The following is a 45,640-nucleotide window of genomic DNA, read 5'->3' as shown; positions in this document are numbered from 1 at the left end:
ATTATTAAGTGAAAATAAAGAGATTGACAAGATGATTTTATAAGTAAGTGTGGCGATATGGAATTTATCTTGGATAGGTCACTGTTTTATATGAGGGGCAGTTCTGAAACTGGGGTGAAATGATATGTATTGTGATTGTTAAATTAAACCTTTTTTATTCTAATGTGTGTAGAGTGCGCTGTTTCTATGCAAATGTTTTCGTACGCTAGAGATGTTTGTAAAACAAGAGGGGCATCTATTTTTATTCAGTGTCTTCTTGGTTTTTTACGCAGAATATGAGTTGGCGTAATTTTTTAAAATTCAATTGCTTATTTTCATGCTGTCTAGGGGGCGAATTATAAAGGGCGAGCATTGATGCCTTAACTGACGAAAATGTGCTCATCATAGAGCTGAAATATCGGGCCGCCTACGTGGATCCATATCCCGTCGGTGATACTGGCGGTTAATAAAAACCTGATGTAATTCAGTGACCGGTAGTATATCGCATTGCAACCTGTACCACGCCTACCTGTCGTTTACGGCTGCAAGGGGGTATCAGCAAGTGATGAACCTGACGGCGTTCGGCTAGGCGGTGCCGTAGACGCTGAAAGAGTACGAACACACGTTGCTGAAACGCCGCACCAAGCACGGAATACAAACCAACCTGATATTGAGTGAGGAATGTGAGGCGGACTGGCTGCCGAAGTGTGGTGCAGTGTGACAATGAGCAAGTCGATCGGCCGGGCCGATCAATAGGCCGTTATTGATCTGCCGAACCCATTGGACGCTCAATCGCCGCGCCGCCTATAGTGGCAGTGACCCGAATACATGCAGCAACACCAGGGCATCCTATCGGCTGCTGAACGGCCAATATCATAACGACAAGTCCTCCCCAAACCGGCTCAGGCCGGTTTTTTTGTGCCTGTGATTCAGGCTGTTCACCCTGTAGGTGAACAGAGGTGTACACCGAGAAGGTAGCTATACACCCATCAATGCATTGAAATAAAAGGATAAAATCAAAAGGTGTATAGAGTGAACAGTTTTCCTATAAATCTTTTTTTAATATTATGAGCGCTGGGCTAGTGCTAATTGCTTATAATTTATTCTATGTATTGTGCACCATTTTATTGTGTATAGGTATATGTATAGACTTCTGTTTTGTGATTATAAAAATCGTTTTAAAACAGTTGATTACTTTCTTTGTTTCGCTCCTATTATCGGCACCATCCTCTCTTCCTACCACATCCTTAATTATCCCTAAACGCTTTGAATTACAATGAATCGATTGGTTTGTTGTCCGGTAAAAACCGGCGCGCGCGTACTTCTGTTCGGTCTTGAATTTTCGGCTAGCTTTCACTGCCATGGCTGAGAGTTCGTTTGAACAAACTGATTACGCTAGTACGTATTGCTATTTTGACGGGACGTAAGAAACGCCATCGCTACCGCACCAAGAAGTAATAAGCCACTCAAGCCAAAAGTACTTCGCCATCCCAGGCTGTCAAACATCATGCCACCTGCCGTTGAACCAAGGGCAATCGAGAGCTGAATCACCGCGACCATCAGGCCGCCTCCGGCTTCCGCATCCTCGGGCAGCGTGCGTGTAATCCATGTCCACCATCCCGTTGGCGCGGCGGTTGCCAGCATGCCCCAGAGGCCTAACAGCAACGAGACAGCCCAAACGTGATGCCCGGCAAGAATCAGGGCGATGGCAATGACAGCCATCAGCCCAGGAATGGCCATCAGCGTTAGATAGAATTTCCTATTGAGGAATGCCGGGACAACCAGCGTGCCAATAAAACCGGCCACACCGATAACCAGTAAAATTAACGACAAGCCAGAGAAATCAACCCGCGTCACCAACTCCAGAAACGGACGCACATAGGTAAATAACGCAAACTGCCCCATAAAGAACAGGCCACAAGCCAGCATGCCAATGGAGACAACAGGGCGACTGAGCAGGCGCAATACGGATCCGCGTGACGCAGGGTTATTATTGCCGTTCATACCCGGCAGACTCACGCACTGCCAGATAAAGGCCGCGGCCGCGACGGGGACCAGGCACAAGAAAGCGCCTCGCCATCCGATGGTCGCTCCAAGATAGCTACCCAGCGGCGCTGCCACTACCGTCGCCAGCGCATTGCCGGCGTTGAAAATAGCCAGCGCACGCGTAACCTGATGCTGTGGCACCAGACGAATTGCCGTTGCCGCAGACATCGACCAGAATCCACCGATCGCAATACCTATCATCGCGCGGCCTGCCATATACATCAGATAGTTGGAAGCCAGTGCGATAACGAGCCCCGACACGGCCATCAGAATCGTCATCCCCAGCAGTAAGTACTTGCGATTCACATTTCCAGCCAACGTCGAAAGCGTCAGGCTGGTCAGAACGGCCAGCGCGCCGGAGATGGCAATTCCCTGTCCCGCCAGCCCCTCCGTCACGTCTAAATCATGGGCAATCGGCGTAAGCAGGCTGACGGGCATAAATTCCGATGCAATCAGCACAAAGACGCACAGGGTCATGGCAAAAATGCCGCTCCAGTAAGCGGGCTGATTATTCGGTGATGGTGTTTGGCTAAGTGCAGACATAGTCAGATTTCACGAAAGTCAGAATAAAAGCCACCCGCGTAGACAGGCGGCTTTTAATGTTGTCAGTAGAGGGGCTATTTCAGATTGGCTTTGAAAAATTGTTCGAACTTAGCGAAAGGTATTTTACCGGCCGCATTGTCGTACAGGTCCACATGATTTGCACCGGGGACAATCACCAGCTCTTTTTCTTTACTGCCGACCGCCTTATAAGCATCTTCGGCAAAATAGCGTGAATGGGCTTTTTCACCGGTCACGATAAGCGTCGGGATAGTAATTTCGCTGGCGTAGCTCAGCAGCGGCATGTTCATAAACGACAGCGGCATCGTTGCCGTCCACGCCCCGGTCGAGTTAACGGAGCGTTCGTGGAAACCGCGCGGCATGCGGTAGTAATCAAAGAACTCCTTCAGCACCGGATGCGGATCGGCCGGCAGGGTTTCTGGCAGAATGCGCTCACCCGCGCTGACCTTGCCATTGCTGTCGACGTTAATATCATGGCCACCTCGTGCGAACGTTCCGCTTTCCGCATCCTTCCAGCGTTGTTCATTCAGATACTGCAGAACGGCACGACGGTCGGCGGTCGAATAACGGTCTTTGCCATCACCTACGCCATGGCCCATCGCCCGGCTCATGTCGTACATCACGCTGGTGGCCACCGCTTTGACGCGGATATCCATTGCGGCGTCGTTTAACGCCATGCCGCCCCAGCCGCAAATGCCGAGCAGCCCAATACGGTTGCGATCCACCTCTTTTTGCAGCCCCAAGAAATCTACCGCCGCGCTGAAATCTTCCGTGTTGATATCCGGCGAGGCGACGTTACGCGGATAGCCGCCGCTTTCCCCCGTATAAGAAGGATCGAACGCCAGGGTAACAAATCCCTGTTCCGCCAGCGTTTGCGCATACAGGCCGCTGGATTGCTCCTTCACCGCGCCAAAAGGCCCGCTGACGGCAATCGCCGCCAGCTTGCGATCGCCACGATCTTTGGGGAGATAAAGGTCGCCCACTAAGGTGATCCCATATCGATTCTGAAACGAGACCTTACGATGATCGACTTTCTGGCTCTCGGCGAACGTCTTGTCCCATTTATCGATCATCGAAACAGGAGCATTCGGATTGACTGAATCAGCATAACTCATTGTCGTGACTCCACTTAATGATGCGAATAACAGCATGGCAGGCATTGCGGTTTTTAGCGTTCGGGTGAAAGCTTTCATAAAAATCCCCATGAAAAACAAGATAGAGAGACAGGTTTCCTACGGACAACGCTGCTGTGCTTTGTTTTGATGGGCTCATTATAGTGAGCAGCATTAATGCTGATTAGAGGGAGATAATTGCTAAGATTAATACCATATTGTTATAAATTAATGCTGAGACTGGCGTCATTCTTGGGGGAGTAAATCAATGGCAAAAAGGGAGAACTACAACGAGCTTTACCTGTTTATGCAGGTGGTACGGGAAGGCAGTTTTACCGCTGCGGCTCACAGGCTTGGCCTGGCTCAATCGGGGATAAGCCGTTCTGTTCGCGAGCTTGAAGAAAGGTTAGGTGTCCAGCTACTGGTGCGCACCACGCGTAAGCTATCGCTGACGCAAGCGGGTGAGCAGCTCTATCAGAAAACGGAGTCCGGATTTGATACCTTAGATCTTGGGCTTGCGACATTGGCGCATTATCGTGAGACCCCTTCCGGCACGGTCCGCATCAATGCCAGCCAGCACGCGATTGATAAATGCCTGCTGCCAAAGCTTGCGGTATTTAAACAGCGCTATCCTGATATCAGGCTCGAACTCATGAATGAGAGCCGGTTCGTCGATATTATCGAGGAAAGATTCGATGCAGGCGTCCGTCTTGGGCCTGAAGTAGGCCAGGGTATGGTCGCGGTGCGCATTACGCCCGATATGGAGATGGCGATTGTGGGGACTCCTGAACATTTTCGTCGTTACGGTTTTCCACAAAATCCTGCAGATTTAAAGACACATCCCTGTATCGCCTATCAGCTTGCCGACGGCAGCCTATACCAGTGGGAACTCCATCAGGATGATAAAAAAATCACTCATCGGCCGGAAGGGCAATGGGCCTTATCTGACAGCTATATGGAGGCAGAAGCCGCGCGGCTGGGCCTGGGGCTGGCCTATGTTCCTGTCGAGTTGGTTGCCGATGATTTAGAGCGTGGGGTGCTAATCAGGGTATTACAGCGTTACAGCCTGCGAATGGAAGGGTTATTTCTTTATTATCCCCATCGCAATGTGTCCCCCGCCCTAAGAATGGTCATTGAGACATTGAAAATTTGAGAGTTGCGATGGCCGATCCTGCACTGTGCAGGATGGACGGCAAAGCCGCTTGTATAAAGCAGACTTAGTTGACATCAAAATGAATGATGGAAATGAGGTAAACCGATTGGCGAAATACAACGCCGTATGAAGGACGATGCGTCGGGCGATAGGGGCGATAAATATGTAATGGCTGAGCGGCCTGGCCCATTAGATGCTCACTTGTCACACCGGCTTTGACGCCATTGGTTCAAATAGGCGAACCCTGGTGTACAGTAGGGTGATGGCTGTTAATCGGGTAATCAATTGAATTAAATACTAAATTCCGATTGCCAACAGAGAGTGCAATTTTCCTGTCACTCTTTTTTGCAGCGGATTAAATATGGCGTTGTTAATAACTTATGCCTCAGGGATAGTACGGAGGGATAGCGCATAGTCAAATCAATGCGATCTCCCATTTGTCTACCGTTTCGCCGGTTAAACAACCGTTTAATTAATTACTGTTATAATTACCCCCGTTGAGCCTTGCAGGAGTGAATGTTTTTCTCCGTAAGCATTGCGATGCGGCGCTCTCTGGAGCGGCATCCTTTTTTTGGACATGCCGGTGGTTCGGTGAGAAGTAAGGAGAAGTGTACTATGAGCAGAAAAGACAAGCTCGCGGCGGCCCTGCTGGCCATCTTCCTGGGTGGGCTGGGCATTCACAAGTTTTACTTAGGGATGAAGTGGTGGGGGCTGTTCTACCTGCTGTTCTGCTGGACGGGGATCCCGGCGATTGTCGGCTTTATCGAAGGCATTATTTATCTGTTCCAATCGGAAGAGAAGTTCAACCAGAAATATAATCCTGGTCTGATTTAATGCTTTGCTGACGGCGCTTCCTGTTAAGGGAAGCGCCGTTTTTCATTCTGTTATTGTTTCTTCATCATCTTGCCGCGCATTTCTTCACTCATCATTTTATTCGAGCTGGAGATCACGCAGTTATATTGCTTGCCTTGGTTAATGACCATAAAGGTGCTGACCGGATTTTTAAAATCCTTGTCGATGGTGAAATAAATATACGCCTGCGGCAGCGCGGCCGGTTTAAAGGCGCCGAAGGCATACACATCCGCCAGGCCTAGCGCGGAGAGATCGACCGTCAGTTCCATCGGCTGTTTATCGTTTGGCGATGGGAACATCGATTTGGCCGACATCATCATGGTGCTGCTGTTGATGGTGTAATCGGTTTTGACCTTCATGCCCATATATTTCGATTCCGGCATGGAAAGTTCTTTTTTGCAGGCGGCGTCGTGCTGCGGCGCCGGGCTGCCGTTTTCCATCACGGCGTGCACGTGTTCCAGCGTCACTTCCGCGTTGCCGGTGGTAGGCTGCGCATCGGCCGCGTAAGCCGCGCCGCTGAAGGCGGCCACAGAGGTAAGGATAATGCCTGTAACGATTTTCATTGTCGCTCTCCGAAATGCTAATAATGATATTAATTGCGGTGTGTAGTCTATTGGCCTGATAAAACGCAAAGTTACTCGTTCCGTGGAGATCAAATATTCTCGGAATTTTTATGGTAAATAGTGTTTCACCCACGCGGTGCGCGAGGTTGGTTTAATTATCTTGAGAGCCTTGCTCTTTTGTTTTTCAGTATGTTTACCTGCATATAAAGAGTATGTCTAAACATAGTCAATGTTTAGAATATGCACAAATTATTGCGGTTTTTTCCCGCTTTAATTCTTCGCCTTTTAATACGGGTTTAAATATTGCATTGAGATACAGAGAGTTATCTTTTCTACGTTAAAATCACTCAGTGAAGCGTTATTTATGTGATCTTCATGGTCACAGAAATAATGCTGAAATTATTGCCTTTCTATTTAACGGCTAATTATTCATGGCATAGGCTTCAACCCCGCTAACCGCCTGCGCTAGAATCAGGCGGTTTGCTCTTGAAAAAGGATATCGTCATGGCCGCCTGGGCCTTTTTGATCGTCGGTTGGCTGTTGATTTGGCGGGATTACCCGATTTTCGGCGCGTTGTGCATCGCGCTGTTCGCCGTGCTGCAATGGGCCAAATACGCCGCAAAAGGCGTGCAAAACCCCGAAGAGGCCGCAGAGTGGCGCAAGACCGACTGGCGTTCGCAGCCGATTGAAATGGCGCACGCCGGCGACAGCGACCGGCAGATTGGCGGCGTGGGGGAGCTGGGCATGGGCGGCCCCAATTTTTGGACGCTGCTGCTGCGCGACGGAGCGATTGTGCATGGCGCCTGTGCGGCGCCGCAGGACGTGGACGGCGGCAGGTTGCGCCTGATCCCGACCCGCAGCCGCGAGGGTGAGGGGCTGACGGTCTACGAACCTGCCGCCCGGGCGATGTACGCGCTGCCTGCGCTGACCGATCGCGAGCTGGAAGCAGTGGCCGGCGGTTCCGCCGAGGCGCTGGCGTGGCTGCGGGCGAGCTGTCGGCAGGCGGTGGCCACGCCGCTGCGTCAGGTGCGCGGTCTGTGGGTGCCGCAGTGGGCAGAGGATCCGGCGGATCGTCTGGAGATCGCCTTGCCCAGTGGCCGCGCGCTGGCGGCGCGCTCGACGTTACCGGCGGATTTGCGCCATGCGGACGATCCTGCCGCGCTGCTGCACGCGCCGCCTTATGAGCTGTTGCTGGATAACCGGCCGACCGATCGCTTGGTGTGCGATCTCGAACGCGTGGCGGAATCGCCGACGGGCGACGGCTTGAGCGTCGGCGGCTGCCAGTTCCGCGGTGAGCATATCGTCGATGGTCTGTACCATCTGTACTTCGCCGGCGAGTGGTTCAGCCTGCTCTCCTACGCGCACAAACCGGCGGGCGGGCGCGGTTCGGACACCACCTTTTTTGTCGAGCGGGTCGAGCCGCAAGACGGCGGCGTATTCGTGATTGAATGGGATGCCTACAGCGTGGGGCCCGACGGGCGTGCGCCGAGCGTAGCGGCGCCGCCGGTCTTGGTTATCGCAGTAAGCTGGCAGGACGCGCCGCTGCGGCTGCCCACGGCCAATAACCGCGTGACCGTGCGCTTGCCTAACGCCACGGCGTAAGGCTTAAGGCAGCACCCTGACTTCGCCGTTGTGCAAGGTCAGCACGGCGATCGGGCTGCCGGGGAAGCACTCCCTAAAGATCCAGTCGCTGGGCCGAAACGCCGCCGCAGGCAGCCCGGCCTGCCACTCTTCCCACTGCGGGGCCGGCTTATCCGGCGGTAAAGAGAAAGAGACCAGCCAACCCGCTTCGCAGTGCACCCTTTGGCCGCTCGGGCGGGTAAAGGTGTGCGCGCTCGCCAGCTCCATTACCGGCGGTAAAACCTCGAAGGCAATGATCGGCACGCTGGCCACGCTCTGCGGCCGAGGAAAACGCACGGCGGTCACGCCATCCATCGTGATGGGGCTGTCTTCGGTGCCGGGCAGGCGCGGTTCCTGCCGGTTTACCCAGCTGCCTTTCGTCAGCGTGATTTCACCGAACGGTTTGGCTTCGTCGAGCGTCAGGTAGCTGCGGCGATTCCAGCGTTCTTCCGCCCGCTGGCTCTTGAGATCCTGGATGGCGATGTCGAACAGCATCAGCACGAACGCCACCGGGTAGATCGCCAGCGCCGAGGCCAGTAGATAGCCGCCCCAGGAAAGCGGCGGGCGTGGGCGGCCACAGCGGGCAGAAGCGTAGCGCCAGCCCCACCAGGCGAGCAGGATGCCGGCGAGCAGCAGCGCCAACAATAGCGCCACCAGCCCTGCAACGCCGGCGCCATAACCTAACAGCATGGCAAGTTCCTCATGTTCACGGCGTGGTGGAACGGTAGCGAACGAAGTAGGGCGGCGCCGGGGGCTCCCCGTCATCGCCATAGTGGCTTTCCGGTTCGATCACGGTTTGGCGTGCGTCGTCGCGCCCGTTGTAGCGGTACTCCAACGGCTGGCGGTAGCGCACGTCGGATGAGCGCAGATCGAAAATCAGCGAAAGGCGCGCATCGCCGTTATCCGTTTGGGCGACCAGCTTGTCGTTGCCTGCCCACAGCTGATACAGCGATTTATCGCCGGTCTCCAGCAGCACCTTCAACTGCCCGTCGGATTGATAACGCAGGAGCTGATACAGCCCTCTTTCCAGCGTCTGTGCGATCAGGTAGATGCCGCCATCCGGGGCCTGCGCGCTTTCCGTCACGCGCACCGTGAGCCAATGCGGTTCGGCCACCTCGCCGGTTTTGCCGTTAACGGCGATGTGCAAGGCGCCGGAGCCGAGCACCGGATTCATCCAGAACAGCACGCGATCGCCGTCAACGGCGGTAAAGATCTCGGGTATGGATTTGCGCTTGCCGGAGGCGTAAGCCGTCGGTGAGTCCTCCTCGCCGCGCTCAAAACCCAGCAGCTGTCGCGCTTCCAACAGCGCCGGCAGATTCAGCGTTTGCCGCCAATGGGCGCCAAAGTCCGGGCTGTAGAATACGCCTTCGGTGCTGATGAGATACAGCGCGCGTTTACCCGGCAGCGCCACCAGTTTGCCGCCGATAAAGGAAGGCCGGTTGTCGTCGCCCTCCGGCCAAGGGATCAGCGCCCCGATGGTGCCCTGTTTCACATCGACCATCCGGCGCCCCTTGGACAGAAAAAGCACGCACTCCTGCCCGCCGCAAACCGCATCGTGGATAGACTCGTCGAGTTCCCCCAGCATCTGCAATCCCTGCGGGCCGCTGAACAACACCTGGCTGAGATAGTTGGCCGCCCAGCCGTAAAAGCTATTGTAGGCCCCGCGCTCACTCCTTTTGCTGATGAGCAGCAGGGCGCCGTCCTGCGCCGGGTAGCTGTGGATGAGATCGTAATGGGCTATCGTCGGCAATGCTTCGTCGCTCTGGGTCCATTGCCACTGCGCATAGCGTTGTTCTGGGGCGAGGAAATAGACGCCCAGCGCGCTGGCCAAAAACAGCGTCAGGATAATAAGGGGTCTTTTATAAAGCGCTAACGTCATCATTTCAGCTCCGTCACCTGATCCTGCTGCCATAACCTGCGGCGCAGATTGCGCAGGTATTTAAACGTTTTAAACGTGCGGTGCTGGTCAAAAGAGTAAAGGCGGCAGATCTGGGCGAAGCCCTCGATCAACAGCGCGAGGCCGCTGACCATCAGCATCATTAAGAGAAGAATCGGTGGCAATTCGCTGCCGAGACGCTGCAGGGTCCAGGCATCCAGGTAAAAGCCCGCCGGGGTATCGGCGTTATCCCACACGATCAGGCCGAGCACAAAGCACGTCACGATCGCGCCGAGAATGAAGACAACGCGCGCGCACAGGTTAAGGCCGGATTCGGTGAAGTAGCGGCGGCCGCCGATGAGGTAGGTCTGGCGATCGCGGTGGTTGATGATCCCACGCACCGTAGGCAGCTCGGGGACGGTGTCGTTCTCGCAATACAACACCTGCAGCGGATCGCCTTTGGCGATGAAAAGCGGATGCTGCCGACGAAATACCGGATGCAGTTTGGTATTGGGGACGTTGAGCGCGCGGGTCGTCAACGCGAAGTGAGTCTCCTTCTGGCGCCACGCATAAGTGTCCAAATATTGCACCTGCCGCGGAATCTCATAGTGGAGGAGTTCGTAGCTCAGGGCGTTGACCGTCTCGATGCCGGAGGCCTCGACGCCGTCAGGGAGGGGAAACTCGGTTTGTTGCGTTGTGGGCACTGACGCGGCGTCTGCACTGACGGCGCGGTATTTGATGCCGGGGATTTTCAGGCTGAGCGATCCGGGCGGCGTGACGTCTTGCCCCTGCAGCACGCGATCCAGCGCCTTGAGCAGGCGCCTGCGGCCGCGATGCCCGATCAGCAGCAGCTCCGAACCGACGAACAGCACCATGCCGATGCCGACAAGGCCGGCGATTACGGCGATAAAGAACAGAACGATGGTCAACCAGGAATCTTCCCCGTCCATGATGAAAAAGGCTGCCGGAAAACCGCCGGCCAGCGCCGCGCCCAGCACCAGCAGGGCGAAGTATTTCAGCTTGTATTTCAGCGTTCTGTCGGGCTCCAGCCGGCCTTTTGTCTCGTGCAGCAGCCAGTGCAGCCAGTAGCTGCCGTCCTGCAGGCGATGGGCGCCGATCTTCACCCGATCGCCGGCGGCGAGCGTGGCCAGCAGATTTTCGCTGTCGCTGAAGTCGTCACGGTAAAAAAAGAATGTTTGGCCGGCGGCGATGATCCTCACCAGATTGTCCGGCGCCGTCTGTTGGCAGGCACATTGTTCGACGGTCACATTAAAAAATTGGGTTTGCATGTCATTCCCTGTCGGCGGGCGTGGCCCGAAAATTCATCCCTGGCGCCAAATTATTCAGCGCTTTTTCATCAACGGCAGCATGCGCACCAGCGCATTGTCCTTGACGATGTAGTGGTGAAACAGCGCGGCGGCGGCGTGCAGGCCGATCAGCCAGTAGCCGAATGACGCCAGTGTTTTATGCCAGCCGATAATCATCCGCGCCTGCGGCCGATCGGCCACATCGGCGAACGGCATCGGCAGGCCGAACAGATACCACTCCTTGCCGCCCAGATAGCGCGAATACACCCCCAGCACCGGCAGCGTCAACAGCAGCAGGTAAATCAGGGTGTGCGTCAGGTGCGCCAGGCCGGTTTGCCACTTCGGCGGTTTGGGCGCGATGGCGGGCGAAGGGTAGCGCCAACGCAGGAACAGGCGGGCGATCATCAGCGCGAACACCGTTACGCCGCAGCTGAAGTGGGTGACAACCAGCACGTACCAGGGGGCGCTGCCCGGTTCGGCAAAGCCGCGCAGCTCGATGGTGACGCAGGTGATGACCAGCAGGATCGCCACCAGCCAGTGCAGGCGAATTTGCCACGGCATGTAGGTGTTCTGCACCGGGTTGCCTTTTGATGTTAAAGGGTCTGTGCGCCGATGGTAACGAAATGTTACAGGTGAGGAAAGCGCCCGTGTGCAGTTTAAGCAAAATGCCAGGGGTTAAACCGCTTGTTAAGCTATGAATTTAGTGGGTTAAGTGCCTGGCGGCAGGAGAGGCAGTTAGCATCGTAAGTTGTGAAGCTAATGGACGATAGATTCAGAGGCTGGCAGCTTAATAAGTAGCGAAGCAAATAGCGCCGCAGCCCTCGCCGCGGCGCCCGGGATCAGTTCAATTTGGCCTTGGCGAAATCGCTGCCGTTCACGTCCACCACATAGCCGCTCAGGTTGCTGCGGGTGGCGTAGAACACTTTGCCGGTGGCCAGCGGCAGCCACGGCGCCTGTTTGGCGAAGATCACCTGTGCCTGTTGATACAGCTTGGCGCGCGCCTGTGGCTGGTTCTCCAGAATCGCCTGCTGGATCAGCCGGTCATAATCCTTATCGCACCAGCGCGCCACGTTGGCGCCGCTCTGCACCCCGGCGCAGCCGAGCAGGGTGGCGAAGTTGTCCGGATCGCCGTTGTCCGACACCCAGCCGTACAGCGCGCTCTGCTGTTCGCCTTTGCGCAGCCCTGCCAGATACTGACCCCACTCCCAGGTGACGATCTTGGCCTTCACGCCCACCTTCGCCCAGTCGCTCTGGATCATCTCGGCTATGCGCTTCGAGTTCGGGTTGTAGGGGCGCTGCACTGGCATCGACCAGATATCGGTCTCAAAGCCCTGCTCCAGCCCGGCCTGCTTCAGCAGCTCGCGCGCCTTCTGCGGATCGTAGGCGTATTCCGGCAGTTGATCGTTGTAGCCCAGCATGCCCGGCGGCAGCAGCGAGTTGGCCGGCGTGCCGCTGTCTTTGAACACCGCGGCGATGATCGCTTTCTTGTCCACCGCATAGCTCAGCGCCTGGCGCACCAGCAGGTTGTCGAACGGCTTTTTCTGGGTGTTGAACGCCAGATAGCCGACGTTCAGCCCGGTGATGTCGTGCAGCTGCAGGTTGCCGTCGGCCTTGATGGCGGCGAACTGTTCCGGCAGCGGCGCGGGGATAATCTGGCATTCATTGGTTTTCAGTTTGGCCAGCCGGGTTTGCGGATCAGGCGTAATCGAGAAGATCAGGTGCTTGCTGGCCACTTCGCCCTGCCAGTAGTGCGGATTGGCGATGTAGCGGATCAGCGAATCCTGTTTGTACTGCTGCAGCGCGAACGGCCCGGTGCCGATCGGCCAGTTGTCGACGTATTCCGGCGTGCCCTTTTTCAGCATTGCGTCGGCGTACTCGGCGGACAGGATCGAGGCGAAATCCATCGCCCAGTCGGCGACGAAGGCGGCGTTGGGCTGGCTCAGCGTGAAGCGCACGTGATGCTCGTCCACCGCCTCCACCTTGGCGATCAGCTTGTCCAGGCCCATGTCGGTGAAGTATTCATAGTTGCCGCCGGAGACCTTGTGATACGGGTTAGTCGGATCCTTCTGCCTCATCACGGTGAACACCACGTCTTCGGCGTTGAAGTCGCGCGTTGGGGTGAAGTATTTGTTGCTGTTGAATTTCACGCCCTGGCGCAGGGTAAAGGTGTAGATCTTGCCGTCCGGGCTGACGCTCCACTCGGTGGCCAGCGAAGGGGCGGGGGTTTTATCGCTTTCGCGCAGCGTCACCAAGCGGTTGTATAGCACCTGTGAGGTGGCGATAAAGGTCGGCCCGGAGCTGGCGAGCTGCGGGTTGAACGATTCCGGCGAGGCGACGGTGCAGTACACCAGCGCATCGGAAGCGGCCAGCGCGCCGCCCGCCGACAACAGGCCGCAGCCAGCCAGCACCAATCCGGCGATAGGGTGTTTTAAAAACGTCAAGGCAAGATCCTCAGGTGGGGGGGCCGTTACCGGCGAATTGATTTAACTATAGATAACGGATGGCGCGACGGGGAACAAGCGTCTCAGCTGCGCATTCTGTGCGCCCCGCGTTGCCAGGCAAACCGCTTTAATCGGCCGCGCGCTTGCGGTCTGCATCATAGCGCTCGCGGGCGGCGTCCAACTCGGGGAAATGGTATTCCGCCCATCGGTCGAGCGCCGTCAGCGTCTCGACCAGCGAGCAGGCGACGGCGCTGAGCCGGTATTCCACATGCGCCTGATTCCTTTCACTTAAATCCAAGCGTTCGAGCAGCCCGTTGCGTTCCAACTGGCGCAGCGTTTGCGTCAGCACCTTCTGTGAAATGCCGTCGATGCGGCGCAGCAGTTCGCCGTTGCGCATCGGCCGCTGCGCCAGCGCGGGCAGGATCAGCATCACCCACTTGCCGGAAATCAGCGCCAGCGCATCGCGCGCGGAGCATTTACTCGAATAGACGTCGCCGGGATAGGCCATGGGGGGTTACCTTCAGGTGCGTAATTGCCAAGGGTGCGATAAAGCCACAGCATAGCAGCACCACCTTACAGCGGGAGACACAGGATGAACGTGCTGATTGTGCTGGCTCACCCCGAGCCGCATTCTTTCAATGCCCATTTGGCCGAACAGGCGCGGCAGGCCTGGCTGGCGCAGGGGCACCAAATGAAGACGGTTGATCTGTATCAGGAGGGGTTTGATCCGCGTGAAGGCGCAGACCATTACCCCAGCAGAAAGCAGGCGGACAGATTTGATGCGATGCAGGAGCAGCGCCATCACTGGACGACTCAGGCGCTGCCGGCGGAGATCCGGCGGCATATCGAGCTGCTGCGCTGGGCGGACACGCTGGTGCTGCAGTTCCCTTTCTGGTGGTTCGGCGCGCCGGCCATCCTCAAGGGCTGGATGGATCGGGTGTTCGTTTACGGCGGGATCTACGACAGTCGCCACCGCCATGAAAACGGCGTGATGCGCGGCAAACGGGCGCTGCTGACCGTCACCGCCGGCGCCTCCGCTCAGGCCTGCGCGCCGAACGGGCGCGACGGCGATATGCGGCTGATGCTGTGGCCGATCATGCATGCGCTGCACTATATCGGCTTTAGCGTGCTGGAGCCGTTCCTGGTTTATGGCGTGCGCGGCGGGTTGACGGGCGAGGCGCTGCAGGCGCAGAACGCCGCTTTGGCGCAGGTGACGCAGGCGTATCGGGCTGGCTTAGGCGATCTTGCCGCCTGGCCGGCGGTGCGGTTCAACCGCAATGACGATTTTGACGCCGATCTGGCGCTGAAGCCCGGTGCGCCGGTCTATAGCCCGTTCGTGCGCCACCGCGATCCGGTTTAGAAACCGGCCTTCAGCAGTTCCTCGCGCAGGTCGTCGATAATCGCCGGTTCGATGTCGGGGAACTGCTGCTGAATATCGGCGATGGCTTCGGCCACGCTCGGGCCGGCAAAGGTGCCGGAGAAGGGCAGCAGCGGCAGATTGGCGTCGCTGTCCGGCAGTTCGCCGCGGATAGTGCCGGTGATCATGCCCGCTTTTTTTTCCGCCGTGAGGTCGTACTCCCCCACGTTTTTGTCGATCGGTTTCATTGGCCGCCTCGCTGTCGGTGAGTGTTTACCCTGTTCGGTTAAAGCATAGTGTTTCAGGCAATGAATACCAATCAATGTATATAATATTAATATAAAACAATGTGATGCGTATTTTGTCGTTTGACGTTTACCGGGGGCCGGCGCTATGCTCTTGGCGCTAAAGGAACCTTCCTCACTGACAGGGACAGACGACATGAAAAGACTGAAAAGCACGGCGCTGTTGTTGCCGCTGTTGGCGCTCAGCGCCTGCACCCACCACCTCAGCAGCGCGGAGCGGCATGCGAAGCACTACGTTTATCAAACGCGCGACGACTTCGACCCGCAATTCCGCACCGATGTGAACGGCAGCATTAAAAACGCCGTGCCGATGTTCGAACAGTTCTACCAGCAGGGGAAAAAGGATCGCGCGGCGGGCGTGGCGCGCAGCGAGGCGCAGAAAAAGGCCGATTATCTGGCCAGCCCGGAATTCCAGCAGAACATGGAACACAAAACCATTTTCATCAATCGCGCCTACAGCGGCTCCGACAATCCTAAACGCCGTCAGGTGCTGTCGCAGGAAGCGGTGGGCGCCTACTGGGACGGTTACGAAGGCCGCTGACTGAATCCCACATAAACAGAAGGTAATAAAAACTGGCCTTCTGCCGGTTATTTGATTATAAAAACCGCCGCTAAGGACGATGTTCATAATCGAAACCAGGAGTGTTTATGTTGGCAAACGTTAAGCGTTCGTTCGCCGCCGCCGTCGTATTGATGTTGGCGCTGCCCGCGGTTCAGGCCGCGGATTACCGTGCGGGCGAGCAATACACCCGGCTGGATAAGCCGGTAGCCGCCGCGCCTGCGGTGGTGGAGTTCTTCTCCTTCTACTGCGGCCCTTGCTATCAGTTCGCCGAAACCTACCGCGTAGGCAGCACCGTGGCGCAGGCGCTGCCCGCCGGTGAGAAAGTCACCAGGTATCACGTCAGCCTGATGGGCAAATTGGGCAATGAGCTGACCGAAGCCTGGGCGGTGGCGACGGTGCTGGGCGTGGAAGACAAGATTGAAGGGGCGATGTTCGACGCGGTGCAGAAACAGCGCGCCGTCAATAGCGCCGAAGATATTCAGCGGGTGTTCACGGCGGCCGGCATCGATGCCGCCACCTATGAAAACGCGCGCCACAGCCTGCTGGTCAAAGGGTTGATCGCCAAGCAGAACGAAGCGGTGAAGGCGTTCGAGGTGCGCGGCACCCCGTCGTTCTACGTAGCCGGCAAATACAAGATAGACAATGCCGGCATGGCCAGCACCAGCGTTGAAGGCTACGCCAAAGAGTACGCGGCGGTGGTGCGGCATCTATTGGATACGCAGCCTTAAGGCGATTCCTCCTCCGGCGCCCGATGATCTGTGATCGCGGCGCCAAATCCCCGGCTCGCCATTGATTGTGTGTTAACGGATTGTTATGGTGGTTTTCTGTTCAACGGCGCAGCACCGCTGCTGTTTGAAGGGAGAGATCATGACGGCATTGGCAACGCTCCGGGACGTCGGCTTCGAAGAGTGGCTGGGGAAAATCAACACCGCCTGCGGCAGATTCTGCGCAAAAACGCTGGGGCCGGGCTTCAGCGGGGCGATGCAGGAGTTTCGCGCCCATGCGCTGCGCCTGAGCGTGGTCGACGTGTCTCAGGCCCGGCTGTACCGTACGCCGCGCGAGATCGCCCGCAGCGACGGCGCGCACTTTTTTACCGTCTTCCAGCTGCGCGGCAGCGCGTTGATGGAGCAGGGCGAGAGCCAGACGGTGCTCTCTCCCGGCGACATCACGCTGATCGACGCCTCACGGCCCAGCAGCTTCACCTTCCAGCGCGATTCACGCCAAATCTCCCTGTTGTTGCCGCGCGGCTGCCTGCCGGTGCCGCCGCCTTGCGCCCAGCGTCTCGGAGCAGAGCTCAGCGCGGTGCGCCTCAGCCGCCAGCTGGTGCTGAGCAGCATGCAGGATCCTCAGCTTGCCGCGGCGGAAAGCGAGGCGGTGCTGAATGCGCTGGCGGCGCTGCTGCGCCCGGCGCTGGCGCTCGAACAGGCGCGCCCGGAGGGGCAACAGCCGGTTTTCGACAAGGCACTGGCGTTGATCGACAGGCATATTCAGTCGCCGCAGCTGCGCCCGGAATGGGTGGCGGCCGAGTTGGGGGTGTCGCTGCGCAGCCTGTATCGGCTGTTCGCCCGTCAGGGGCTGGTGGTGGCGCAGTACATCAGGAACCGCCGGCTGGATCTGTGCGCGCAGGCGCTGCGCAGCGCCGCCGGGCAGGAGAAGCTGGCCGGAGTCGGCCTCGACTGGGGTTTTGCCGATCACAGCCATTTCTCGACCGCTTTCAAGCAGCGTTTCGGCATGTCGCCGAGCGAGTACCGTCGGCAGTATCAGTAAGTCAGGGCGCGGGCCAGGCCCGCGCCGCTTCACTCAATAGCGGATGCAGACCGATTTCGACTCGGTGTAAGCGTCCAGCCAATCCGGGCCGAAATCACGGCCGCTGCCCGACTGTTTGAACCCGCCGAACGGCATGTTCGGGTCGATCAGCGTATGGGTGTTGACCCACACGGTGCCGGCCTGAATGCGCGGCGTCAGCGCCATCGCCTGCTGCAGGCTGGTGGTCCACAGGCTGGCAGTCAGCCCGAAGTCGGTGTCGTTGGCCTTGCTCAGCGCCTCCTCGGCGCTCGCCACCCGAATCAGGTTGACCACCGGGCCGAACACTTCTTCACGCGTCAGGTTCAGCCTGTCGTCCGGGTTGATCACCAGCGTCGGCGAGATGTAGAAGCCGTTGGCGTCCGGCCCGGCCGCGCCGCCGATAAGCTCGGCATTTTTCGCCCGGGCGTCGTCCAGGTAGGCCGCCACCTTGTCGCGGTGCGCGAGCGACACCAGCGGGTTGATTTGCGCGCCGGTATCCATCCCCGGCCCGACCGACAGCGATTTCACCGCCTGTTCGAATCCCGCTACCAACCGATCATAAATCGGCGCTTCGATATAAATCCGCGAGCTGGCGGCGCACACCTGCCCCTGGTTGAGGAAGCTGCCGAGCATCAGGCCTTCGATCACCTGCTGCGGATCGGCATCTTTCAGCACGATGGCCGGGTTTTTGCCGCCCAGCTCCAGCGTCACGCGGGTCAGGCGATCCGCCGTCGCGCGCGCGATGCTTTTGCCCACCGGCGTGGAGCCGGTAAAGCTGACTTTGGCGATCAGCGGATGTTCGGTCAGCGCCTTGCCGCACACGGTGCCGCGGCCGGTGACCACGTTGAACACGCCCGGCGGCACGCCGGCTTCGCTCGCCAGTTCGGCCATGCGCAGCAGGGTGAGCGGGGTGGTTTCCGACGGCTTGATGACGATGGAGCAGCCCGCCGCCAGCGCCGGCATCACTTTCCACATGCCGATCATCAGCGGGAAGTTCCAGGGCACGATGCCGGCGACCACGCCGATCGGCTCTTTACGGGTATAAACCTGATATTTGGCGCCCGGCGGCATCGGAATGGAGACGTCCAGCGTCTGGCCGGTGATTTTGGTCGCCAGCCCGGCGGTGTAGCGCATCCAGTTCAGGGTGCTGCCGACTTCGAAAGCGCGGGCGATGTTGATGGATTTGCCCTGCTCCAGGGTTTCCAGCTGCGCCAGCTCCTCGGCGTGCTGTTCCACCAGATCGGCGAAGCGCAGCAGGATGCGTTCTCGTTCTACCGGCAGACGCTGCGCCCAGACGCCTTCGCTGAAGGCTTTGTGGGCGGACTGCACCGCCAGCGCGACGTCGTGTTCGTTGGCATCGGCGGTGGTGGCGATCTGCTGCCCATTGGCGGGGTTATACACCGCCAGGCGGCCTTCCGCGGCGGACGCGCGCCACTGGCCGTCGATATACAGCCCATGCTGACGATCGAGAAAACGCGACACGCTATCCAGCACGGCTACGGTATTGTCAGACATACATCCTCCGATCAGGCTCATCAGGTTATCGTTAACCCTGCAAGTCTAGATCAGCGGAAAAGCGGCGGCTTTGGTCTGCCTGACATTCGGTTTGCCCTGCGTGTCATTTTGCCGTGACGGAAGGATAAACCGCGGCCGGCGGGCGCCGGCCGGGAGGGATCACGAGCTCAGGGTTGCCAGACGGGTGGCGAAGCCGAGGAACAGCAGGCCGATCAGGCCGTTGCCGAGCTTCGCCAGGCCTTTCTTGTGATTGAAGAAATGCGCCAGCATCGCGCCGGAGAAGATCAGCGTGCTCATGTAGATAAAGCTGACGGCTTCGAGGATCAGCGCCAAAATGGTGAACGACAGTCCGGTGTGCGCGTAGTTGAAGTCGATGAACTGCACGAAGAACGACACGTAAAACAAGATAGCTTTCGGGTTGGTCAGGCTCAGCGTCAGCGATTTGCGCAGAATGCTGTGGCCGCCTTCAATCTGCTGCTGTTGCGCCTGCGCCTTCTGCACGAAGGTGGCGTAGAGGATTTTTGCGCCGAGGAACAGCAGGTAAATCGCGCCGAGAAAACGCACCAGGGTAAACAGGAACGGCGTGGTGCGGATCAGCGAAGCCACGCCGATATAGGCGCAGAAGATCAGGATCGCATCGCCGATGAACACGCCGAGCGCCGCGGTGTAGCCGGCGCGCACGCCGCGCGATACGCCGGTTTTCAGTACGTACAGCGTATTCGGCCCCGGCAGAATGATAATGAAGACCACCCCGGCCAAATAGGTCCATAAATTCAGGACGCCAAAACTCTCTAACACAATAACCTCTCCATGCGCGCAACTAACAGGCAAAAACACTGGCCACGCCCGTGACCGGCCGCGATCCTAACGCTGTGCAACCGGGTTGGCAACGTAATAAACTTCATGTTGTTGGTTAAAAATTGTCGAAACATTGTTGAAAACGTCGGCGCCGAATTAAAAAGCAAGAGCCGACGTGTTTCGCCAACGGCCCGTCACTATGCTGGTTAACATCGAAACCGCAGTGAGGAACGGATGATGAAAAACGTAATCGACAGCGCCGACCCGCGCTGGCTGGCGATCGTCAGCCGCGATAAACACGCCGACGGCCGCTTTATCTATGCGGTGAAAACCACCGGCGTGTATTGCTCGCCTTCTTGCCCGTCACGCCAGCCGAACCGGCAAAACGTGGAACTGTTCGACGATGCCGAGCAGGCGGAGGCGGCGGGTTATCGGCCCTGCAAACGCTGCCGCCAGGGGCTGACGCCGTTGACAGAGCAGCATGCGCGGCAGATAGCCGAGGCCTGCCGCTATATCGAACGGGCGGAGAAAGCGCCGTCGCTGCAGGCGCTGGCGCGTCACGTCGGGTTGAGCCAATACCATTTCCACCGGCTGTTCAAAGCGATCACCGGCCTGACGCCGAAAGGCTATGCCGACGCGCAGCGCAGCCAGCGCTTGCGCACCGGTCTTACGCAGCAGGAGACGGTGACCGACGCGATTTTCGACGCCGGCTATGGCGCCAACGGCCGCTTCTACCGGCAAGCCAACGCCGCGCTCGGCATGACGCCGAAGGCCTACCGGGCGGGCGGCAAAGGCATGCGCATCCATTTCGCCGTCGGGCGCTGTTCGCTGGGTGAGATCCTGGCGGCGCAGAGCGAGGTGGGCATCTGCGCCATTCTGCTGGGGGACGATGCGCAGCGGTTGGTGCAGGATCTGCAGGACAAGTTCCCTAATGCCGAGCTGATCGGCGGCGATGCGCAGTATGAAGCGCTGATGGCGCAGGTGGTGGGGTTGATTGAAGCGCCGGAGAACGGGTTGGCGCTGCCGCTGGATATTCGCGGCACCGCGTTTCAACAGCGGGTCTGGCAAGCGCTGCAGACGATACCGGTCGGCGAAACTGTCAGCTATGCCGACATCGCCCGGCGCATCGGCGCGCCCAAAGCGGTGCGCGCGGTGGCCGGCGCCTGCGCCGCCAACGTGCTGGCGGTGGCGATCCCCTGTCACCGGGTGGTGCGCAACGACGGCGCTTTGTCCGGCTATCGCTGGGGCGTCGAGCGCAAGAAAGCCTTGCTGGAAAAAGAGGCGCAGCGATGAGCCGCTCGCTGGCGGCGCGGCTGGCCGAATTGGACTGGGCGGCGATTGAACGCGAACTCGATGCGCAGGGCTGTGCGCGGTTGCCTGGCGTGCTCAGCCAAGACCTGTGCCGCGAGCTGGCGGCGCTCTACCCGCACGATGCGCACTTCCGCAGCCGCATCGTGATGGCGCAGCACGGTTTTGGCCGCGGCGAGTACCGCTATTTCGCCTATCCGCTGCCGCTTCCGGTGGCCGAGGCGCGCAGCCTGATGTATGCGCGGCTGGCGCCGGTGGCCAACCGCTGGAACGCCTTGTTGGGTCTGGCGGCGCGCTATCCCGCCGAACACGAAGCCTACCTGGCCGAATGCCACCGGGCCGGCCAACGGCGGCCGACGCCGCTGCTGTTGCGTTACGAAGCGGGGGATTACAACTGCCTGCATCAGGATCTGTACGGCGAGCGGGTGTTTCCGCTGCAGGTGGCGTTTTTGCTCTCCGCCCCCGAACGGGATTTCACCGGCGGCGAATTCGTGTTGACCGAACAGCGGCCGCGGATGCAGAGCCGGCCGGAGGTGGTGCCGCTACAGCAGGGCGACGCGGTAGTGTTCGCCGTGCATCACCGGCCGGTGGCGGGGGGGAAAGGCTGTTATCGGGTCAATCTGCGCCACGGCGTCAGCCGGGTACGTTCCGGCCAACGCCACACGCTGGGGGTGATCTTTCACGACGCGCTATAGCTTGCGCGCCAGCAGGGTGGCGAAGCGCAGCGAGATACGGTTGCCGGCGGCGTCGGTCTTGTGCAACTGGCCGACGTCCTCGTTGTATTTGAGGATCTCCCAGTCGCGATAATAATGCTGCAGTTCACCCGGGCTAAAAGTGAACGGGAACGGCAGCGGGCAGGGATAATCCTCGGTATCCATCGCCGCCACGATCAGGTTATGGCCACCGCGAACGGTGCTGTCCTGCATGTTTTGCACGATATGCGGAATTTGCTGGCGTTCGAGAAACATCATCACCACGGTGGACAGGATGAAGTCGTATGCGCCGCTGAAGCGGTGGGTATTGAGATCCTGCACGCCGGCGCTTAGGCGGGTCAGCTGCTCGGCGTCGATGATCTGATTGAGGCGGTCTATCGACGGCGCGTGCTTGTCCCAGGCGGTGACGTCGAAACCTTTCAGATTGAGATAGAGCGAATTGCGGCCGCCGCCGCAGCCCAGATCCAGCGCCTTGCCCGGCGCGATGCGCGCCGCCGCCTCGATCACTTCGGAGTGGGTGCGCGTCAGTTCGTATTTCTTGTGGTAGTAATCTTCCGGCGTGCAGTAAAACGCCAGCCGGCAGGTCATGTCGTCCGAGAAGGAAACGATGCGATGCCACTGCTGCGGTGCGATAAACGGCGGCTGGCTTTCGGGGCTGAACTGCCAGGTCTCGGTGGTGGCACCGTCCTCGGTCATCATGGCGAACGTCAGGCTGCCGCTCAGTACGGTGAGCTTCGCCCAGGTGCCGCTCTGGGTGTTGTGGCGCTGGCGGAAGGCCTCCGGCAGCGTGTCGCTGTTCCATTCCGGCAGGGTTTTATAGCAAAGCAGCTGCTGCTCCATAAGGGGCTCCTCTGGCTGGGCAAGCAAAGTGATTTATATGATGTATATAAAATACATCTTTATCGAGCGTTTGAACATAGCGGCCTGACGGAAAGGCGTGGCATATCTTTATACTGGATTGTGCGCGGCGGCTGGGCTAATTTCAGTGCTGTTCATGTCATCACGTTCAGGGAAAAGATGCCGATACCTCGTTTATTCCACCCGATATCCTTCCGTTTGCTGAGCCTGGCCGCGCTGCTGGCGTTGGCGGGCTGTACCAGCAAAACCACCACCACGGCGCCAACGGCGCGCCCCGCCGACGTCAAAGCCCGACTGATGACGCTGATCCCGGCCAACGCCGGCGATCGTCAGGGCTGGGCCACCGATATTACCGCCGCCTTCGCCGCGCAGGGCATCGAGCCGAGCGATGAGAACCTGTGTTCAGTGCTGGCGGTGACCGAACAGGAGTCGACGTTCCGGGCTAACCCGCAGGTGCCGGGGCTGCCGAAGATCGCCTGGAAGGAGATCGACCGCCGCGCCGATCAGATGCACATCCCGAACTTTTTGGTGCATACCGCGTTGAAGATCTCGTCGTCGAACGGCCAGAGCTACAGCGAGCGGCTGGATAAGGTGCGTACCGAGAAGGATCTGAGCGATATCTTCGATGACATGATCGACCGCGTGCCGATGGGGCAGAAGCTGTTCGGTCATTTAAATCCGGTACATACCGGTGGCCCGATGCAGGTGAGTATTGCCTTCGCCGAGGCGCACGCCAAAGGGTACCCTTATCCGGTCGACGGCTCGATTCGCCGCGAAGTTTTCAGCCGGCGCGGCGGCATGTACTTCGGCATTATGCATTTGCTGGGATATCCGGCCGATTACAGCCGGCCGATTTATCGCTTTGCCGACTTCAACGCCGGCTGGTACGCCAGCCGCAACGCGGCGTTCCAAAACGCGGTCAGCCGGGCGAGCGCCATTCCGCTGGCGCTGGACGGCGATCTTATCGACTTCGGCAGCGACAAGCCCGGCTCGACCGAGCTGGCGGTGCGCACGCTCGGCAAGCGCTTGAACATGAGCGACAGCGCCATTCGCCGGGCGCTCGAGAAAGGCGAGACGGCCGGCTTTGCCGACACCGATCTGTATAAGAAGGTCTTTGCGCTGGCGGGCGGCAAGCTGCCGCGCGAGATGCTACCGGGCATCCAGCTGGAAAGCCCGAAAATCACCCGCAAGCTGACCACCGCCTGGTTCGCCAAACGGGTGGATGAACGCCGCCAGCGCTGCATGGCGCGCGCCGGCGGGTAACCCAAAAGAAAACGCCGCCGGTGGCCTGAAACCATCGGCGGCGCGATCGCGCATCAGGCGCTGCGGCGCGGGTTGGTCAGGCCGAAGTTAAAGCTGTTGCAGCGGTTGCAGAACTCTTTCATCACCGGCGGCGTGTCCATCATCGGTACTTTCACCTCGATAAACGCCAGCCGATCCTGCCGCGAGGCGCGTTCCAGGGCCATTTCCAGCTGTTGCGTGGTTTCCACCGCCACGCTGAACGGCTGCGCCTGGGTATTCAATACCGCCGGCAGTTTGGCGTAGTCCCACGGGCCGATGTCGTTGTAGGACGAGTTTTCGCCGAGGATATACCGCTCGATGGTGTAACCGTCGTTGTTGATCAGGAAGATGATCGGCTTTTGCTCGCAGCGCAGCAGGGTAGACACTTCCTGCGCGGTGAGCTGGAAGGAGCCGTCGCCGATGAACAGCAGGTGCCGGCGCTCCGGCGCCGCCATCAGGGTGCCGAGCAGCGCCGGCAGGGTATAGCCGATCGAGCCCCAGATCGGTTGGTTGACCACCTTGACGCCGCCGGGCATGCGCATGCCGCCGATGGCGGCGCCCGAGGTGCCGTTTTCCACCACCACCACGTCATCTGCCCGGATAAATCGCTGGATCCGTTGCCACAGATAGGCCTGGTCGATGGGGGCGTCGCTCGGCGTCGCCAGCTTTTCACGCGGATCGGGCAGCGGCGCCAGGGGCTGTACCGGCGCGTCTTCGCTCAGATCCAGCAGCGCCTGCAGCAGATCCGCCGTTGCCACCGCCGGATAGGAGGTGTTGTCCAGCTTCAGCGAGAACGGCTGGATATCCACCTGAGCGGCGGCGGGAATTTGCTGCGAGAAATAGCCGGTGGTGGAGTCCACCAGACGCACGCCGAAGCTCAGCACGCAGTCCGAGTGCGCCATGCGTTCATACAATTCGGGGCGCGACAGATTGCCGCTGTAGCCGCCCATCCAACCGGCGGTATCTTCCGGAATGATGCATTTGGCGGTCGGCATATTGGTCAGCGGAATGGCAAAGCGGTGAGCGACCTCGATCACCAACCGCTGCAGCTGATAGCGATCCACCATTTGGTCGACCAACATGATCGGGCGCTGCGCGCGTTTTATTTTGGTTAACAGCGCCATCGCCGCTAATTGCACATTGTATTTATCGCTGGCCGGCAACTGCGGCGCCGCTGCGGCTGCGGCGATTTCAATTTCGACGTCGCAAATATCGGAAGGCAGCTGTAAATACACCGGTTTCTTCTCTATCCAGGCGCGGGAAATAACGCGCGGAATTTCCTGCGCGGCATTTTCCGGCGTAATCAAGGCTTGAGCAACGGTGAATTGTTTAAAACAGTTCATGACGTTGTCGAAATTGCCGTCGCCCAGAGTATGGTGCAATAGCTGATGATTCTTCATCGCGTGCAGCGGCGGCGTGCCGGCGATGCAGACCACCGGCGAGGATTCGGCATAGGCTCCGGCGATGCCGGACAGCGCGGCCAGATCGCCGACGCCGTAGGTGACGATCAGCGCGCCGGCGCCCTTCATTCGGGCATAGCCGTCGGCGGCGTAGGCGGCGTTCAATTCATTGCAGTTGCCGATAAACGCCAGCCGGTCGTCGCTTTCCAGCAGCTCCAGCAGGCTGAGGTTATAGTCGCCGGGCACGCCGTAAATACGATCGACGTTCAGGGCGTGAAGCTGTTGCAGAATGAATGACCCGATAGTTATTTTCATTGATTGCTCCGGATTATTTATCTTTATTTTGTCAGGCGAAAATCAGCAAAAATAAATTGCTGGCGATGTTGTGTCGTTAGCATTAACAGTTATTTAAAGCGTCGACTTGTTCAAGATAGGGTTGGCAGCCGGAAAATGGGCGGTTTGTATTCGGCGCTTTACGCGATTGAGTAAGACATAAAAAGTAGGGATATTGCGTATTGGCGTGCGGCGGTATTTTTCCTTGATGGAATATCAGCAGAGAAACGGCGCCGCATTGGCATTTATCATGATGCAGGGCGAATCATCCGGTACTTTTGACGCCGCGTTAAATCCCATTGAGCGACACAACGCTTTTTGCCTGGAAAAGAAAAGCCGACGCTGACGTAAAGGGGAATTTTGGTGATCCGCCGCACGCTTATTTTAAGAAACCATCACGCAACCAATTAAAAACAAAAAATTAACAACAATCGTTTTTTATTCGTCGGTTTCCGTCAGCTTTGCTTTACGGGGACGGCGGTGCGCGCCACGTCGGGCCGGCGTTAAAATACGCCGTTGCGGGCGCTAAGATAACGTGGTGGCCATCACATTCCGTGGGAAGTGATACGTAAACTTTTCTCCACGTGCGCGCAGATGGCGTATACCTACCAAAGAGGGCGGTGCCCCAGTGGCACTGACTGACGGGGGAAAGAGCAATGAAAAGCTATCGACATATTCTGGTACTGATTCACGATGAGCGCGATGGGCTGCCGTTGCTGCGTCAAACGGTGGCGATGGTGCGCGGGTTGCCGATCGCCATCACCGTCGGCCACCTTAACGCCGACTATGCGGAGCTGGAGTACGGCAGCGATGCGCTGGTCAAAGATCGCCAGGCGCAGGAGGTGATCGCCGCCAAGGCGATGCTGAGCCGGTTGGTGAGCGCCGTCGATGCGCCGGTTGCGGTCAAGGAAATCGTCACCATCCGGCGCTTTAAGGACGTCAACGATTTCATTCATCAGGCCGGCATCGATCTGGTGGTGGTCGGGCACCAAAACCGCCTGTTCGGCCTCTATTCCTCATATTCTCTGGAATTTGTGAACCGTCTCGATGTCGATGTGTTGGTCAAGCATCTTGCCCGCGAGTAGCGTGCGACAAAGCGGACTTTTCCCACGGCTTTGCCGCCTTAAAGGCGATAGCATGCGGATATCGGTACAATTTGTTATGAATTATTGGGCATTTTCCGGCGCTAAACTTAACCAAAGCACAACGGGCGTTGGATAAATTAGATACAGCTTGATCTTGCCTGGGCTATCGGTAAAAATCTGCGGCCGTATTTTTACAGGAGCTTTACGATGTTTCTCAAACGGACTCTTTTGGCATGTTCTCTGGCGTTGATATTTCCTGCACTGCCTTCTTACGCTGAGGTTGGTACAGAAAGTGGCAATACCGCGCAGGCTGAAAAACCGGGTGTATGGCAGCGTTTTACCGATAACGTGGCGGAGACCTGGAACAACTCGCCTAACCACGATCTCTATATCCCGGCCATTACCTGGCACAACCGTTGGACTTACGATGATGAACATATCGATAAGTACAACGAACGCCCGTGGGGCGCCGGTTACGGCATCTCCCGCTACGACAGCGACGGTGACTGGCACGGCATCTACATCATGGCGTTCAAGGACTCCTTCAACAAGTGGGAGCCGATCGGCGGCTACGCCTACGAGAAGATCTGGCGCCCGCTGGATGACAAGGATTTCCGCCTGGGGCTGGGCTTTACCGCCAGCGTCACCGCGCGCGACAACTGGAAATACATTCCCATCCCGGCGCCGCTGCCGCTGGCCTCTATCGGCTATCAGCGGCTGACGTTCCAGGCGACCTACATTCCCGGCACCTATAACAACGGCAACGTGTTCTTCGCCTGGCTGCGCTGGCAGTTCTAAACTTCCTGAATTCCGAAAAACGGCGCGGCGGCGAGATTAAAGGAACTTGTCGCCGCCAGCGGCGTCGGAAGGGTATCCCGGCGCGCTGCGCCGATTGCATGCCGTTATTACAGGAGTTTCACCACTATGATCACCAAACATCGTTTACTGCTGGCTTTGGCGCTGTCCGCTACCCTGGCCAGCGGCGCCACCCAGGCCGCCGGGCTGATGGATTCCCTCAGCAGCGCGGCGGGCGAACTGAGTAAGTCGGGCGGCGACAGCAGCGGCGGCATGTCGCTCTCCTCGTTGACCGGCCTGCTGAACGGTGGCGACAAGGCGTTGAGCTCCAGCAGCATGACCAATGCCGCCGGCATTCTGCAGTACTGCGTGAAAAACAACGTGCTGTCGGCTAACGGCGCCGAAGGGGTGAAAGATCAACTGCTCAGCAAGCTGGGCATCACCAGCACCGAAAACGCCAAGAGCCAGGATTATCAGCAGGGCCTGGGCGGCTTGCTGCAGACCGGCGAAGGCAAGAGCCTGGATCTGAACAGCCTGGGCACCTCGCAGATCACCGAGAAGGTGAAGCAAAAAGCCTGCGATCTGGTGCTGAAACAGGGCAAATCCTTTATTTCATGATAAGCGAACGGCGGAGTGCTCCGCCGTTCTTTTTTGTATAAGCTGGAAAAATGAAAAAAACGTTGATGCTTTCCCTGCTGGCAGGGATGACGATGTTGCAGGGGTGTTCCGTGAAATCCAACGATGCGCCACCGCCGCCGCAGGTGAAACCGATCGGCATGGCGAACCCGGCCGACGTGTACTGCACCCAAATCGGCGGCAAGCTGAACGCCAAAGAGAATGCGGCAGGCCAGTATTCCACCTGTACCTTGCCGAGTGGGCAGGAAATTGAAAGCTGGGAGCTGTTCCGCCGCGATCATCCGGTGAAAAAGTAACCCTATGCGGCGCCGGTTCCGGCGCCCGATCAGAATTGGCGATCGCCTATCGACTGCAGTTGCAGGCTGCCGTCTTTTTGTAGCGTCAGCGGCATGCGCCAATCGCGCTGTTTATCCAGGTTGAACGGCCGGGAGCGGAACATGCAGCCGGTCTTGATGTTCTTGATTTTCATCACGTGTTCCGCGTCCGCATTGATTTTCACCTCGAAGCTGCCGGCGGGCGGAATAAAGACTTCCGCCAGCTGCTGCGGCGCCGTCGGCGTTTCCAGCTTGACCAGCACCGCAAAATCGTTGCCCTGATTATCCAGCGTCAGCCGATGCAGACCGGCCGTGGGCAGCCGCGTCGGCTGATGCAGATAACCCGCTGAGGCGGGCCACGGCTGCCCGGCATTGTCATGCAGCGGCCCGCCGCACTGTTCACGCGCCTCGCGCAGCGGCATTTCGCGCTTTATTGCGCGGTTGTAATCGGCGGGGGCGGCGAGGCTGAACTCGTCGTCATATTGGTGGGCGCGCAGATAGCGCTTGGCGCCGAGCACCCCAACGGCGACCAGCATGAAGAACAAAAATATCCTCAGGCGATTTTTGAAAATCAGCCCGAACAGCTTCCCGGGGAGTTGAAACAGCCACCTTGCGATCGTCAATAACATCGTTTTCCCTTAGCGCCCAAGCCGTTACGTCTGCGGTAACTTCGCTTGCCTCAGTATAGCCAACATCCCGCAGGCGAAAATCCTGCCCGGCGATTTTTCTTTCGCTCACGGTTGTACGTTTGTGTTTGTTTGTGTACATTTGTGATCACTTTAGCGTCACCGGATTGACACGATGTCCAAACTGCTACCGAATGAGCGCCACCAGGCCATTCTCGACACGCTTCGCCAACAGGGGCGGGTGCTGGCGCTGGAGATGGCGCAGCGGCTGAATACCACCGAAGCCACCATCCGCCGCGATCTGCGCCAGCTGGCGGCGCAGAATCTGTGCAAACGCATCTATGGCGGCGCGCTGGCGCCGACGCCGGCCGAAGGCCCCGTTGCGGCGCGCATGGCGCTCAGCGGCGATGAGAAGCTGGCGCTGGCGCAGACCGCGCTGGGGTTGATCGGTGAAGAACAACTGATCTTCCTCGACGCCGGCAGCACCCATCTGTATCTGGCGGATCTGTTGCCGCGCGATCGGCGTTTGACGGTGGTGACCAATGCATTGAGCATCGCCGGTAAAATGCTGGAGCGGCCGGGGATCCGCACCATCCTGATCGGCGGCGAGCTGGATGCGCAGGTCGGCGGCTGCGTGGACGCCAAGGCGGCGGAAGAGATAGACGGTTTCCATTTCGATCTGGTGTTCACCGGCATCTGCGCCTACGACCCGGACGGCGGCTTTTCCGCGCTGAGCTACCAGGATGCCACGTTCAAAAAGCGGCTGCTGACGCGTGCCGGCAGCGTGGCGGTGCTGTGTACCCGCGATAAGCTCAATACCTACGCCCCTTACCCCTTCCTGCCCGCCGGGCGGGTGGATCATCTGGTGACGGCGCGCGGCGCGCACCCGCAGCTCGAGCTGCAGGTGGCGCAGGGCGGCGGCCAGGTTTGGCACAGCGATTTACCGACCGGAGAATGATGATGAAAATAGCCCATGTAGCCCTGTGGACCCGCGACATCGACGCGCAGCTGGCGTTCTGGCAGCGCTATTTCAACGCTGAGGCGGGCGAGGAGTACGTCAGCCGCAACCGGCCGGGGTTTGTTTCCCGCTTCGTCAGCCTGGCGGCCGGGCCGACGCTGGAGATCATGCGCGTGCCGACGCTGTTGCCGGCGCAGGCCCAGGAAGAGCGGGTGGGCTGGGCGCACATCGCGCTGTCGCTGGGGGATGAGCGGCAGGTCGATCGGTTGGCGCAGCGCGCGCAGCAGGAGGGCATCCTGCAGTCCGCGCCGCGCTGGACCGGCGACGGCTTCTACGAGGCCGTCATCCGCGATCCGGACGGCAACGCGATTGAAATCACCGCCTGATCACTCCTCTTCGATGCTGGTGAACTGCTCGCCCAGATAATCGAGCAGCAGCCTTACCGCCGGCAGCAGCCCGCGGCGCGACGGGTAAACCGCATGCACCACGCCGCCCTGCGGCTGCCAGCCGGGCAGGAGCTGGACCAGTTCGCCGCGCAGCATGTCGTCGCGCATCATCATCGCCGGCAGCTGAACGATGCCGGCGCCGGCGATGGCGGCGGTGCGCAGCATCAGCATGTCGTCGGTGACCAGCCGCGGCGTGTGTTCCCACTCCACCCGTTCACCCTGCGGGCCGGTCAGCCGCCATTGGTGCTGAGCGCGCGCGGGGCCGAGATCGAGCGTCGGGTATTTACGCAGGTCTTCCGGCGCGTGCGCCGGCCCGAGGGTGCGCACCAGCGCCGGGCTGGCGGCGACGCACCAGGTGCGCTGCGCCAGGATCTTCAGCACCAGATCGCTGTCTTCCAGCGGCGGCGGCCGCACGCGGATCGCCAGATCCAACCCTTCCCCCACCACGTCCACCCGGCGGTTGGTCGCTTCCAGATGCACCGTCACCTTCGGATAGTCGGCCATAAAGGCCGCCACCATGCTGCCGACGCGGGTGTGCAGGATCGCCACCGGGCAGGACATGCGCACCGTGCCGCAGGGCTCGGCGCGCGTCTGTTCGATCGCCTGCTGCGCCGCTTCCGCTTCCACCAGCATCGCCTTGCAGTGCGCGTAATAGTTTTGGCCGACCTCGGTCACCGAGAAACGCCGCGTCGAGCGCTGGATCAGGCGCACGCCCAGCCGCTCTTCCAGCAGCGCCACGCGGCGGCTGAGCTTGGATTTGGGAATGCCCAACGCCCGGCCGGCGGGGGCGAATCCCTGGTGATCGACCACGCTGGCGAAGAAAAACAGATCGTTCAGATCGGTCAGCATCCTATCCCTTATCGTTCTACCAGTAGAACACTGAGTGTACATCTTGCCTACTACTGCAGCAAACCCCGACGGATTAAACTTCTGCCATCAACTTAAGGCCGTGAGGCCTGAAACGGGAGTTCAAGATGAAAAAAATCCTCGGTATTCACAACAGCCCGGAAGCACATTGGGTCGGTAACGGTTTCCTGGTGAATTCGCTGTTCTCTTATAACGATTTGGGGGCGGAAATGAGCCCGTTCCTGCTGCTTGATCACGCGGCGCCAACCAAATTCCGCTCTGCCTCCGGCACCCGCGGCGTGGGTCAGCATCCGCATCGCGGTTTTGAAACGGTGACCATCGTCTATCAGGGCGAAGTGGAACACCGCGACTCGACCGGCAGCGGCGGGGTGATTGGCCCCGGCGACGTCCAGTGGATGACCGCCGCCTCTGGCATTCTGCATGAAGAGTTCCATTCGCGGGACTTTTCGCGCAAGGGCGGCACCATGGAAATGGTGCAGCTGTGGGTCAATCTGCCGGCCAAGGACAAAATGGCCGAGCCGGGTTACCAGACGCTGCTGAACGCCGATATTCCGGTGGTTCCGCTGGCGGACGGCGCCGGGCAGGTGCGGGTGATCGCCGGTGACTTCGGCGGCCACGCCGGCCCGGCACGCACCTTTAGCCCGCTCAACGTGTGGGATATGAAGCTGAATGCCGGCCACACCACCACGCTGACGGTGAAAGAAGGCCATACGCTGGCGCTGGTGATGCTGCACGGCGCGATCCTGGTCAACGGCGAAGAGGTGGTGCGCGAAACCCAAATGGTGCGTTTCGACCGGGCGGGGGATGCGATCACTATCGAAGCCAACAACGACGTCGCGCTGCTGGTGCTGAGCGGCGAACCGATCGATGAGCCTATCGTCGGCTACGGCCCGTTCGTCATGAACAGCGACGCGGAAATCCAGCAGGCGTTCCGCGACTTCAACAGCGGCAAGTTCGGCAGCATGAACGCCGAAGCGAGCGCCGGCTGACCGCAGGCGCCCGAGCCGGGAAGCGTTCCCCGGCTCAGGCGCTACACTTAGACCTCAGCGCCCCGTCCCTGCGGCGGGGCGCTTCATCCGCAACATCAACCCCCACAGGAGTAAAACCATGACTGCAAACTACAAACGCCTCGACAAGGACCAGGCCGCCGTATTGCTGGTGGATCATCAGGCAGGGCTGCTTTCGCTGGTGCGCGATATCGATCCCGATCGGTTTAAAAACAACGTGCTGGCGCTGGGTGATTTAGCGAAGTACTTCAATCTGCCGACCATTCTGACCACCAGTTTCGAAAACGGCCCCAACGGCCCGCTGGTACCGGAATTGAAGGCCCAATTCCCCGATGCCCCTTTCATTCCTCGCCCTGGCCAAATCAACGCCTGGGACAACGACGACTTCGTCAAGGCGGTAAAAGCCACCGGCCGTAAGCAGCTGATCATCGCCGGCGTGGTGACCGAAGTGTGCGTGGCATTCCCGGCGCTGTCGGCGCTCAATGAAGGCTTTGAGGTCTTTGTGGTGACCGACGCCTCCGGCACCTTCAATGAGCTGACGCGTCAGTCGGCCTGGAGCCGCATGGAAGCCGCCGGCGCGCAGCTGATGACCTGGTTCGGCGTCGCCTGCGAACTGCACCGCGACTGGCGCAACGACATCGAAGGCCTGGGCACGCTGTTCTCCAACCATATCCCGGACTACCGCAATCTGATGACCAGCTATAACACGCTGACAAACGGTAAGTAACGCGACGCTCCTTTACCCCACCTTTAGCCTTTCATCACGTTAGACGCGTGATGTAAGCAAAACGTAGCGGGGCGAAAAGGTAGCGAAAAGCGGCTTTCTCATTAGCCGGGAGCGGGGTAGCGTAATCCCGAACCCGGCAAATGAGGCTAATTCAATGAAACAAGCAATCAAGATCCTGGCGCTGCCCTGCATGGGCATGGCGCTGTTGTTCAGTGCGAGCGCGATGTCTGCCCCCGAGGCGCCTGCGGCCAAAGCGGTGCCGCCCGCGGCGGATGAGCCGATGCGCATGCCGCCTTTCCCGGGCGGGCACCCGCCCAAGCCGGGGTTCTGCCACGGCGGCGAACTGTTCTGCGCCACCTCGGCCAGCGACAATCCGGTGGAAACCATCAATAAACTGACGGCGGTGATCCCGGCGGGCAGCGCCAAGCATTACGAGGTGCGCGTCGCGGTGGTCGCCGTGCCGGACGCCCCGCCTGCGCGTTAACGGGCCGTCATCCCGCTCTGGTTCGCACGCTCAAGGCGCGTTAGGCTAAGGCGTGCGTTTAACGGGAGGCGGAATGACCCCTTTATCACCATTGCCCTATCTCCAGCCCGGCGATCGCGCGCTGTTGTTCGACGGCGAATGCAATCTGTGTCACGGGCTGGTAAGGTATCTTATTCGCGCCGATCGGCAGCGGTGCATTCTGTTGGCGACGGTGCAATCCGTCGAAGGGCAGGCGATCCTGCAGGCGTTGGGGCTGCCGACCGATCGTTTCGATTCCGTGGTCTATGTTGAGCAGGGGCGCTATTGGCTGCGTTCGGCTGCGTTGTTCCAGGCGCTGCGCCAATTGGGGTGGCCGTACCGCGTGCTGGCGCTGGCGCGTTACCTGCCGCCGCGGCTGGCGGACAAGGTCTACGACGCGGTCGCCGGCAATCGCTACCGGCTGTTTGGCCGCAACGACGGCACCGGCCTGCCGGGCGCCGATCAGCCCGGGCGCTATCTGCCTCGGCGGCGGGAACCGCCGGCCTGAGCTTTACGCTTCTTTACCATCCAACTGCTTGAAATATCAACATTCCAGCCCCATATAATGGAACGTTCAGCCAACAAGGAGCGCGTATGGGAATCAGTGAAGAAGAGCACATCCGCCGTTTGACCCAGGAGAAGAACGACATGGGCAATACGGCGAAGTGGGTGGCGATCGTTTCCGCCGTATACTTTGCCTTGATGGTGTTTTACGGCCACCCGATCGGCGTGTTGGCGATGTCGGGCGCGGTGTTCATCGTCTCTACCACCACCTGGCTGAAAAAGCGTCAGAAGGTCAAATCTTACCGCATGGCGTTGGCTAAAATCAGCGACGATCAGCCCTGATAGTCGCCGCGCTTTAGCGTATATACCAGGCTCGGCGCCGCGCCGGGCACGTCATCCAGCGTATCCACACGCTGCATGCCGATCTTTTCCAGCACCCGCCACGAAGCCTGATTCTCCGCGCGCACAATGGCGGAAATCTCACCCATCCCCAGCCCGACAAACCCGTATTGCAGTGAAGCCCACGCCATCTCGGTGGCCAGCCCCATGCCCCAGACGCGGGTGTCGAAGCGATAGCCGAGGTTCACGGTGCGCTGCGCGCCGAGCGGTTTCCAGGACAACCCGCCAAACCCGATAACCCAATCCGGCCGTTCGCGCAGGGCGAGCGCCCAGGAGCCGTAGCCGTGTTGCCGCCAGCCGGCGAGCCGCTCCTGCAGCGCCGAAGCGGCCTGCGCCTCGCTGGTGAGCGGGCCGGCGGGGTTGAAGAGCTGGGTTTGCGGATCGCCAAAGATGGCGTAGAAACGTTCGAGGTCCGCCATCACCGGCGGCCGCATCTGCAGGCGTTCGCTGAAGTACGGGGCTGAAGGATTAAAGCTCGGCATCGTTTCTCCCGGCCGGATAAATGAACAGCGTTCACTGTAGTCCAGATCGGCGAAACGGGAAATCCCCCCTCTGCGGGTGAGAGGGGGAGAGAGGCATTACAGGAAGGAATCGTCGTCGTCGTTGTAATCGTCGTCGGCGTAGTCCTGGTCGTCCTGGTAGTTGGCGTTCTGGAAGCCGTTGTCCTGATTCAGGAAGCTGCCGCCGTCGCCGTTGTTGAAGGTATCAAGGTTGTTGGAAGCGTCGAAATTGCGCATCGCGCTGTCGTCCAGCGGCGCCGGGGTTTCTTCGATAATGTTCACGATTTCCTGCGGCTGCGAATGGCGGAACATGCCGGTCAGCATGTCGGCCAATACCACGCCGCCGGCGACGCCCGCCGCCGTTTGCAAGGCGCCTCCCAGGAAGCCGCCGGCGCGTGAAGGCGCCGCCTGCTGCGGTTGGGCGTAGGCTGGCTGCTGCGGCTGCGCGTAGCCCCCCTGCTGCGCGTTGTTCCAGGCCGCCGTATTTTGCTGCTGCGCCTGATACTGTTCACGCGGGCTAGGCGTATTGCGGCTGCCGCCGCCGAACAGGCCGGCCAGGAAACCGCCGCTGCTCTGTTGGCCGTTGGCGGTTTGCTGCAGCTGCGCAACCTGGGCTTCCAGCTCTTTGACCCGCTGGTCCATCTGCTTGAGCGCCGCTTCCTGAATGATCATCGCCTGCGCCATGTAATAAGGGGCGGAAGGCTGCTCGCGAATATGCTGATTGATTTGCTGTTCTGCCTGGAGATCCCGTGGGCCCGTCTTGGTCTCGGCTTCTTTCAGGCGGCCAAACAGACCATCGATAAGGCGTTGTTCTTCGGATTGCATAGGCGTACCTCGGGAGATAAATAACGGTGCTGGATGATCGTTGTCATCGGTAACAATCACCCTAGCGCGTTTACATGAACCAATAAATAAATGACGGGTAAACCTGTCTATGAATTTGTTACCAATTACGGCAGCGGGATCAGCATCACCAGCTTCAGGCCGCCGTGCTCCGCCGGGTGGAAGGTGAGCTGGCGATAGCGCAGCGCGCCTTGCTGAGGGTGCTCGAACGCGCGCTCGCCGCCTTCGCGCGCCATCACGTCATGCTGTTTCCACCAGTGATTAAAGTCCGCGCTGTTGTGCGTCATGCTGCGCACGAAGGCGCGCATCTCTTCGGTGTTTTGATGGTGGCTGGTTTCGGCGCGGAATTCGGCCACCACGCGGCGGGCACGTTCTTCCCAATCGCTGACCAGCGTTTTCGCCAGCGGGTGGAAGAACATGAAGTGCAGCAGGTTGGGGCTGTTGGCCACATCCAGCCAGCCGCTGAACAGCGCCGCCGCCTGCGGGTTCCAGGCGACGACGTTCCAGGTCACGTCCAGCAGGTAACAGGGCACCGTCATCTGGTGCACGCTTTGCAGCACCGCGTCGTTGGCGGTTTCGCGGTGAGTTTCCTGCTCGGGGTCGGCGACGCGCGCCAGGGTAAACAGGTAGTGGCGTTCGGCGGGGCCGAGCCGCAGCGCCTTGGCGATGCGCGCCAGCGTGAAGGGGGAAATGGACACCTCGCGCCCCTGTTCGATCCAGGTATACCAGGTGGCGCTGATGCCGCTGATTTGCGCCAGCTCTTCGCGCCGCAGGCCGCTGGTGCGGCGGCGTGAGGAACTGGGCAGGCCGAGCATTTCCGGCGTGATGCGTTCGCGGTGTGCGCGCAGAAACGCGCCGAGGGCCTTTGGCCCGGATAAGGCTTCTGATGACATAGCGTGGTACCTATTTATACCAGGATAACTGCTCATATTGTACCCGTATAGTAGCCTGATTATAGTAGCCGAAAGTCTTCAGGCACAGGCGCAAGCCGGATAATAACGGGAGCAAACATGAGCATCAGCAACAGCCATAAAAACGCGGTAGACCGGCAGTTCGGCGAGCAGGCCAACGCCTACTTAACCAGCGCGGTACACGCGCAGGGCAAGGATTTGCAGCGCCTTGCACAGTTACTGGAACCGCATGCCGGCGCGCGCCTGCTCGATCTGGGCTGCGGCGCCGGGCATGCCAGCTTCACGGCGGCGGGCAGGGTAGCGCAGGTGGTGGCCTACGATCTGTCGGCGCAGATGCTGGCGGTGGTGGAGCTGGCGGCGGCGGAAAAAGGCCTGAACAACATTCAGCTGCAGCAGGGCGTGGCGGAGTCTTTGCCGTTTGAGGACGCCGGCTTCGATCTGGTCATCAGCCGCTATTCGGCGCACCACTGGCACGACGTCGGCCAGGCGCTGCGTGAGGTCAGGCGGGTACTCAAGCCGGGCGGCAGAGCGATCTTTATGGACGTGGTCTCGCCGGGGCATCCGCTGTTGGATATCTATCTGCAAACCGTGGAAGTGCTGCGCGACACCTCACACGTGCGCAACTATGCGCCGGGCGAGTGGCTGATGTTGCTGACCGAAGCCGGGCTGGTGGTGCGCGAGGTGACGTCGGATCGGTTGATGCTGGAGTTTGGCAGTTGGGTGGCGCGCATGCGCACGCCGGCGCATTTCGTTACCGCGATCCGCGCGCTGCAGCAAAGCGTGTCGCAGGAGGTGGCGGCGCATTTCGCCATTCAGCCGGACGGCACCTTTACCAGCGATATCATGATGTTTGAAGTGACGAAGGGCTGAAAGCAACGGGGCAGCCGATGAAGGCTGCCCCGCGAAACGCTATCGGCTGCGATGCGCTTATTTTTTATCTTCCAGCAGGCAGCGGTAGATCAGGCCGCCGATAATGCCGCCGACCAGCGGCACCAGCCAGAATACCCACAGCTGCTGCAGCGCCCAGGTGCCCTGGAAGATCGCTACGCCGGTGCTGCGCGCCGGGTTGACGGAGGTGTTGGTCACCGGGATGCTGATCAGGTGGATCAGGGTCAACGTCAGGCCGATCGCCAACGGGGCGAAGCCTGCCGGCGCGCGCTTGTCGGTCACGCCATGAATAACGATCAGGAAGAAGGCGGTCAGCACCAGCTCAATCACGATTGCTGATTGCAGAGAGTAACCGCCCGGAGAGTGTTCGCCGTAACCGTTGGAGGCGAAACCGCCTGCGGTGGCGTCGAAACCGGCTTTGCCGCTGGCGATCAAATACAGCACCGCCGCTGCGGCGATACCGCCGATCACCTGAGCGATCACGTAAGGGATCACGTCTTTCGCCGCGAAACGGCCGCCGGCGAATAAGCCGACGGTGATCGCCGGGTTAAAGTGCCCGCCGGAAATATGGCCGACGGCATAGGCCATCGTCACCACGGTCAGACCGAAAGCGAGCGCGACGCCGAGGAAACCAATACCCAGCTGTGGGAATGCCGCTGCTAATACTGCGCTACCACAACCACCAAACACCAACCAAAATGTGCCAAAAAATTCGGCAAAAAGTCGCTTTGACATAGATTCCATCCTGCGGAATTGACTAACGGGCGTTAGCACTAAAAACTATAGAACAGCTTTTTCAGTTCATGCAGATATTCTATAGAATTTTCTTAATGCACCTTGAATAACGGCGGTATTAAATCCCCGGTATTTTATTTTGTCTATGAGAAAAACGCCGTTTTTTCCCGTGCCGGCGCGCGTTTGCCGTTTTTTTTATCTTTGCCATAAGAATTTACCCTAAGCGAAATGGCACGCTATTTTCGGGCGATTTTTTCCAGCGGTTTTCCCCATTCAATACGCTCAGGTTAATTGCTAATTTCTATTTGCCAGCCAACCTTATTACCGATTGTGCATTTGACGAATGGCCTGTTGTCATCTAAGTGTCATGCTAAATTAATATCTTCTTCTGCCTGATAACGCTTCATTCAACCTCGGGTAAAAATCATGAAAATAAAATCGCTCTCCCTGCTGTTGGCTTCACTGTTTCCTGTATTCACCTACGCTGCCGACATTGAGGTGGCGCGTTATGTGGTCGGCTTTCCCGGCGGGGAACGCGTCGCTTATCAGGGGGCGTTCGCCAAGAATTTCCCGCAGGGGCTGCCGGTGGGGATCGGCTCAGGGCTGACGTTCAACAGCAAGCAGGGCGACGATCTGGTGCTGACGACGCTGACCGATCGCGGCCCGAATGCCGATGCCCCTGCGGTGGGCAAGCAAGAAGCCAAGATTTTCGCCAATCCGCAATTCGTGCCCCTGTTGATGGACATTCGTATTGGCGGCGGCAAGGCCGTGGCCGAGAATGCGCGGCCCTTGCATGACGAAAAAGGGCCGATCAGCGGGCTGCCGCTGCCGGGCGAGCTGATTGGTTCCACGAACGAAGTGGCGTTGAATGACGCGCTGCAACCGCTGTCCGGCGATCGCCGCGGGTTGGATACCGAAGGCATCATCGGTGACGGCAACGGCGGCTATTGGCTGTGTGACGAGTACGGCCCGTTTCTGATCCATGTCGACGGCAAAGGCAAAATTCTCGCCAAATACGGCCCAACGCCGCAGGCCGGCGAGCAGGCGGTGGCGAGCGGTTTACCGAACATCCTGAAGTGGCGCCAGCCCAACCGCGGTTTTGAGGGGCTGACCCGAATGCCGGATGGGCGCATTCTGGCGGCGGTGCAGAGCACGCTGGATGTCGAGGGCAAAAGCAAAAACAAGGCGCAGTTTATCCGGCTGGTGAGCTTCGATCCGCGCAGTGGCAAAACCGCCATGTACGGCTATCCCATCGATATCGACAGCTATAAAAAAGCCAAAGACGCCAAGATTGGCGATGTGGTGGCGTTGGACAACCAGCGCATCCTGTTGATTGAACAGGGAAGCGATAAAGATAAGACGATGATCAACAAGATCTATCTGGTGGATCTCGCGCAGGCCAGCGATCTGAGCGCGTTTGACGACCAGGGGAAAGCGCTGGAGTTCGACGATGCGAAAGAGCTCGCCAAACGCGGCGTGAAGCTGGCGCAGAAACGGGAAGTGGCGGATCTGCGCCAGTTGGGCTGGCGCCAGGAGAAAGCCGAAGGGTTGGCGCTGATCGACGATCGCACGCTGGCGGTGATCAACGACAACGATTTCGGCTTGCAGGCCAAGCTGGTGGATGCGTCGCCAAAGAGCAAGAAAATCGGCGACTACCAGTTGGAGAAGGAAGGGCGGTTGAGCCTCGACGGCGACAAGACCGACGCCCGCATCGAATTGCGCCCGCTGGAGCAGCCGGAGTCGCTGAGCGAGCTCTGGGTGCTCACCTTGCCGCACCCCTTGAAGTGACCGATATCGGGGGCGATAGCGCCCCCTTTTGCTTCAGGCTTCCGCGTGCCGCTGCGGCGTTCTGCCGCGCGAGATGCTCCCCCACACCGTCAAAATCAGCGTAGCTCAGCGCGCCTCGGCGGGGAAAAAATCTTAAATAGCGGCGGCGCGCGTTCTTTCTTTTGTCCTGTCTTTAATTGTTCATCAAATAGGGGTAAGGTGAAGCCTGTAAAGTCATTCCTGCCTGAAAATACATACTCGCTCTCACTTCCTCCTTATTCTCCTCACAATGATTGATGTTCTTTACGTTGCGTGACGTCCGTTTTCATTGGCTAGCGGATAATTAACATCACTGACAACGAGCTAATAAACAAGAACACCTGGAGTCAATCATGAAACTTATCCCAAGCATCGCAGCCGTATTGATCGCCGCCGCTTCCTTCTCCACTTTCGCCGCGCCGCTGTCGTCGGTGAAACAGGTCAACAGCGAGCAGGCCGCCAATCTGCAAAGCGTCGGCGTAGTGTCGGTTTCCGGCATTAGCGGCTCACCGCATGACGCCATCACCGCCCTGAAAGAAAAAGCCGCGGCGGACGGCGCCAGCCATTACCGCATTATCGGTCTGGATACCCCCGGGGATTCCAGCAACTGGCGCGGCAATGCGGAAATTTATCGCTAAGCGTTGGTTTTTTTTCACCCTTTGGCCGCGGCAGTGCGGTCAATAAAATAAACGGTCGTAATAATTATCTGAATAGCCGGGGGCATAGCGGCTTATTTTCAGGTCATTATTACGACCGTTTTTCTTTTTCCACCGCGGCAGAGGTTGCATTTTTTTACAACTGTGTCCGCCGCTTTCGGAATCATGTTAATGATTACTTAAGAAATTCGGCTCACATTGAGGGCTTAACCCAAGGAGGCCTCAATGTTAAATGCGACCCGGCTGCAACTGATGAATCACTTCGCTTACCTGCAGCAATTTATGTACCTGCAGCAATTTATGGCTTCGCCGCGCACCGTCGGCACGCTGGCGCCTTCTTCTCCGTGGCTGTGCCAGGCGATGTTGAACCAGATTGAATGGACCCGGGCGTTGTCGATCGCGGAGCTGGGCGCGGCGGACGGCGTACTGACCAAACGCATTCTGGGGCGGATGCGCGCCGATGCGGCGCTGGAGGCTTTCGAGATCCAACCCCATTTCGTGCATCGGCTGCGTGGAATAGACGATCGGCGGCTGCAGGTGATGGCCCATTCGGCAACCCGGATGGCCACGGATTACGACGTGGTGTTTTCCTGCCTGCCGCTGCTGTCGATCCCGGTCAGGATCAGCGTGCGCATTCTTCAGCAGGCCCGGCAGCGGCTGCTGGCGCGCAATGGCACGCTGGTGCTGTTCCAGTACAGCCACCTGTCGGAAAAATTGCTGTCGCGCTATTTTCACTGGAAGCGCCTGCGGGTGGTGCGCAACTTCCCGCCGGCGCTGGTGTATGTCTGTACGCCGCGTTAGCTACAGCGTTTTCTCCATCACCACCACGTCTTCGTCATGCTGCCGGCGGCGCTCAAGGGGATGCCAACCCCAGCCGGCGTACAGCGCTTCCGATTTATCGGTGATGAGATGCAAGACCGAGTGATGGCGCTGCCGCGCCGCCTCGACGATGGCCATTTCCAGACGGTGGGCGATGCCCTTGCGGCGGTGATCGGGATGCACGAAAACGCCGGCCAGCCACGGGGTGAGATCCTGGCGCTGATGATCGTCGCTGGGCCACAGGCTGGCCATGCCCACCGGGCGATCGCCATCGATCATCATCAACGTCAGGTGATCGTCGCTCGGCCGGCTGCATTGGGCGAAGCGCAGCTGGGTGCGCTCCAGCGTTCCGCCGCGCTGTGAGCCCCACTGGCCGAAGGCCCAGGCGGCGCACACATCGGCAAACTGCGGGCACTCCGACAGCGGAATGATGCGTTGAGTCATGGTGATCTCCCGGTTTTTTGCTGTTTCTCCGTTCTATTTAACCGACTTTTCCGCCATTTTTTTAACTTTTTAAAGCCGCTCTTTCAGCGGTTTCGCGGTGTTTCGGCGCCCCCCCGGCGCCGTTTCCCGGATTTCTTTTGGCAATTGCGGCGCAGGATTGCAAGTGCTAATGAGAGTGATTATCATGCGCACACTATTCCCCGTGTCGGTTCAATCATGCGCAATCCCCTCATTTTACTGCTGCTTTCCCTGTGCTTTGGCGTGTTTTCCGCTCAGGCGAAGACGGTGACCGATATCACCGGCCGCCAGGTCGTGGTGCCGGACAACCCGCAGCGCATCGTGGTGGGGGAGAGCCGCATGCTGTATACGCTGGCGCTGCTGGAGCCGGGCAACCCGGCGCAGCGCATCGTCGGCTGGCCGGCGGATCTGGCGCGGTTCGACGCGCAAAGCTGGCAGCTCTATACGCAGAAATTCCCGCAGATCGCCGCGATCCCCATTATCAGCGGCAATAATTTCCGCCAGGTTAACATCGAAAGCCTGCTGCAGCTGAAGCCGGATCTGGTGATCCTGGCGCGCTACGCGCGTGAAGACGGCGACAACGATCTGCTGGTTTCCGCGCTGAACAAGGCCGGCGTGGCGGTGATCTACGTCGATCTGCGCATCGATTTGCTGAACAACACCGTGCCGAGCGTGCGGCTGCTGGGCGAAGTGCTCAATCGCCGGCAGCGCGCCGAGCAGTTCATCGCGTTTTATCAGCAGCATATGGCGGTGATCCGGCAACGGCTGGCGGGCTATCAGGGGCCGAAGCCCAAAGTGATGCTGCACCTGCATCTGGGGCGGCGCGACACCTGCTGCACTACCGCCGCGCACGGCAACCTCGGCGATCTGCTGACCTTCGCCGGCGGCGACAACATCGCCAACGCCAGCGTCAAAGGGGTGTATGGCGAACTGAACCCGGAAACCATTCTGAGCGCCAATCCCGAGGTTTACCTCGCGACCGGCATGGCCGGCCCGCAGGGCAAGCGGCTGTCCGATCTGCGCCTCGGGCCGCAGGTCAGCCAACAGGACGCCGCCGATAGCTTCCGCCGGCTGATCGCCAAACAGCCAATGCTGGCCAGCCTGCAGGCGGTGAAAAACCATCGCGCCTGGAGCGTCTGGCACAATTTTTACCTCAGCCCGTATCACGTGGTGCTGGTCGAGATGTTCGCCAAAGCGTTTTACCCGGATCTGTTCGCCGACATTAACCCGCAGCAGACCTTCCAACAGCTTTATCAGCAGTTTTTGCCGTTACCTTTTTCAGGGACCTATTGGAGTCAGTTAGATAATGAATAACAACAAGCGCGGCTGGTGGTGCGCGTTGCCTTTGGCGGCCTGCGCAACATCGCCGACGTGGGCGGCGGAAAAAGCCGCATCGAAAGAAGAAAGCCTGGTGGTGATTGGCCGCAAAGACGCCGACGGCGTGCAGAGCTATCAGCCGTTGACCAGCGTCACCGGCACCCGCAGCGAAACCAGCCTGCTGAACGTGCCGCAGGCGATCGACGTGGTGCCGCAGCAGGTGATTACCGATCAGGCGGTCAGCAGCCTGGACGAAGCGCTGTACAACGTCAGCGGCATTACCCAGGCCAACACGCTGGGCGGCACCCAGGACGCGGTCATGAAACGCGGCTTCGGCGACAACCGCGACGGCTCCATTCTGCGCGACGGCGTGCGCTCGGTGCAGGCGCGCAACTTCACGCCGACCACCGAGCGGGTGGAGGTGCTCAAGGGGCCGGCCTCGATGCTGTACGGCATGGGCGAGCCGGGCGGGATGATCAACATGATCACCAAAAAGCCCCAGCTGCAGCAGCATACCCACGTGGAAGGCTGGGGCAGCAGCTTCAACGGCGGCGGCGGCCAGCTTGACGTTACCGGGCCGCTCGGCACGTCGGGGTTCGCCTATCGCATGATCGTCGATCACGATGAAACCGATTACTGGCGCAACTTTGGCCGCAATCGCCAGACGGTGATCGCGCCGTCGTTGATGTGGTACGGCGAGAACACCACCGTGCGCTTGGCCTATGAACATATGGAATATCTGGTGCCGTTCGATCGCGGCACCATTATCGATTCGCGCACCGGCAAACCGGTGAATACGCCGCGCGATCGCCGTTTCGACGAAGCCTATAACGCCACCCGCGGCGATCAGGACAGCGTTACCCTGCAGATCGATCAAACGCTCAACGAGCGCTGGAAAAGCTCACTGACCTACGCCTACAGCCGCAACAGCTACAGCGACAACCAGGCGCGCGCCACGGCGCTGAACCCGGAGAGCGGCGTATTGAGCCGCCAGGCCGACGCGACCGCCAACGCCGTCAGCCACGCCAACGCGGTGCAGCTGACGCTCAATGGCGACGTGGACTGGGGCAGCATCAACCACCAGATGCTGTTCGGCTTCGATTTTGAAGATAACCGTACCTACCGCGGCGACATGATCCGCGGTAAAAAGAACAGCGATTTCAATATTTATCATCCGGTATACGGCCTGATGCCGCCGTCGACCGCGGTAAGCGCCAAAGACAGCGACCAGCGGGAAAACCTCACCAGCTACGGCTGGTTTATGCAGGATTCCATCCAGCTGACCGATAAATGGCTGGTGATGGGCGGGCTGCGTTACGACGCTTTCGACGTTTATGCCGGCAAGGGGCGGCCGTTCCAGACCAATACCGACAGCTCGGACAGCAAGCTGGTGCCGCGCGCCGGGGTGGTCTACAAGCTGACGCCTTATGTGTCGCTGTACAGCAGCTATACCGAGTCGTTCAAGCCGAACTCTTCCATCTCCACCCAAATTGGTTCGCTGCCGCCGGAGCAGGGCAAGTCGTGGGAAGTCGGCGGCAAGCTGGCGCTGCCGAACGGCGTTACCGGCACGCTGGCGCTGTTTGACATCACCAAGCGCAACGTGATGGTCAGTGAGCTGGTGGAGGGCGAAACCGTGACGCGCACCGCCGGGCGCGTGCGTTCGCAGGGCGTGGAGCTGGACGTGGCCGGTAATCTCACCGACTCGCTGAGCCTGATCGGTTCCTATGCGTATACCGACGCGCGGGTGGTGGACGATCCGGACAACAAGGGGAAAGAGATGACCAACGTGGCGCGCCACACCGCCTCGCTGTTCCTGACCCAGAATCTGGGCAGCCCGGGCCTGTACAGCGGCGATGAGGTGCGCATCGGCGCCGGCGCGCGTTACGTGGGCCGCCGCCCGGGTGACGCCGCCAACAGCTTCTACCTGGATAATTACACCGTTGCCGATGCGTTCGCCGCTTATACCATGCCGATCAACGGCTATCGGGTGAAATGGCAGCTGAACGTGAAGAACCTGTTCGATAAAACCTACTACCCGTCCAGCGGCGGCAACCTGCGCGTGGCGGTGGGGGAACCGCGTGAGGTGGTGCTGCGCGGCAGTGTCGATTTCTA

General features: G+C 59.4%; 48 protein-coding genes and 1 pseudogene (1 of these 49 only partly in view). 28 read left to right on the top strand and 21 right to left on the bottom strand.

Annotated features, from left to right (window positions below):
* Positions 1-493: 493 nt before the first annotated feature.
* Positions 494-700, top strand: a pseudogene (locus ACJ8IN_RS09915) (winged helix-turn-helix domain-containing protein); the annotation flags it as partial.
* Positions 701-1,374: 674 nt separating this feature from the next.
* Here the strand turns inward: ACJ8IN_RS09915 and ACJ8IN_RS09910 are convergent.
* Both ACJ8IN_RS09910 and ACJ8IN_RS09905 read right to left on the bottom strand, forming a co-directional pair.
* On the bottom strand, positions 1,375-2,502 hold the full coding sequence (locus tag ACJ8IN_RS09910; RefSeq protein ID WP_308326136.1) for an MFS transporter: 1,128 nt from the start codon (positions 2,500-2,502) through the stop codon (positions 1,375-1,377).
* A 140-nt stretch (positions 2,503-2,642) separates the two neighbouring features.
* Complete coding sequence (locus ACJ8IN_RS09905) at positions 2,643-3,701, bottom strand: alpha/beta hydrolase (RefSeq protein WP_308326137.1); 1,059 nt, start codon at positions 3,699-3,701, stop codon at positions 2,643-2,645.
* Between the two features lie 265 nt (positions 3,702-3,966).
* Here ACJ8IN_RS09905 and ACJ8IN_RS09900 point away from each other — a divergent pair, with 265 nt between their 5' ends.
* Together ACJ8IN_RS09900 and ACJ8IN_RS09895 are read left to right on the top strand one after the other, a co-directional pair.
* The gene (locus ACJ8IN_RS09900; RefSeq protein WP_033647407.1) at positions 3,967-4,851 is read left to right on the top strand and encodes a LysR family transcriptional regulator; all 885 of its coding nucleotides are present in this window, start codon (positions 3,967-3,969) and stop codon (positions 4,849-4,851) included.
* Positions 4,852-5,466: 615 nt separating this feature from the next.
* Positions 5,467-5,685: a TM2 domain-containing protein gene (locus ACJ8IN_RS09895; RefSeq protein WP_015376761.1), complete on the top strand. Its 219-nt coding sequence runs from the start codon at positions 5,467-5,469 to the stop codon at positions 5,683-5,685.
* A gap of 50 nt (positions 5,686-5,735) precedes the next feature.
* On the opposite strand, the gene ACJ8IN_RS09890 is transcribed toward ACJ8IN_RS09895, so the two are convergent.
* Positions 5,736-6,266 (bottom strand): hypothetical protein, encoded by a 531-nt coding sequence (locus ACJ8IN_RS09890; protein WP_039567038.1) that lies wholly within the window; start codon positions 6,264-6,266, stop codon positions 5,736-5,738.
* Between the two features lie 486 nt (positions 6,267-6,752).
* On the opposite strand from ACJ8IN_RS09890, the gene ACJ8IN_RS09885 reads away from it, so the two are divergent.
* Positions 6,753-7,868, top strand: a complete 1,116-nt coding sequence (locus tag ACJ8IN_RS09885; RefSeq protein ID WP_243403441.1) for a hypothetical protein — start codon at positions 6,753-6,755, stop codon at positions 7,866-7,868.
* 3 nt (positions 7,869-7,871) lie between these two features.
* Here ACJ8IN_RS09885 and ACJ8IN_RS09880 read toward each other — a convergent pair whose 3' ends face one another.
* From ACJ8IN_RS09880 to ACJ8IN_RS09855, 6 genes are all read right to left on the bottom strand, one after another.
* A complete protein-coding gene (locus tag ACJ8IN_RS09880) occupies positions 7,872-8,576 on the bottom strand; it encodes a hypothetical protein (protein ID WP_308325453.1) in 705 nt (234 codons plus the stop codon).
* Between the two features lie 16 nt (positions 8,577-8,592).
* The gene (locus ACJ8IN_RS09875) at positions 8,593-9,768 is read right to left on the bottom strand and encodes a hypothetical protein (protein WP_308325454.1); all 1,176 of its coding nucleotides are present in this window, start codon (positions 9,766-9,768) and stop codon (positions 8,593-8,595) included.
* The gene (locus ACJ8IN_RS09870) at positions 9,765-11,051 is read right to left on the bottom strand and encodes a hypothetical protein (protein WP_060422139.1); all 1,287 of its coding nucleotides are present in this window, start codon (positions 11,049-11,051) and stop codon (positions 9,765-9,767) included. Before ACJ8IN_RS09870 ends, ACJ8IN_RS09875 begins: the two co-directional genes overlap by 4 nt.
* Positions 11,052-11,105: 54 nt before the next feature.
* Positions 11,106-11,630, bottom strand: a complete 525-nt coding sequence (cybB, locus tag ACJ8IN_RS09865) for a cytochrome b561 (protein WP_080432007.1) — start codon at positions 11,628-11,630, stop codon at positions 11,106-11,108.
* Positions 11,631-11,908: 278 nt separating this feature from the next.
* Positions 11,909-13,510 (bottom strand): ABC transporter substrate-binding protein, encoded by a 1,602-nt coding sequence (locus ACJ8IN_RS09860; RefSeq protein WP_308325455.1) that lies wholly within the window; start codon positions 13,508-13,510, stop codon positions 11,909-11,911.
* Between the two features lie 127 nt (positions 13,511-13,637).
* Entirely contained in the window at positions 13,638-14,018 is a 381-nt protein-coding gene (locus ACJ8IN_RS09855) for a winged helix-turn-helix transcriptional regulator (protein WP_047569126.1), read from the bottom strand.
* 84 nt (positions 14,019-14,102) lie between these two features.
* On the opposite strand from ACJ8IN_RS09855, the gene ACJ8IN_RS09850 reads away from it, so the two are divergent.
* Complete coding sequence (locus tag ACJ8IN_RS09850; RefSeq protein WP_049235147.1) at positions 14,103-14,870, top strand: NAD(P)H-dependent oxidoreductase; 768 nt, start codon at positions 14,103-14,105, stop codon at positions 14,868-14,870.
* Here ACJ8IN_RS09850 and ACJ8IN_RS09845 read toward each other — a convergent pair.
* Complete coding sequence (locus tag ACJ8IN_RS09845) at positions 14,867-15,115, bottom strand: hypothetical protein (RefSeq protein WP_019454278.1); 249 nt, start codon at positions 15,113-15,115, stop codon at positions 14,867-14,869. The genes ACJ8IN_RS09850 and ACJ8IN_RS09845 overlap by 4 nt on opposite strands.
* 193 nt (positions 15,116-15,308) lie before the next feature.
* Between ACJ8IN_RS09845 and ACJ8IN_RS09840 the strand changes: the two genes are divergently transcribed.
* The 3 genes from ACJ8IN_RS09840 (at position 15,309) to feaR (ending at position 17,501) form a co-directional block, all read left to right on the top strand.
* A complete protein-coding gene (locus tag ACJ8IN_RS09840; protein WP_033653320.1) occupies positions 15,309-15,713 on the top strand; it encodes an Exc2 family lipoprotein in 405 nt (134 codons plus the stop codon).
* A gap of 107 nt (positions 15,714-15,820) precedes the next feature.
* On the top strand, positions 15,821-16,462 hold the full coding sequence (locus ACJ8IN_RS09835) for a DsbA family protein (protein WP_049196452.1): 642 nt from the start codon (positions 15,821-15,823) through the stop codon (positions 16,460-16,462).
* 139 nt (positions 16,463-16,601) lie between these two features.
* Positions 16,602-17,501 carry a transcriptional regulator FeaR gene (gene feaR, locus ACJ8IN_RS09830; RefSeq protein ID WP_041033541.1) on the top strand — a complete coding sequence of 300 codons (900 nt, stop codon included), beginning with the start codon at positions 16,602-16,604 and terminating at the stop codon, positions 17,499-17,501.
* A 33-nt stretch (positions 17,502-17,534) separates the two neighbouring features.
* On the opposite strand, the gene ACJ8IN_RS09825 is transcribed toward feaR, so the two are convergent.
* Together ACJ8IN_RS09825 and leuE are read right to left on the bottom strand one after the other, a co-directional pair.
* Positions 17,535-19,034 (bottom strand): aldehyde dehydrogenase family protein, encoded by a 1,500-nt coding sequence (locus ACJ8IN_RS09825; RefSeq protein WP_161765078.1) that lies wholly within the window; start codon positions 19,032-19,034, stop codon positions 17,535-17,537.
* A 159-nt stretch (positions 19,035-19,193) separates the two neighbouring features.
* Positions 19,194-19,832, bottom strand: a complete 639-nt coding sequence (leuE, locus tag ACJ8IN_RS09820) for a leucine efflux protein LeuE (RefSeq protein WP_016928933.1) — start codon at positions 19,830-19,832, stop codon at positions 19,194-19,196.
* Positions 19,833-20,069: 237 nt separating this feature from the next.
* On the opposite strand from leuE, the gene ada reads away from it, so the two are divergent.
* Positions 20,070-21,125 (top strand): bifunctional DNA-binding transcriptional regulator/O6-methylguanine-DNA methyltransferase Ada, encoded by a 1,056-nt coding sequence (ada, locus tag ACJ8IN_RS09815; RefSeq protein WP_047569114.1) that lies wholly within the window; start codon positions 20,070-20,072, stop codon positions 21,123-21,125.
* The gene (locus ACJ8IN_RS09810; RefSeq protein ID WP_308325456.1) at positions 21,122-21,835 is read left to right on the top strand and encodes a 2OG-Fe(II) oxygenase; all 714 of its coding nucleotides are present in this window, start codon (positions 21,122-21,124) and stop codon (positions 21,833-21,835) included. The genes ada and ACJ8IN_RS09810 overlap by 4 nt, the downstream gene beginning before the upstream one ends.
* On the opposite strand, the gene tehB is transcribed toward ACJ8IN_RS09810, so the two are convergent.
* Positions 21,830-22,693, bottom strand: coding sequence for an SAM-dependent methyltransferase TehB (gene tehB, locus ACJ8IN_RS09805; RefSeq protein WP_308325457.1), 864 nt, complete (start codon positions 22,691-22,693; stop codon positions 21,830-21,832). The two genes, ACJ8IN_RS09810 and tehB, sit on opposite strands and share 6 nt — an antisense overlap.
* A gap of 177 nt (positions 22,694-22,870) precedes the next feature.
* On the opposite strand from tehB, the gene ACJ8IN_RS09800 reads away from it, so the two are divergent.
* The gene (locus ACJ8IN_RS09800; protein WP_197807725.1) at positions 22,871-23,974 is read left to right on the top strand and encodes a DUF1615 domain-containing protein; all 1,104 of its coding nucleotides are present in this window, start codon (positions 22,871-22,873) and stop codon (positions 23,972-23,974) included.
* Between the two features lie 53 nt (positions 23,975-24,027).
* On the opposite strand, the gene ACJ8IN_RS09795 is transcribed toward ACJ8IN_RS09800, so the two are convergent.
* Positions 24,028-25,707 carry an alpha-keto acid decarboxylase family protein gene (locus ACJ8IN_RS09795; protein WP_041033553.1) on the bottom strand — a complete coding sequence of 560 codons (1,680 nt, stop codon included), beginning with the start codon at positions 25,705-25,707 and terminating at the stop codon, positions 24,028-24,030.
* 674 nt (positions 25,708-26,381) lie between these two features.
* On the opposite strand from ACJ8IN_RS09795, the gene ACJ8IN_RS09790 reads away from it, so the two are divergent.
* The 4 genes from ACJ8IN_RS09790 to ACJ8IN_RS09775 all read left to right on the top strand — a co-directional run bounded on the left by ACJ8IN_RS09790 (position 26,382) and on the right by ACJ8IN_RS09775 (position 28,537).
* On the top strand, positions 26,382-26,810 hold the full coding sequence (locus ACJ8IN_RS09790) for a universal stress protein (protein ID WP_033647383.1): 429 nt from the start codon (positions 26,382-26,384) through the stop codon (positions 26,808-26,810).
* A 207-nt stretch (positions 26,811-27,017) separates the two neighbouring features.
* Positions 27,018-27,608, top strand: a complete 591-nt coding sequence (gene pagP, locus ACJ8IN_RS09785; protein ID WP_047569101.1) for a lipid IV(A) palmitoyltransferase PagP — start codon at positions 27,018-27,020, stop codon at positions 27,606-27,608.
* Between the two features lie 126 nt (positions 27,609-27,734).
* Positions 27,735-28,223 carry a DUF2501 domain-containing protein gene (locus ACJ8IN_RS09780; protein ID WP_015376789.1) on the top strand — a complete coding sequence of 163 codons (489 nt, stop codon included), beginning with the start codon at positions 27,735-27,737 and terminating at the stop codon, positions 28,221-28,223.
* Between the two features lie 50 nt (positions 28,224-28,273).
* Entirely contained in the window at positions 28,274-28,537 is a 264-nt protein-coding gene (locus ACJ8IN_RS09775; protein ID WP_004940597.1) for a putative hemolysin, read from the top strand.
* Positions 28,538-28,566: 29 nt separating this feature from the next.
* Here ACJ8IN_RS09775 and ACJ8IN_RS09770 read toward each other — a convergent pair whose 3' ends face one another.
* A complete protein-coding gene (locus ACJ8IN_RS09770) occupies positions 28,567-29,184 on the bottom strand; it encodes a hypothetical protein (RefSeq protein WP_033637240.1) in 618 nt (205 codons plus the stop codon).
* Between the two features lie 172 nt (positions 29,185-29,356).
* Here ACJ8IN_RS09770 and ACJ8IN_RS09765 point away from each other — a divergent pair, with 172 nt between their 5' ends.
* On the top strand, positions 29,357-30,139 hold the full coding sequence (locus ACJ8IN_RS09765) for a DeoR/GlpR family DNA-binding transcription regulator (protein ID WP_151265543.1): 783 nt from the start codon (positions 29,357-29,359) through the stop codon (positions 30,137-30,139).
* A gap of 2 nt (positions 30,140-30,141) precedes the next feature.
* Positions 30,142-30,525 carry a VOC family protein gene (locus tag ACJ8IN_RS09760; protein WP_033647378.1) on the top strand — a complete coding sequence of 128 codons (384 nt, stop codon included), beginning with the start codon at positions 30,142-30,144 and terminating at the stop codon, positions 30,523-30,525.
* Here the strand turns inward: ACJ8IN_RS09760 and ACJ8IN_RS09755 are convergent, their stop codons facing one another.
* Complete coding sequence (locus tag ACJ8IN_RS09755; RefSeq protein WP_033637243.1) at positions 30,526-31,434, bottom strand: LysR family transcriptional regulator; 909 nt, start codon at positions 31,432-31,434, stop codon at positions 30,526-30,528.
* A 125-nt stretch (positions 31,435-31,559) separates the two neighbouring features.
* Between ACJ8IN_RS09755 and ACJ8IN_RS09750 the strand changes: the two genes are divergently transcribed.
* The 5 genes from ACJ8IN_RS09750 to ACJ8IN_RS09730 all read left to right on the top strand — a co-directional run bounded on the left by ACJ8IN_RS09750 (position 31,560) and on the right by ACJ8IN_RS09730 (position 34,534).
* Positions 31,560-32,441, top strand: coding sequence for a pirin family protein (locus ACJ8IN_RS09750; protein WP_047569096.1), 882 nt, complete (start codon positions 31,560-31,562; stop codon positions 32,439-32,441).
* A 118-nt stretch (positions 32,442-32,559) separates the two neighbouring features.
* Entirely contained in the window at positions 32,560-33,186 is a 627-nt protein-coding gene (gene ycaC / locus ACJ8IN_RS09745; RefSeq protein ID WP_004928476.1) for an isochorismate family cysteine hydrolase YcaC, read from the top strand.
* Between the two features lie 154 nt (positions 33,187-33,340).
* Complete coding sequence (locus ACJ8IN_RS09740) at positions 33,341-33,670, top strand: hypothetical protein (RefSeq protein WP_049196435.1); 330 nt, start codon at positions 33,341-33,343, stop codon at positions 33,668-33,670.
* 73 nt (positions 33,671-33,743) lie between these two features.
* A complete protein-coding gene (locus ACJ8IN_RS09735) occupies positions 33,744-34,196 on the top strand; it encodes a thiol-disulfide oxidoreductase DCC family protein (protein ID WP_041033568.1) in 453 nt (150 codons plus the stop codon).
* Positions 34,197-34,282: 86 nt separating this feature from the next.
* Positions 34,283-34,534 (top strand): hypothetical protein, encoded by a 252-nt coding sequence (locus ACJ8IN_RS09730; protein WP_033637247.1) that lies wholly within the window; start codon positions 34,283-34,285, stop codon positions 34,532-34,534.
* Here the strand turns inward: ACJ8IN_RS09730 and ACJ8IN_RS09725 are convergent.
* From ACJ8IN_RS09725 to ACJ8IN_RS09715, 3 genes are all read right to left on the bottom strand, one after another.
* The gene (locus ACJ8IN_RS09725; protein ID WP_047569093.1) at positions 34,525-35,073 is read right to left on the bottom strand and encodes a GNAT family N-acetyltransferase; all 549 of its coding nucleotides are present in this window, start codon (positions 35,071-35,073) and stop codon (positions 34,525-34,527) included. The two genes, ACJ8IN_RS09730 and ACJ8IN_RS09725, sit on opposite strands and share 10 nt — an antisense overlap.
* Positions 35,074-35,169: 96 nt before the next feature.
* The gene (locus ACJ8IN_RS09720) at positions 35,170-35,916 is read right to left on the bottom strand and encodes a DUF2076 domain-containing protein (RefSeq protein WP_033637249.1); all 747 of its coding nucleotides are present in this window, start codon (positions 35,914-35,916) and stop codon (positions 35,170-35,172) included.
* A gap of 125 nt (positions 35,917-36,041) precedes the next feature.
* Entirely contained in the window at positions 36,042-36,827 is a 786-nt protein-coding gene (locus ACJ8IN_RS09715; protein ID WP_033647368.1) for a helix-turn-helix transcriptional regulator, read from the bottom strand.
* Positions 36,828-36,944: 117 nt separating this feature from the next.
* On the opposite strand from ACJ8IN_RS09715, the gene ACJ8IN_RS09710 reads away from it, so the two are divergent.
* Positions 36,945-37,715, top strand: coding sequence for a class I SAM-dependent methyltransferase (locus ACJ8IN_RS09710; RefSeq protein ID WP_308325460.1), 771 nt, complete (start codon positions 36,945-36,947; stop codon positions 37,713-37,715).
* A 57-nt stretch (positions 37,716-37,772) separates the two neighbouring features.
* Here the strand turns inward: ACJ8IN_RS09710 and aqpZ are convergent, their stop codons facing one another.
* Positions 37,773-38,468, bottom strand: a complete 696-nt coding sequence (gene aqpZ / locus ACJ8IN_RS09705; protein ID WP_025301712.1) for an aquaporin Z — start codon at positions 38,466-38,468, stop codon at positions 37,773-37,775.
* Positions 38,469-38,894: 426 nt separating this feature from the next.
* Here aqpZ and ACJ8IN_RS09700 point away from each other — a divergent pair, with 426 nt between their 5' ends.
* The 3 genes from ACJ8IN_RS09700 (at position 38,895) to ACJ8IN_RS09690 (ending at position 41,731) form a co-directional block, all read left to right on the top strand.
* Complete coding sequence (locus tag ACJ8IN_RS09700) at positions 38,895-40,256, top strand: esterase-like activity of phytase family protein (RefSeq protein WP_086579551.1); 1,362 nt, start codon at positions 38,895-38,897, stop codon at positions 40,254-40,256.
* Between the two features lie 371 nt (positions 40,257-40,627).
* On the top strand, positions 40,628-40,912 hold the full coding sequence (locus ACJ8IN_RS09695) for a YdgH/BhsA/McbA-like domain containing protein (RefSeq protein ID WP_033647361.1): 285 nt from the start codon (positions 40,628-40,630) through the stop codon (positions 40,910-40,912).
* Between the two features lie 243 nt (positions 40,913-41,155).
* The gene (locus ACJ8IN_RS09690) at positions 41,156-41,731 is read left to right on the top strand and encodes a class I SAM-dependent methyltransferase (RefSeq protein ID WP_442519496.1); all 576 of its coding nucleotides are present in this window, start codon (positions 41,156-41,158) and stop codon (positions 41,729-41,731) included.
* On the opposite strand, the gene ACJ8IN_RS09685 is transcribed toward ACJ8IN_RS09690, so the two are convergent.
* On the bottom strand, positions 41,732-42,193 hold the full coding sequence (locus ACJ8IN_RS09685; RefSeq protein ID WP_033637256.1) for a GNAT family N-acetyltransferase: 462 nt from the start codon (positions 42,191-42,193) through the stop codon (positions 41,732-41,734). It lies immediately after the preceding gene.
* Positions 42,194-42,409: 216 nt separating this feature from the next.
* Here ACJ8IN_RS09685 and ACJ8IN_RS09680 point away from each other — a divergent pair, with 216 nt between their 5' ends.
* Entirely contained in the window at positions 42,410-43,525 is a 1,116-nt protein-coding gene (locus ACJ8IN_RS09680; protein ID WP_308325461.1) for an ABC transporter substrate-binding protein, read from the top strand.
* Positions 43,518-45,640: the 5' portion of a TonB-dependent siderophore receptor gene (locus ACJ8IN_RS09675; RefSeq protein ID WP_308325462.1), read on the top strand. It continues 1 nt past the right edge of the window; only the first 2,123 of its 2,124 coding nucleotides appear in the window; its start codon is at positions 43,518-43,520; the stop codon is cut by the window's right edge — 2 of its three bases fall inside, at positions 45,639-45,640. The genes ACJ8IN_RS09680 and ACJ8IN_RS09675 overlap by 8 nt, the downstream gene beginning before the upstream one ends.

The sequence above is a fragment of the Serratia sp. CY31944 genome (assembly GCF_052169175.1).
Classification (GTDB): Bacteria; Pseudomonadota; Gammaproteobacteria; order Enterobacterales; family Enterobacteriaceae; genus Serratia; species Serratia sarumanii.
This window is presented reverse-complemented; position numbering and strand designations above follow the sequence as displayed.

What these genes read in the sequence shown, in the direction of transcription:
- aqpZ (WP_025301712.1), bottom strand. Translation starts at nt 38,468, where the DNA reads ATGTCAAAGCGACTTTTTGCCGAATTTTTTGGCACATTTTGGTTGGTG.
- ACJ8IN_RS09680 (WP_308325461.1), top strand. Translation starts at nt 42,410, where the DNA reads ATGCGCAATCCCCTCATTTTACTGCTGCTTTCCCTGTGCTTTGGCGTG.
- ACJ8IN_RS09775 (WP_004940597.1), top strand. Translation starts at nt 28,274, where the DNA reads ATGAAAAAAACGTTGATGCTTTCCCTGCTGGCAGGGATGACGATGTTG.
- ACJ8IN_RS09715 (WP_033647368.1), bottom strand. Translation starts at nt 36,827, where the DNA reads ATGTCATCAGAAGCCTTATCCGGGCCAAAGGCCCTCGGCGCGTTTCTG.
- ACJ8IN_RS09875 (WP_308325454.1), bottom strand. Translation starts at nt 9,768, where the DNA reads ATGATGACGTTAGCGCTTTATAAAAGACCCCTTATTATCCTGACGCTG.
- ACJ8IN_RS09825 (WP_161765078.1), bottom strand. Translation starts at nt 19,034, where the DNA reads ATGTCTGACAATACCGTAGCCGTGCTGGATAGCGTGTCGCGTTTTCTC.
- ACJ8IN_RS09895 (WP_015376761.1), top strand. Translation starts at nt 5,467, where the DNA reads ATGAGCAGAAAAGACAAGCTCGCGGCGGCCCTGCTGGCCATCTTCCTG.
- ACJ8IN_RS09760 (WP_033647378.1), top strand. Translation starts at nt 30,142, where the DNA reads ATGAAAATAGCCCATGTAGCCCTGTGGACCCGCGACATCGACGCGCAG.
- ACJ8IN_RS09690 (WP_442519496.1), top strand. Translation starts at nt 41,156, where the DNA reads ATGTTAAATGCGACCCGGCTGCAACTGATGAATCACTTCGCTTACCTG.
- ACJ8IN_RS09810 (WP_308325456.1), top strand. Translation starts at nt 21,122, where the DNA reads ATGAGCCGCTCGCTGGCGGCGCGGCTGGCCGAATTGGACTGGGCGGCG.
- ACJ8IN_RS09765 (WP_151265543.1), top strand. Translation starts at nt 29,357, where the DNA reads ATGTCCAAACTGCTACCGAATGAGCGCCACCAGGCCATTCTCGACACG.
- ACJ8IN_RS09845 (WP_019454278.1), bottom strand. Translation starts at nt 15,115, where the DNA reads ATGAAACCGATCGACAAAAACGTGGGGGAGTACGACCTCACGGCGGAA.
- ACJ8IN_RS09790 (WP_033647383.1), top strand. Translation starts at nt 26,382, where the DNA reads ATGAAAAGCTATCGACATATTCTGGTACTGATTCACGATGAGCGCGAT.
- feaR (WP_041033541.1), top strand. Translation starts at nt 16,602, where the DNA reads ATGACGGCATTGGCAACGCTCCGGGACGTCGGCTTCGAAGAGTGGCTG.
- ada (WP_047569114.1), top strand. Translation starts at nt 20,070, where the DNA reads ATGAAAAACGTAATCGACAGCGCCGACCCGCGCTGGCTGGCGATCGTC.
- ACJ8IN_RS09780 (WP_015376789.1), top strand. Translation starts at nt 27,735, where the DNA reads ATGATCACCAAACATCGTTTACTGCTGGCTTTGGCGCTGTCCGCTACC.
- ACJ8IN_RS09695 (WP_033647361.1), top strand. Translation starts at nt 40,628, where the DNA reads ATGAAACTTATCCCAAGCATCGCAGCCGTATTGATCGCCGCCGCTTCC.
- ACJ8IN_RS09710 (WP_308325460.1), top strand. Translation starts at nt 36,945, where the DNA reads ATGAGCATCAGCAACAGCCATAAAAACGCGGTAGACCGGCAGTTCGGC.
- tehB (WP_308325457.1), bottom strand. Translation starts at nt 22,693, where the DNA reads ATGGAGCAGCAGCTGCTTTGCTATAAAACCCTGCCGGAATGGAACAGC.
- ycaC (WP_004928476.1), top strand. Translation starts at nt 32,560, where the DNA reads ATGACTGCAAACTACAAACGCCTCGACAAGGACCAGGCCGCCGTATTG.
- ACJ8IN_RS09900 (WP_033647407.1), top strand. Translation starts at nt 3,967, where the DNA reads ATGGCAAAAAGGGAGAACTACAACGAGCTTTACCTGTTTATGCAGGTG.
- ACJ8IN_RS09890 (WP_039567038.1), bottom strand. Translation starts at nt 6,266, where the DNA reads ATGAAAATCGTTACAGGCATTATCCTTACCTCTGTGGCCGCCTTCAGC.
- ACJ8IN_RS09700 (WP_086579551.1), top strand. Translation starts at nt 38,895, where the DNA reads ATGAAAATAAAATCGCTCTCCCTGCTGTTGGCTTCACTGTTTCCTGTA.
- ACJ8IN_RS09755 (WP_033637243.1), bottom strand. Translation starts at nt 31,434, where the DNA reads ATGCTGACCGATCTGAACGATCTGTTTTTCTTCGCCAGCGTGGTCGAT.
- ACJ8IN_RS09840 (WP_033653320.1), top strand. Translation starts at nt 15,309, where the DNA reads ATGAAAAGACTGAAAAGCACGGCGCTGTTGTTGCCGCTGTTGGCGCTC.
- ACJ8IN_RS09870 (WP_060422139.1), bottom strand. Translation starts at nt 11,051, where the DNA reads ATGCAAACCCAATTTTTTAATGTGACCGTCGAACAATGTGCCTGCCAA.
- cybB (WP_080432007.1), bottom strand. Translation starts at nt 11,630, where the DNA reads ATGCCGTGGCAAATTCGCCTGCACTGGCTGGTGGCGATCCTGCTGGTC.
- ACJ8IN_RS09685 (WP_033637256.1), bottom strand. Translation starts at nt 42,193, where the DNA reads ATGACTCAACGCATCATTCCGCTGTCGGAGTGCCCGCAGTTTGCCGAT.
- ACJ8IN_RS09725 (WP_047569093.1), bottom strand. Translation starts at nt 35,073, where the DNA reads ATGCCGAGCTTTAATCCTTCAGCCCCGTACTTCAGCGAACGCCTGCAG.
- ACJ8IN_RS09855 (WP_047569126.1), bottom strand. Translation starts at nt 14,018, where the DNA reads ATGGCCTATCCCGGCGACGTCTATTCGAGTAAATGCTCCGCGCGCGAT.
- ACJ8IN_RS09770 (WP_033637240.1), bottom strand. Translation starts at nt 29,184, where the DNA reads ATGTTATTGACGATCGCAAGGTGGCTGTTTCAACTCCCCGGGAAGCTG.
- ACJ8IN_RS09800 (WP_197807725.1), top strand. Translation starts at nt 22,871, where the DNA reads ATGCCGATACCTCGTTTATTCCACCCGATATCCTTCCGTTTGCTGAGC.
- ACJ8IN_RS09880 (WP_308325453.1), bottom strand. Translation starts at nt 8,576, where the DNA reads ATGCTGTTAGGTTATGGCGCCGGCGTTGCAGGGCTGGTGGCGCTATTG.
- ACJ8IN_RS09835 (WP_049196452.1), top strand. Translation starts at nt 15,821, where the DNA reads ATGTTGGCAAACGTTAAGCGTTCGTTCGCCGCCGCCGTCGTATTGATG.
- ACJ8IN_RS09735 (WP_041033568.1), top strand. Translation starts at nt 33,744, where the DNA reads ATGACCCCTTTATCACCATTGCCCTATCTCCAGCCCGGCGATCGCGCG.
- pagP (WP_047569101.1), top strand. Translation starts at nt 27,018, where the DNA reads ATGTTTCTCAAACGGACTCTTTTGGCATGTTCTCTGGCGTTGATATTT.
- ACJ8IN_RS09850 (WP_049235147.1), top strand. Translation starts at nt 14,103, where the DNA reads ATGAACGTGCTGATTGTGCTGGCTCACCCCGAGCCGCATTCTTTCAAT.
- ACJ8IN_RS09795 (WP_041033553.1), bottom strand. Translation starts at nt 25,707, where the DNA reads ATGAAAATAACTATCGGGTCATTCATTCTGCAACAGCTTCACGCCCTG.
- ACJ8IN_RS09905 (WP_308326137.1), bottom strand. Translation starts at nt 3,701, where the DNA reads ATGAGTTATGCTGATTCAGTCAATCCGAATGCTCCTGTTTCGATGATC.
- ACJ8IN_RS09730 (WP_033637247.1), top strand. Translation starts at nt 34,283, where the DNA reads ATGGGAATCAGTGAAGAAGAGCACATCCGCCGTTTGACCCAGGAGAAG.
- ACJ8IN_RS09740 (WP_049196435.1), top strand. Translation starts at nt 33,341, where the DNA reads ATGAAACAAGCAATCAAGATCCTGGCGCTGCCCTGCATGGGCATGGCG.
- ACJ8IN_RS09910 (WP_308326136.1), bottom strand. Translation starts at nt 2,502, where the DNA reads ATGACCCTGTGCGTCTTTGTGCTGATTGCATCGGAATTTATGCCCGTC.
- ACJ8IN_RS09720 (WP_033637249.1), bottom strand. Translation starts at nt 35,916, where the DNA reads ATGCAATCCGAAGAACAACGCCTTATCGATGGTCTGTTTGGCCGCCTG.
- ACJ8IN_RS09750 (WP_047569096.1), top strand. Translation starts at nt 31,560, where the DNA reads ATGAAAAAAATCCTCGGTATTCACAACAGCCCGGAAGCACATTGGGTC.